This window comes from Pseudomonas eutrophicaquae, from assembly GCF_023544715.1.
GTDB lineage: Bacteria > Pseudomonadota > Gammaproteobacteria > Pseudomonadales > Pseudomonadaceae > Geopseudomonas.
Genome location: NZ_JAMJEZ010000003.1, coordinates 112,574 through 166,653, shown reverse-complemented (window position 1 = coordinate 166,653; position 54,080 = coordinate 112,574). Strand labels below are relative to the sequence as shown.

The following is a 54,080-nucleotide window of genomic DNA, read 5'->3' as shown; positions in this document are numbered from 1 at the left end:
ACGACCCTGCTGGCGCAGCTCGTACTGCGCCTCATAGAGCGCCTTGCGCAGCTCCGGCACGCGGGCGTCGTAGGTTTCCTTGTCGATCCGGTGACCGATCTCGGCAGCTTCAAACATGCAACAGCTCCTGAAAGATTCGCACCCAGACTAGACGATCCCCCCGGGGAGCATGCAAGCCCGAAGGCTGGCAGCACCGCAGCAGACCGCTAGAATGCGCCTCTTTTGATCTGCGGAGCCGCCGTACATGCGCGATGCCATCCATGCCCGCCTCGACTGGGATGAGCAGGGTCAGCCCCGCTCGAGCACCTTTGGCGATGTGTATTTCTCCCGCGCCTCAGGCCTTGCGGAAACCCGCCACGTGTTTCTGGCCAGCAACCGCTTCAGCGAACGCTGCGCCGCGCTGCCGGCTGGCGGACAGCTGTGCGTGGGCGAAACCGGCTTTGGCACTGGCCTGAATTTTCTCTGCGCCTGGCAGACGTTTCTCACGCACGCCCCGGCCGATGCGCGGCTGCAGGTGATCAGTGTCGAGAAATACCCGCTGTGCGCCGAGGATCTGGCCCGCGCGCTGGCGCTGTGGCCGGAGCTGGCCGATGAGGGCCAGGCCTTGCTGGCGCAGTATCGGGCGATTCATCCGGGCTTTCAGCGCCTGAGCTTTGCCGGCGGGCGCATCCAGCTGACCCTGCTGATCGGCGATGCGCTGGCGTGTCTCGCGCAGTTGGATGCCGCGGTCGATGTCTGGTTTCTCGATGGCTTCGCCCCGGCAAAGAATCCGCAGATGTGGAGCCCTGAGCTGTTTGCCGAACTGGCCAGGCTGTCGGCGCCTGGCGCCAGTCTGGCGACCTTCACCGCAGCCGGCTTTGTGCGCCGCGGCCTGATAGCGGCCGGCTTTGCCATGCGCAAGGTGCCAGGCTTTGGCCACAAGCGCGAAATGCTGGCCGGTGAGCGGGACGCGAGCCAGCCTGCAGCCGGCCACGATGGCCGCCCCTGGTATGCCCGCCCGGCCGCGCGGCACAAGACGCGCCAGGCGCTGGTGATCGGCGGAGGGCTGGCCGGCTGCAGCAGCGCGGCCAGTCTGGCGGCGCGCGGCTGGCAGGTCACGCTGCTGGAGCGGCACGCCGAGCTGGCCCGCGAGGCCTCCGGCAATCCGCAGGGCGTGCTGTACCTCAAGCTGTCGGCCCACGGCACCGCGCTGTCGCAACTGGTGGTCGCCGGCTTTGGCTACACCCGCCGCTTGCTCGAGCGTCTGCAGGACGATCAGGCCTGGAGCGCCTGTGGCGTCCTGCAGCTGGCCTTTGATGAGCGCGAGGCGGCGCGCCAGCAGCAGCTGGCCGAGGCCTTCCCGCCGAGCCTGCTGCGGGCGGTGGATCGCAGCGAGGCCAGTACCCTGGCCGGGGTTGCGCTGGAGCACGGCGGGCTGTGGTTTGAGGACGGCGGCTGGGTTCATCCGCCGGCCCTGTGCCGGCTGCAGGCGGCGCATCCGCGCATCCGCGTGCTGACTCACCAGCAGGCGCTGGAGCTGCGCCGGGTGAACGGACAATGGCAGGCCTGGCAGGATGACACCCTGCTCGCCGAAGCGCCGGTTGCCGTGCTGTGTACCGCCAGCGAGGTGCGCCACTTCCCGCAGGCCGCTTATCTGCCGCTCAAGCGCATCCGCGGGCAGATCAGCGCCCTGCGCGCCAGCACCGCCAGCGCGGCGCTGCGCTGCGTGCTGTGTGCCGAGGGCTATGTGGCCCCGGCGCGCGCCGGCGAGCACACGCTGGGCGCCAGCTTCAACTTCCAACGTGACGATCTCACACCCTCTGCCGAGGAGCATGCCGATAACCTCGCCCTGCTGGAGCAGATCTCGCCCGCCCTGCACGCCCGGCTGCGAGAGACAGACACCGACCCGGCCACGCTGGAGGGACGGGTGGCGTTTCGCAGCACCACCCCGGACTACCTGCCGCTGGTCGGCCCGCTGGTGGAGGCCGAGGCGTTTCGTGAGCGTTACGCCGCCCTGCGCAAGGATGCCCGCCAGCGCTTTACCGGCGAGGCGCCCTGGCTGGACGGGCTGTACGTCAACGCCGGTCACGGCTCGCGGGGCCTGATCAGCGCCCCGCTATGCGCCGAGCTGCTGGCCGCCTGGATCGAGCATGAGCCGCTGCCGCTGCCGCGCGCGGTGGCCGAGGCCTGCCACCCCAGCCGCTTCCTGCTCCGTGAGCTGATTCGCGGGCGCTGAAGGCGGCGGGCGGGCTGTACGCGGGCCGGCGTCCGGGCGCCATACGGCCCGCCTGCGACAGATGGCCTATTGCCCGGTCACCGCGCGCGCCTGATACTCCCCAAAGTATAAAACCCACTGGAGTCACACCGATGCGCCTTGCCATTCTGAGCACCTTCGCCCTGCTGGGCAGCCTGAGTCTGCCGAGTTTTGCCGCCGATCCAGCAGCGCTTGCCCGCGAGGGCGCGGCCCTGATCCCGCCCTTTGCCGGACAGCTGCTGGAAACCGTGCAGTCCGCCATGAAGGAAGGCGGCCCGACCCAGGCGGTCGAAGCCTGCCAGCTGCTCGCCCCGCAAATCGCCGAGCAGCACAGCCAGAGCCCCTGGCAGATTGGCCGTACCGCCCTCAAGGTCCGCAACCCGGCCAACGCCCCGGATGCCTGGGAGCGCCAGGTGCTCAAGCAGTTCGCCGCACGCGCCGCCGCCGGTGAGCCGCTCAGCGAGATCAAACATGCGGAAATCGTCGATGGGGAATTTCGCCTGATGAAAGCCATCCCCACCGGCGAAGCCTGCCTGGCCTGCCACGGCAGCGCCATCAAGCCGGAACTGGCCGCGGTGATCGACCAGCGGTATCCTGACGATCAGGCGCGCGGCTTTGCCTTGGGCGATTTGCGCGGCGCCTTCTCCCTGCGTCGAACCCTGGACTGATCAATGACCCTCACCGCTTCTTCGCCCTTAGCAGATACCATCACCCCGCAGCAGGATGCGATGCTCAAACGCCTGGCCCGCATCGAGGGGCAGATTCGTGGCCTGCAGGCCATGATCCGCCGCGGTGAGGCCTGCGAGGACATCGCCCAGCAGTTCAGCGCCGCCCGCAAGGCGCTGGATCGCGCCTATCAGGAGCTGCTCGCTTGCCTGATCGAAGAAGCGGTTCAGGACCCCGAAACAGACAGCACCGCCACCCTCAGCCGGGTGCGGGCGATCTTCACCAAGTACACCTGACCCCCGCTCGATTGCCCGGCCCACTCCGGGGCCGGGCGCACCCTGTTGATCCTGAAGACCATGCTACTGATCCCTCCCGCGCAACTGAGCGCCGACACCCTGAGCGCCCTGATCGAAGACTTCGTGACCCGCGAGGGCACCGATAATGGCGATGACACCCCGCTGGCCACCCGCGTGGCGGCCGTGCGCCAGGCGCTGGACCGGGGCGAGGCGCTGATCGTCTTCGACCCGACCCACCAGCAATGCCTGCTGCTGCCACGCCACCAGATCCCCGCTGAGCTGCTCAACGAACACTGAGCCGCAGCCGCGCGGCGCGGCGAATCGAGCGGGCAACAAAAAGGGGCAGCCAATCCGGCTGCCCCTTTTGTTTGCAGACCCGGTGATCTCTCACCGGGCCATCACCCTGACTCAGTGCGCGACCGCGCCGCTGGCACCCAGGCCGGTTTGCGAGCGCACGAACTGCGGGAAGAAGCGCGCACGCTCCTCGCTCGCCGTCTTCGAGCGGTCGGTCACCGAGAACAGCCACAGACCGGCAAAGGCGGCCAGCATGGCGAACAGCGCCGGGTACTTGTAGGGGAAGATCGCCTGCTCAAAGCCCAGCACATCCACCCATACGGTCGGGCTGAGGATGGTCAGGATCAGCGCGGTGGCCAGCCCCAGTGCCCCGCCGATCAGCGCGCCACGGGTGGTCAGATCCTTCCAGTACATGGAGAGGAACAGGATCGGGAAGTTGCAGCTGGCCGCCACCGAGAAGGCCAGCCCCACCATGAAGGCGATGTTCTGGTTCTCGAAGGCAATCCCCAGGAGGATCGCCAGCACACCCAGCGCCAGCACGGTGCGCTTGGTGACCTTCATTTCGTCTTCCTCGTTGGCCTTGCCCTTCTTGATCACACAGGCATACAGGTCATGAGCCACCGCCGAGGCGCCGGCCAGGGCCAGACCGGCCACCACCGCGAGGATGGTGGCGAAGGCCACCGCGGAGATGAAGCCGAGGAACAGGTTGCCGCCCACCGCGTTGGCCAGATGGATGGCCACCATGTTGGTGCCACCGATGATCGCCCCCGAAGCATCCTTGAAGGCCGGATTGGTGCTGACCAGAAGGATCGCGCCAAAGCCGATGATGAAGGTCAGGATGTAGAAGTAGCCGATGAAGCCGGTGGCGTAGAACACGCTCTTGCGCGCTTCCTTGGCATCAGAGACGGTGAAGAAGCGCATCAGGATGTGCGGAAGACCCGCAGTGCCGAACATCAGCGCCAGACCCAGGGAGATCGCCGAGATCGGATCCGAGACCAGACCGCCCGGGCTCATGATCGCTTCCTGCTTGGGATGCAGCGCCACCGCTTCAGCGAACAGACGGCTGAAGTCGAAATCGACCGCCACCATGACCATGATCGCCATGAAGGACGCCCCGGAGAGCAGCAGCACCGCCTTGATGATCTGCACCCAGGTGGTAGCCAGCATGCCGCCGAACATCACGTACATGACCATCAGCACACCGACCAGCACCACCGCGACGAGGTAGTCGAGGCCGAACAGCAGCTGGATCAGCTTGCCGGCACCGACCATCTGCGCGATCAGGTAGAAGGCCACCACGATCAGCGAGCCGCAGGCCGAGAGGATGCGGATCTGGGTCTGGCCCAGACGGTAGGAGGCCACGTCGGAGAAGGTGAACTTGCCGAGGTTACGCAGGCGCTCGGCCATCAGGAACAGGATCACCGGCCAGCCGACCAAAAAGCCGATCGAGTAGATCAGCCCGTCGTAGCCGCTGGTGAACACCAGCGCGGAAATGCCGAGGAACGACGCCGCGGACATGAAGTCACCAGCAATCGCCAGACCGTTCTGGAAGCCGGTGATGCTGCCGCCGGCGGTGTAGTAGTCGGCGGTCGAGGTGTTGCGCTTGGCGGCCCACTTGGTGATGCCCATGGTGCCGACGATGAACACCAAGAACATCAGGATGGCGGTCCAGTTGGTTGCCTGCTTCTCGACCTCTCCGGTCAAGGCATCGGCATACACTGGCGAGGCCAGCAGCAGCGCCAGCGCCACGCACAGACGGCAGAGGTTCATGCTTGCACCTCGTCGAGAATTTCCCGGGTCAGACGGTCGAACTCACCGTTGGCGCGCTGCACATAGACGCCGGTCAGAATGAAGGACATGAAGATCAGCCCCAGGCCGATCGGCATCCCCCAGGTGGTCACCGAACCGGCACTGAGCGGCGTGCCCAGGAGCTGCGGATCAAAGGCGATCACCAGGATGAAGGCGAAATAGGCGGCCAGCATGAGCACAGCCAACCCCCAGGCAAAGCGTCCCCGCTTGCTGACCAGCGCTTGAAAGCGCGGATCGGCATGGATCTGCTGGTACAGATGGTCGTTGGACATCAGGAAAGTCTCCACGCGATAAAGGGCTCCCTGACCGAGAGCGTGCGACACTTTATGTCCAGCAATTTCTGCAGCCAGACGACTTTAGTCGTGCAACCTGCGCCAGAAGCCTTGAGATAGAGCCATTCACCAGGCCAGAGATGCGGTCTCGCCGGCCCACAGCGCATAGATGCGACATCACGCCGCAGGCAATGCAATAGAAATCGACTATGTACAGCGCGCAGCGGGCGCCCTCTGGCGCCGTGGCGGCGCGGTGCTTACCATGCGCGGCTGTCTTTAACGGAGCCCCTTCGATGCCCGCGCGCCGCTCACTTGCAGGCCTGTATGTTCTGACCCTGCTGCTGGTCTCCGGCCTGCTGCTGGCCGCCTGGTACACCCTGGGGCGCCCACAGTTTGTGCCGGCGGCACTGGGTGAGGATCAGCGCCTGCAATGCGCCTCCTACAGCCCATTCGATCATGACCAGTCACCGTTCGATCTGCCGCTGACCATCCACCGCGAGCGGCTGGAGGCGGACGTTGCCCTGCTGGCCCAGCGCTTCAGCTGCCTGCGTACCTACTCGGTGACCGGGCTGGAGGCGCTGCCCGAGATCGCCCGCCGGCATGGCCTGACGCTGATGATCGGCGCCTGGGTCAGCGCCGATCCCAAGGCAACCCGCCAGGAGATCGAGGGCCTGGTGCAGACGGCCAATGCCCATCCCGATGTGGTCAAGGCGGTGATTGTCGGCAACGAGGTACTGCTGCGCGGCGACAGCACGCCCGAGCGGCTGCGCGCGCTGATCGAGGAAGTCGGGCAGCGGGTCAGCCAGCCGGTGACCTATGCCGAAGTCTGGGAGTTCTGGCTGCGCTACCCGCAGATCGGCCCGGTGGTGGACTTTGTCACGCTCCACCTGCTGCCCTACTGGGAAGATGATCCCACCGGGATCGACGCCGCGCTGCACGAAGTCGAGCAGGTACATGCGCGCTTCACCGCGCTGTATGCGCCCAAACCGCTGTTCATCGGTGAGACCGGCTGGCCCAGCCAGGGGCGCCAGCGCGAGGATGCCCTGCCCAGCCGGGTCAACGAGGCGCGTTTTGTGCGCGGCTTCATCGCCCTGGCCGAGCGCCATGGCTGGCAGTACAACCTGATCGAGGCCTTCGATCAGCCGTGGAAGCGACGCAGCGAAGGCACAGTCGGCGGCTACTGGGGCCTCTATGATGCCCACCGTCAGGACAAAGGCATCCTGAGCGGCGCGGTCTCCAACCTGCCGGACTGGCCGCGCTGGCTGTGGGTCAGCCTGGCCTGGCTGCTCGCCGGTCTGTGGCTGGCCGGACGCCCGCGCGGGCCGGCCGCCGCCTGGCAGAGCCCGCTGCTGGCGGGGGTGGCGGCGCTCAGCCTCGGCCTGTGGCTGCAGCAGATGACGCTGGACAGCCGCCAGGCCAGCGAATGGCTGTGGCATGGCGCACTGGCGCTGCTGAACCTGCCGCTGGCCGCCCGGCTGCTGCTGGGCGTCAATCCACCGTCTGGCGGCTGGCGAGCGCGCCTTTCGCAGCACCTGCAGCGCCAGGCCGGGCGCTACGCGCTGGCCGTGGCGCTGGCGGCTACCTGGCTGATGCTGGCCTTGGTGTTTGATCCGCGCTATCGCAGCTTCCCGAGCGCAGCGCTGCTGCTGCCGGCGCTGGCCCTGCTGCTGCAGCCCTGCCGCGGGCCGCGTCTGGAGCTGAATCTATGCGGCGCCCTGCTGGGCATGGGCCTGATCGTGCTGCTCTGGCAGGAAACCCTGCTCAATACCCAGGCGCTCGGCTGGGCTGCGGTCAGCTTGCTGCTGCTGGCCGCGCTCTGGCGCGGACGCCGGCAACCGGCAGGCGCCTTGCCAGCAGCGCCAGCGACTCCCTAAGCTCACAGGCCAGACAACAACAATAATCGCCTGCCCGGTGCAGGCCTCAGGGATCGCCATGACCGTCATTCGCTCCAACCTGCTGCCAGTGCTGCTGGCCGGTGCGGCCGTCTTGCTGGTAGTACACAGCCTCGGTCGCTTCATCTATACCCCGCTGCTGCCCTGGCTGGTCGAGGATGGCCTGCTGACCCTCAAGCAGGGAGCGGACATCGCCAGCTGGAACTACCTGGGCTATCTGGGCGGCGCGCTGCTGGCAATTCGCTGGCACCGCTTGAGCCAGATCCGGCGCTGCCTGCCGGTGGGGCTGGCGCTGCATGTGCTGACCACCCTGCTGCAGACCCAGACCCAGGACGCCGATCTGCTGGCCGTGCTGCGCCTGCTCAATGGCCTGAGCAATGGTCTGGTGTTTGTCCAGGCACCGGCGCTGATCCTCGAGTGGCTGTCGCGCCAGGGCGCGGCGGCGGCCAGCGGGCTGGTTTATCTCGGCGTGGGGGGCGGCTTGCTGCTGTCCAGCGCGATGGTTGGCCTGAGTGCCGACTGGCTGGAAGGCCCGGCCCGATGGTGGCCGGCAGCCCTGCTCAGCCTGCCGCTGGCCGGCTGGGGCTGGTATCGCCTGTCACGACTGGATACCCCGGATCATCCCTCCGGCAGTACTCCGGCGGCGAGCAGCTCACGCCTGCTGGATCGCCACAGCCTGCCGCTGTTCTGCGCCTATGCCGGCGCGGGGATGGGTTACATCCTGCCGATGACCTTTCTGCCGATGCTGGCCCGCCTGCAACTGAGTGCGGACAGCCCCCTGGTCAGTGGCAGCTGGCTGGTGGTGGCACTGGCGACCCTGGTGGCGCCCTGGCTGTGGAACCGTGCCGGTGCGCATCTGGGCGACAAGCGTGCCTTGCAGCTCAACTATCTGGTGCAGCTGGGCGGCGTGCTGGCCGCGCTGCTGTTGCCGGGGGCGCCGGGCATTCTGCTCTGTGGTCTGCTGGTCGGCGGCACCTTCCTCGGCACCGTGCTGCTCACCCAGCGGCTGGGACGCGCCCTGCAGCCCCATCAGGGGCCGCGCCTCTCGGCCGCGCTGATTGCCCTCTACAGCGTGGCCCAGCTGGCAGCGCCCTGGCTGACCGGGCAGTGGCTGGCTCAGGGCGGCAGCCTGCACAGCGCCTTCTGGCTGGGCGCCGCGGCGCTGTGCTGGGGCTTTGCCTGGATGCTGGCGGTACCGGCGCGCCAGCCCGCGTGAACTCAGACCGGCTTGCGGGCCACCAGATCGATCAGCGCCGACATTCCGTGATGGCCGCTGCCTTCGTGGATTTCGGCGTCATAGGATTCCAGCTGCAGGATCTCAAGATCGGCAAACGCTTCGCGCAGCAGCGCCTCGGTGTAGAGATTGTCGATATCGCGCGGCCCGCCGGTGCCATAGGCCAGCTGCTCGGTGCGATAGCCTTCGAGCAGCAGCAGGCCACCGGGCTTGAGCGCCCGCTGCATGCTGTCGAACATCTGCTGGCGCAGCGCCGGGCCGGCGAACTGGATGAAAATCCCCACGATCAGGTCAAAACGCTCGCGGCCCCAGTCCCACTCGAGCAAGTCCACACACTCATGACGCAGTTTGACGCCACGCCCGGCGGCCAGATGGCAAGCCTTGGCAATCGCCAGCGGCGCCGCCTCGACTGCCAGTACATCCAGCCCCTGCTCGGCCAGCCACACGCCGTTGCGCCCCTCGCCATCGGCGACGGACAGCGCGTGCATGCCCGGCTGCAGCCAGTGCTGCTGGCGCTGCAGGAAGGCGTTGGGCTCGGTGCCAAACAGGTAGTCTTCACGGTCGTAACGCTGGTTCCAGTGCGCGATCTGCGGTTTCATACCGGGCGAATCTCTTGGGAAGAAAGACCGCAAAAATACCACGGAGGGTATAGGACGGAGAATCTGCAACCTGTGTCGGCAGGTTGCTCCGCCGCGCCTCCCAAAGCCGCGGCGCAGCGTCTCCACCAGCCTGCAGCTTGACGGCCAGCACGCCACGGCGGCAGGCGCTCGGCTGCAATCGCGCACGCAGATCACCTATCGTTAGCCGCTCACCCAAGGCACCTGTCACGAGGTTACCCATGCACGAATCGGTACAGCACTACTACGGCAAGCTCCTGCAAAAGACCAGCGACCTGAAAACCAGCGCCTGCTGCGATCCCACCAGCCTGCCCGCCTGGCTCAAGCCCCTGCTGGCGCGGGTCAGCCCGGAAGTGCTGGCCCGCTACTACGGCTGCGGGCTGGTCGCCCCGCTGCTACTGGACGGCTGCCGGGTGCTGGACCTTGGCTGCGGCACAGGACGCGACTGTTATGTGCTGGCGCAGCTGGTCGGCGCACAGGGGCAGGTGCTGGGCGTGGACATGACCGCCGAGCAGCTGGCGGTGGCCAAGGCGCATCTCGATGAGCATGCCGAGCGCTTCGGTTACGCCAACGTGGCGTTCCGCCAGGGCTATATCGAGGATCTCGCTGCGCTGGGGCTGGCCGATGCCAGCTTTGATGTGATCGTCTCCAACTGCGTGATCAACCTGTCGCCGGACAAGGACAGCGTGCTGCGCGAGGCCTATCGCCTGCTCAAGCCAGGCGGCGAGCTGTATTTCAGCGATGTCTATGCCGATCGCCGCCTGGATCCGGCGCTGCGCGAGGACGAGGTGCTGTATGGCGAATGCCTGGGCGGCGCGCTGTACTGGAACGACTTCGAGCATCTGGCGCGCCGCCACGGCTTTGCCGACCCGCGCTTGGTCGAGGATCGTCCGCTGAGCATCGACGACCCGCAACTGGCAGACAAGCTCGGCGAGGCGCGCTTCTTCTCCGCCACCTACCGGCTGTTCAAGCTCGACGGCCTGGAGCCGGCCTGCGAGGACTACGGCCAGGCTGTGATCTATCGCGGCAGCATCCCCGGCGCGGCCAGCGCCTTCGTCCTCGACAAGCATCACCACATCGAGACGGGCCGGGTGTTTCCAGTCTGTGGCAATACCTGGCGCATGCTCAAGGACAGCCGCTTTGCCGAACACTTTGTGTTCATCGGGGACTTCAGCCGGCACTTTGGCATCTTCCAGGGCTGCGGCAAGGCCCTGCCCTTCGATCAGCGCAGTGCGCCCGGCACGCCGGCCAGCTGCTGCTAAAGATGGACTCGTTGACCCTGCACACCGCCTCGCGCCTTGGCCTGGGCGGTGTGCCGTTGGCTATGTGCTGAGCGCATCCGCCGTCAGCGCAGCCAGATGATGCAGCATGGCCCGTGCATAACCCGGCACAAAGTGGGTCATCAGCTGCCAGAAGGAGCCGCCCAGCAAGGCCACCATGAGAAATCGCTCGAACACGCCGCCGGTCTGGAAGGTCAGCGGCGCCGAGAAGCGGCGCTTGAGGGGCCAGAACAGGGGCACGCCCCCGTGGGTGAGAAAGTCGCCCAAGATGTGACTCAGATAGCCCACCGTCAGCCCCACGGCGACCAGCCCCCACTCGTCAGACCCCACATACCCGTGGGCCCAGCCATAGTGCAGGGCCAACGCCAGGCCGACTACAGCCAGCAGGCTGTGGGTGATCCCCCGGTGCCCGAACACCGCCGCGATGGGCCGTGAAATGAACGGAAGACGACGACCCAGCCAGCTTTTGGGATGGTCGATGTCCGGCAGCAGCGCCCCTGCCGTCGCCCCGGCAAGCAGCCCCACCAGCTCCCAGCCGCGCAGATCCAGATAACTGACCAGCCCGGTGCCGGCAAAAAAACCAGAGACCAGGTGTGTATAAACCATCATGGCGGGCAAGGGCCTGTTCGAAGTCTTTTGAGCGCCAGGCTCAGGAAGGCCACACGGCTTGGGCTGCAGCGTCTTGCACCACGGCGCCGACGCAGTTGCCCTGATCAGGGATAAAGCCCTTAGAAACACAAAAGCCCCGGAGTCCGGGGCTTTTGTGTTTTATATGGCGGGGAGATAGGGATTCGAACCCTAGGTACCCTCGCGGATACAACGGATTTCGAATCCGTCCCGTTCGACCACTCCGGCATCTCCCCCAAGTCGGCGCGCATCATAACAGCCTGAACGCTCTTGGCAAGCCCTGCGGACACTTTTTTGCCGAATCCGCCGCTGGCGCGCTGACGGGTTTCAGCGGGTCAGGCGCGTCAGGGCTTCGCGGTACTTGTCGGCCGTTTTCTGCGCCACCTCGGCCGGGACGGCCGGGGCTGGCGGCTGCTTGTTCCAGCCGGTGGATTCCAGCCAGTCACGGACGAACTGCTTGTCGAAACTCGGCGGATTGCTGCCTTCGGCGTAGCTGTCGGCCGGCCAGAAACGGCTGGAGTCCGGGGTCAGTGCCTCGTCCATCAGGGTCAGGGTGCCGTTCTCATCAAGGCCGAACTCGAACTTGGTATCGGCAATGATGATGCCGCGGGTCGCCGCGTACTCGACCGCGGCGCGGTACAGGGCAATCGCGGTGTCGCGCACCTTGGCCGCCAGTTCAGCGCCGATCAGCGCCTCGCACTGGGCAAAGGAGATGTTCTCGTCATGATCACCGACCGCCGCCTTGGTCGAGGGGGTGAAGATCGGCTCAGGCAGACGGGCCGCCTCCTTGAGTCCGGCCGGCAGGGCGATGCCGCAGACGGTGCCGCTCTGCTGGTATTCCTTCCAGCCCGAGCCGACCAGGTAGCCGCGCACGATGGCCTCCACCGGCACCGGCGCAAGACGCTTGGCCACCACCGCACGGCCCTCTACCAGCGGCAGTTCAGCGGCGGGCACCACGTCCTCGACCTTGTCGCCGGTGAAGTGGTTGGGTACCAGATCTTTGAGCTTGTCGAACCAGAAGTTAGAGATCGCGGTGAGGATCTTGCCCTTTTCCGGAATCGGCTCCTCAAGGATCACGTCGAACGCCGACAGACGATCGCTGGCCACCATCAGCATGCGCTGATCGTCGATTTCATAGAGGTCGCGGACCTTGCCCGAGTAGATCTTCTTGAGGCTCAGGGTGGTGGGTGTCGTCATGTCGGCGGTTCCGTATCTGAAAAGGAACGGGCGAAACCCAGAGGTTTCGCCCGTCGCTGGCAGTCGTGGTCGCGGCTGCTCGCTTAGTTGAGTTTTTCCTGCAGCAAAGACAGCACGCGGCGCGCCACATCGGCCGGGGCCGGCGTATCGGCGTCCTCGCGCAGGCTGACCTGCACGCCCGAAGCCATCGGCGTCAGGCTCAGCTGATAGCGCTCGCTACGCTCCTCGCCACGCCCGAGCAGGCGCGAGAGCAAGCCCGGACGTCCGTCACTGTCGGCAGCCAGGTCGATGAAGTACAGGCGGCGGCTGCGATCCAGGTCATCAATGCGAATGTCAGCGGCCTGCAGGGCACGGCCCAGGGCCGACCAGGCCCGGTCGGTATCGGTGACCATCAGCAGCAGCGGCTGCCCGTTGGCATCATTGGCCAGACGCACCCGTGACGGGGCATCAAAGCGGCGCTCGGCCAGCAAGGACACACTGCTGGCACGTCCCGCATCGCTGTTGAGGTGCTCCAGCAGCTGCTCGAGCAGCGCATGCTCCAGCGCCGGGGCGGGCGAGCGGCGCGGCCATTCGGGCACGGCGACACTGCCGGCAGGGCGTAGGTTGCTGGCGAGGAAGATTTCGCTGCTGTTGCGCTGTACACCCGGCTCGATGCGCAGGCGAAGGCTGGCCTCGGCGCTCTCGTCACGCAGGTGACGCTGGAAGCCGCGCGGCAAGACGCTCCAGGCGCTGATCAGCTCACCGCGCTCGGGGCGCTCGCTGGCCACCGGCAGGCCCAGCTCATCGAAGAAAGCGCGCGCCTGCGGCCAGACCTGAGCGGGAGGAATCTGCGCCAGCAGCCAGCGGCGCTCGCCACTGGTCTGCAGGCTGAAGGCACCCGCCTGGGCATCTATACCCAGCGCTTGCGGGCGCGGAATCTCAAACGCGGTGCGCCCTTCAGGCAATGCAATCGCCGGGGGCACCGGCAGCAGTGGATCGAGGCGGCGGGTACGCGCATCCTCGGGCACCTGCATCGGCGGTGTTTCACGCGCCGTCAGGTAATCGCTGCCGCGATCGCGGAAATAGCCCTCTTCACCCCACAGCCAGCCGCAGCCGCTGGTGGTTGCCAGGGTCAGGGCAAGGACGGAAAAACCGGCCAGTCGCTTCATGCATGTTCTCCGTCGATCAGGCCAGTACACCGGACTGGCGCATGGCCTGGCGCAGCGGCTCATGGCAGCCCTGGCTGAGCCAGGTCAGCGGCAGACGAATGCCGGCCGGAATCAGGCCCATCTCATGCAGGGCGAACTTCACCGGGATCGGGTTGGCTTCGCAGAACAGCTGCTGGTGCAGCGGCATCAGGCGCTGGTTGATGGCACGCGCCGTCTCCGCGTCACCGCGCATGGCCGCCACGCACAGCTCGCTCATCGCGCGCGGGGCGACGTTGGCGGTCACCGAGATGTTGCCCTTGCCGCCCATCAGCATCAGCTCGACGGCGGTTGCATCGTCACCGGAGTAGACCAGGAAATCCGCTGCGACCTTGTCCAGCACCTCACGGGCACGCTCAAGGTTGCCGGTGGCCTCCTTGACGCCAATGATGTTGGGCACAGAAGACAGGCGCGCCACGGTATCCGCCAGCATGTCGCAGGCGGTGCGCCCGGGTACGTTGTAGAGGATCTGTGGAATGGCCACCGCCTCGGCGATGGCCTTGTGGTGCAGGTACAGGCCTTCCTGGGTCGGCTTGTTGTAGTAGGGAGTGACCAGCAGGCAGGCATCTGCGCCCGCGGCCTTGGCCGAGGCGGTCAGCTCGATAGCTTCGCGGGTCGAGTTGGCGCCGGTGCCGGCAATCACCGGAATGCGCCCGGCCACCTCGCGCACCACATGGCGGATCACCGCCACATGCTCATCGACATCCAGAGTCGCCGACTCACCGGTGGTGCCGACCGCAACGATGGCGTGGGTGCCCTCGCGAACATGGAAATCCACCAGCTGGGTCAGGCTCTCCCAATCCAGGGCGCCCTGTGCATCCATGGGCGTAACCAATGCCACAATGCTGCCGGAAATCATGCAACCACCCCTGCCACTCGCAATAGAGAAAGCCGCCATGGTACTGATGGCTCCAGGCTTGCACAAGCGGGCCATCCCGGTGCAGGCATTCCCCTTGGCAGCGCTTTTCGCTACCCTTTCGCACCCTGTCGACACCCGGCTGTCGGCACTCTTTAGCTGCAGGAACCACGCATGTCCGTTACCCCTCCCCGTGAACAGTCCCTGGTGATCAGTGCCATGGGCACCTCGCCCTCCGAACTGGCCAGCCTCCTGTGCCGCACCTGCATGGAGTGCCGCTGCAATGTGGTCAGCAGCCGCCTGAGCCGTCACGGTGAATACAGCGCGCTGATCCTGCAGGTGACCGGCGGCTGGGATGGACTGGCGCGCCTTGAAGCCAGCCTGCCGACCCTGGCCAAGCGCCATCAGCTGAGCATCAACGCCCTGCGCAGTGCCGCGGCCGATCCGCGCCCCAATGCCCTGCCTTATGTGGCCTACGTCAGCGCTGCCTATCGCCCGGACATCCTGGGGGAGCTGTGCCAGTTCTTCCGCGATCATCAGGTGGAGCTTGAGAACCTGGTCTGCGACACCTTCGAGGCGCCGCAGACCGGTGCAGCGCTGCTCAATGCCACCATCACCGTGACCCTCCCGCCGGGCACCCAGATCAGCTGGCTGCGCGACCAGTTCCTCGACTTTGCCGAAGCCCTCAACCTGGACGCCCTGCTCGAGCCGTGGCGGCCGCAGAATCTCTGACCCCGTTACAAGGAGCTCTCGCCATGTCCGTAGCCCTCGACACCCCCGCCCCGGACTTCCAGGTTTCAGCCACCAGCGGCCAGCACCTGAACCGTGACGCCCTGCTCGGTCGCCAGGTGGTCCTGTACTTCTATCCCAAGGACAACACCCCGGGCTGCACGACCGAGGGGCAGAACTTCCGCGACTTGCATGACGCCTTTGCTGCCACCAACACGCAGATTTTCGGCGTCTCGCGCGACAGCCTGCGCACCCATGAAAACTTCAAGGCCAAGCAGGGCTTCCCCTTCGAGCTGATCAGCGATGCCGATGAGCAGCTCTGCCAGCTGTTTGCGGTGATCAAGCCGAAGAAACTCTATGGCAAGGAGTACCTGGGCATCGAGCGCAGCACCTTCCTGATCGACGCCCAGGGCGTGCTGCGCCACGAGTGGCGGGGCGTCAAGGTACCCGGGCATGCCGAAGCGGTACTCGACGCAGCCCGCGCCCTACACGCCGGAGAGTAATTAGACGAACCCCGCCAGATGGCGGGGTTTTGCTGAGCAGCGGCGCCTCAGTCTTGCGTTGACAGACTGTCGCGCACCCGCCGCGGCCAGGCGTTGAGCAGCGCCTTGAACAGGGTGGCCAGCGGGATGGCAAAGAACACCCCCCAGAACCCCCACAGCCCGCCACACAGCAGCACCGCGCAGATGATCGCCACCGGGTGCAGGTTGACCGCCTCGGAGAACAGCAGCGGCACCAGCACGTTGCCATCCAGCGCCTGGATGATCCCGTAAGCGAGCATCAGGTAGATAAACTGATCGCCCCAGCCCCACTGAAACAGGCCGATCAGCGCCACCGGAACCGTAACGACCACCGCCCCGACATAAGGCACCACCACGGACAAGCCGACCAGCAGCGCCAGCAATGCCGCGTAGTTGAGGCCGAGCACGGCAAAGGCCACGTAGGTGACCCCGCCGGTGATGACGATCTCGATCACCTTGCCGCGGATGTAGTTGGCAATCTGCAGGTTCATTTCCTGCCAGACCCGGGTCATCAGACCGCGCTGCCGGGGCAGATAACCGATGAACCAGCGCACGATCTGCTGGCGATCCTTGAGGAAGAAGAACACCAGGATCGGCACCAGCACCAGGTAGATCATCATGGTGACCAGAATCGACACACTGGCCAGCGACCAGGACAGCAGCCACTGGCCAACCCGGCCCAGCTCGCCGCGCGCCGCCTCGATGCCGCGCAGGATCTGCTCCTCGGTGACCAGTTGCGGATAGCGCTCAGGTAGAAGCAACAGCATGCTCTGCCATTCACCCAGCATGCGCGGCAGCTCGTTGAACAGGGTCAACAGCTGCCGCCAGAACAAGGGCACCAGCAGCAGCAAGACCACCGCCAGCGCCGCGACGAACAGCGCAAACACCGTCCAGACCGCCAGCCCGTGGGGCGCTCTCAGGCGCTCCAGCGTCCCGACCAGCCCCTGCATCAGAAAGGCCAGCACCAGCCCGGCCAGCACCGGCGCCAGCATACCGCCCAGGGTGAGAATCGCGCTAAAACCCAGCACCAGGATCACGCCCAGTACCACGGCCTCTTCATCGGAGAGATAGCGGTAGAACCAGTCACGCACGACCGAAAGCATCGGTATTCCTCACTCCATCCCAAGCAGGTTGCGCAGCGCCTTCAGGCCTTGCACAGCCAGTAGCGGAAGCAGCCCTCAAGCTGATCCTCGTGCAGCAGCTGATGCCCTGCCAGCCGGGCGAAGGCTCGCAGGTCGCGCTGGGAGCCGGCATCGGTGGCCAACACCTTGAGCACCGCCCCGCTGGGCAGGCGGTTGAGCTCGAGTTTGGCCTTGAGCAGCGGCAGCGGGCAGTTCAGCCCCCGCGCATCCAGCTCGGCATCAAAAGGCGGCAGTGGCCGCTCAGTCTCGCTCATCATGCATCCCCGCAAATCGGCGCAGCATACCCAAGCCCCCCCTGACTGGCCAGCCGCCAATGACTAGGGCTAGAGTAGCGGTCTGCCTTTCTGTGAGCGGCTTCATCATGCCCGATCTACGTCCTGCCCTGCTGGCGCTGGCCTGCCTGCTGGCGACACCGCTGCCGGCCAGCCCATTGCCTTCTCTGGGCGATGCCAGCTCGGCGATCGTCTCGCCCGAGCAGGAACACCAGCTCGGCCGGGCCTGGCTGAGCATGCTGCGCGGCCAGGTGCGCACGCTGGATGATCCACTGCTGAGCGACTACGTCGAGCGCAGCGTCTACCGGCTGGCCGAAACCAGCCAGCTGGAGGATCGCCGTCTGGTGTTCGTGCTGCTGGACAGTCCGCAGCTCAACGCTTTCGCAGTGCCTGGCGGGGTGGTCGGCGTGAATGGCGGGCTGTTTCTGCATGCCGAGACTGAAGGTGAATACGCCTCGGTGATGGCCCACGAACTGGCGCACCTCTCGCAGCGGCACTTTGCACGCGGCCTTGAGGAGCAGCGCCGCCTGCAGGTGCCACTGATGGCCGCCATGCTGGCCGGCGTGGTCGCCGCGGCGGCCGGCGCTGGCGATGCCGGCATCGCAGCCATCGCCTCGACCCAGGCAGCGGCCATTCAGGCACAGCGCAGCTTCTCGCGGCAGAACGAGCAGGAGGCTGACCGCATCGGCCTGCTCAACCTGCAGCGGGCCGGCTTTGACCCGCGCAGCATGCCGGACATGTTCGAGCGCCTGGTGCGCCAGTACCGCTACAGCCGGGTGCCGCCGGAGTTTCTGCTCACCCACCCGCTCAGCGAGTCACGGGTGGCGGACACGCGCAACCGCGCCGAGCAGCTGCCCGCCAGCGGCCGGCAGGACAGCCTGGAGTACCAGCGCATGCGCGCCCGCCTGCAGCTGCATTACGAGACCACCCCTGGCCTTGCGCTGCGGCGTTTTCGCGCTCGCCTTGATGAGAATGCCCAGGATGCGGCCGCCCGCTATGGCCTGGCACTGGCCCACAGCCGCGCCGGGCAGTCGGCCGAGGCGCGGCGCGAGCTGCAGACCTTGCTCAGCGAAAGCCCCGAGGAGCCGCTCTACCATCTGGCCCTGATCGAGCTGGACATCGCTGGCAACCGCCTGACAGACGCCGCGCAGCGCCTGAATCGCCTGCTGGCCCGCCAGCCCTCCAGCTACCCGCTGCGCCGACAACAGGCACAGCTGCAGCTCAAGCAGGGCCAGGTGCGTGAAGCCGAGCGCACCCTGGATACCCTGCTGGCCGACCGACCGGGGGATAGCGCGCTGTGGTACCTGCAGGCGGAAACCCGCGGCCTGTCCGGGAACATCATTGGCGTGCATCAGGCGCGCGCCGAGTACTTTGCCCTGGTCGGCGATTACCCGCAGGCGCTTGAGCAGCTGGACTTTGCCCGGCGCCGGGCCGCCAGCAACTTCCCGCTGGCAGCGCGCATCGACGCCCGCTATGACGCGCTGCAGGCCGAGCAGCGCGCGGTGGAAGGTCTGCTGCGCTAAAGAAGTGTGGCTGACCGCCACAAGGGGCACTGGCCAGCCCCTTGAGCAGGCCACATACCATCACGCGGCCCGTGAGGGCGCCGCGGCTCAGGTGTTGCCGTGCTGCTGCAGGTGCAGGGCCTGCGTGAAGTCCAGCATGCGGCGCAACGGCCGCACGGCACGCGGCACCAAGGCCGGGTCCACCTGAATCTCGTTGCTGCCCGTCTGCAGGCACTGCAGGGTACGCTCGAGGGTATTCATCGCCATCCACGGGCAATGCGCACAGCTACGGCAGGTTGCGCCCTGCCCGGCCGTCGGCGCCTCGATAAAGGACTTGCCCGGGCACAACTGCTGCATCTTGTAGAGGATGCCGCGGTCGGTCGCCACGATGAAGATGTTGTTGGGCAGGGTCTGGGCGGCCTTGATCAGCTGACTGGTGGAGCCCACCGCATCGGCCAGCTCGATCACCGCCTCGGGCGACTCCGGGTGTACCAGCACGGCGGCATCTGGATAAAGCGCTTTGAGATCGTGCAGCTGACGGGCCTTGAACTCCTCATGAACGATGCAGGAGCCCTCCCAGAGCAGCATGTCAGCCCCGGTCTCCTTCTGGATATAGCGCCCCAGATGCTGGTCAGGCGCCCAGAGGATCTTCTCGCCGTTGTCCATCAGGCTCTCGACGATTTCCAGGGCACAGCTGGAGGTGACCACCCAGTCAGCCCGTGCCTTGACGGCCGCCGAGGTGTTGGCATAGACCACCACGGTACGGTCGGGATGCTGGTCACAGAAGGCGGAAAACTCCTCGACCGGGCAGCCCAGATCCAGCGAGCAGGTGGCCTCAAGTGTCGGCATCAGCACGCGCTTTTCCGGATTGAGGATCTTGGCGGTCTCGCCCATGAACTTCACGCCCGCCACCACGATGGTCGAGGCCGGGTGCTGACTGCCAAAGCGCGCCATTTCCAGTGAATCCGCCACACAGCCACCGGTTGCCTCGGCCAGCGCCTGGATCAGCGGATCGGTGTAGTAGTGGGCAACCAGTACCGCATCACGCGCCTTGAGTTCAGCGGCAATGGCCTGACGATAATCAGCGATTTCCTGCTCGGTCAGAATACGCGGTTGCTTGGCATCCAGATGAGCCTGGACCAGGAGACGTTCGGGGATCTGTGTCATGTTCACGGCACCTCAAAGCTGGGTGCGGGAACCGGAGTATAGACCCGTTCCAGAACACCAGACGGGATTACACAGGGGAGTGATTCGTGATGAATCAGAGGGGAAAGTGGTGGGTCGTGTAGGGGTCGAACCTACGACCAATTGGTTAAAAGCCAACTGCTCTACCACTGAGCTAACGACCCAACGCGAGGCGTATATTACTGATTTCCAAGGTAAATACAACACCTCACGAAAGAAATTTCAGGCGTAGCGGGTCGGATCCGCCACCGCGGCCGCGGCAAAGCCGGCGGCACGCAGCCGGCAGCTGTCGCAGCGACCACAGGCCCGCCCTTCGGCATCAGCCTGATAGCAGGACACCGTCAGCGCGAAATCCACACCGCGCTCGATCCCCGCCTGGATGATCTCTGCCTTGGACAGAAACTGCAGCGGCGCACGGATCCTAAAGCCCTGACCCTCGATCCCCTCGCGGGTCGCTAGATTGGCCAGCCGCTCGAAGGCCTCGATAAACGCCGGGCGACAGTCCGGATAACCGGAGTAATCCACCGCATTGACGCCGATGAAGATGTCACGGGCACCCAGCACCTCGGCCCAGCCCAGCGCCAGCGACAGGAACAAGGTGTTGCGCGCCGGCACATAGGTGATCGGGATACCTTCGCTGGCCTGCTCGGGGACGGCGATCGAACTGTCGGTCAGCGCCGAGCCGCCAATCCCGTTGAGGTCGATGCCAACCACCTTGTGCTCCACGGCGCCCAGCTGGTGCGCGACGCGCTCAGCCGCCTGCAGCTCGGCACGATGCCGCTGCCCATAATCAAAACTCATGGTGTAGCAGGCATAGCCTTCGGCACGCGCCATGGCCAGCACGGTGGCCGAATCAAGGCCCCCGGAGAGCAGGATGACGGCCTTCTTGTCTGTCATGTCAAAATCCTCGCGATCAGTGGCCGGGCTCGTCATTCCACAGGTACTTGTGCAACTGCAGTTGCAGGCGCACTGGCAGATTATCCGCCACGATCCAGTCCGCCAGCGCACGGGCATCGAGCTGGCGATGGCTGGGCGACATGAGCACCTCACCGGCACGCTGCTCCAGACGGTATTCGATCAGCTTGGAGACCGCCCAGTCGTAATCCTCACGGGAGCAGATGACGAACTTGACCTGATCATGGGGGGTCAGCTCGGCCAGGTTCTCGTAGCGATTGCGCCCCAGCTCACCGGAGGCCGGCGTCTTCAGATCCACCACCCGACTGACCCGCCGATCCACCGGGGCAATATCCAGCGCGCCACTGGTTTCCAGCGACACCTCATACCCGGTATCACAGAGTGCGCTGAGCAGCGGGATGACATTCGGCTGCGCCAGAGGCTCGCCGCCGGTCACGCAGACATAGCGCGGACGGTAGCGGGCCACCTGGGCCAGGATCTGCTCGAGGGTCATGGTTTCGCCACCGCTGAAGGCATAGGCCGTATCGCAGTAGTGGCAGCGCAGCGGGCAGCCGGTCAGGCGCACAAACACGGTCGGCAGGCCAGCCGTGCGGGTCTCGCCCTGCAGCGAGTAGAAGATTTCGGTAATTCGCAAGGTTCGATTCATAGGCACCGGGCGTGATGGCGGAACAGGCCAACCGCCTCCGTTGCTGAAAAAGGAGGGCGGCCAGTGTAACGAAAAAACCCGCGCCAGGCGCGGGTTCTTCGACAGCGGACGCGCTTCAGAGGCGGGTCAGCTCACGCTGCGCGAGCTGAGCGGCGGAGCTGCCCGGATAACGGGTGACCACCTGCTGGAATGCCGCGCGGGCCTTGTCACGGTTACCGAGACGACGCTCGACATCCCCCAGCTTATACATGGCATCTGCCACCTTCTGGTGCTGCGGCCAGGCCTGCGCCACACGGGCAAACGCCTGACCCGCTGCGGCCAGATCACCACGGGCCAGCTTGACTTCACCCAGCCAGTACTGGGCATTGGCTGAATACTGGCTGTTGGGGTAACGGCCGAGAAAGGCCGTGAACGCCTGATCCGCCTTGGCAAAATCCTTGGCCTTGATCAGGTCGAACGCCGCATCATAAAAGAGCTTTTCTTTGGCCGGATCACCGGGCGCTGCCACCACTGGCGCAGTGGCGGTACCCGCCTCCGTAGCCGCAGGCGCTGGCGCTGCCGGGTCCAGCGGCGCCGGCGCGGCTGCACCGGCAGAAAGACGACTGTCCAGATCCTGGTAACGCTCCAGCCCTTCCTGCTTGAGGCGCTGAATCTCGTATTGCTGCTCTTCGAGCATACCGCGCAGCCGGGCGGTCTCTTCCTGCAGCTGCTGCAGCTGCATGAACAGCTCGCCCTGTGCTGTGACGGGCGCCGCAGCGCCCCCCACATAGGCTCCACCCGCCATGCCCTGGCCGGCGGGCGGGTAGTAGCCGCCCTGTACATCAGTAACCGGAACCTGCTGGGCCTGCAGCGTGAGCGGGCTGACCAGCAAGGCACTCAGGATGAAATGACGGGGGAACCTGAGCATGACGGCTTACTTGCGCAGTTCGACGCGACGGTTCTGCGCCCAGCTACCCTCGCCGCTGCCCATGACGGACGGACGCTCTTCACCGTAGGACACCAGCTCCAGCTGGGCCGGGGAGACACCCTGCAGCACCAGGTAACGCTGCACAGCCTTGGCACGACGCTCGCCCAGGGCCATGTTGTACTCGCGGGTACCGCGCTCGTCAGCGTGGCCTTCCAGCACGACGCGGGCACCGTTAGCCTGCAGATCACGTGCGTGTACGTCCAGGGCACGCATGGCTTCCGGTTTCAGGTCGGAGCTGTCGTACTCGAAGTAGAAGGTGGTGATGGCGCGCAGAGCCGCTTCTTCGCTGCTCAGGCCGTTATCCATGGCACGTGCATTCACATCGGAGCCGTAGCTCGCATTCGGGTCCACGGCACCCTCGCCCGCCGCATCACCGCCCTTGGACGAACAGCCAACGGCAACTGCCATGGCCAGGCCCAGCACAGCAAATTTGCCGAATTTCAGCATTTCCATCATGTAACTCCTAAAACCCCACAGGTGTGTTTGGTACTACAGTTAAAAACCGCATCAGTTCAGGTAGGGGGACCAGGAAGGCTCTCGGACTTCGCCTTGAGCAACAGGAAGCGGGAGCCTCACGCGACCATTGGTGGACACGAGCATCAAGACTCCCCTGCCCTGCTGGCGGGTGGCGTAGATTAGCATGGCGCCATTGGGCGCAACAGTGGGCGACTCATCCAGACTGGTCTGCGCAGACAGCACGCGCACCGTGCCACGCTGCAGGTCCTGAGCGGCCACGCGGAACACCGTGAAACCGTCCTGACGGTGCACCATCACCAGGGTCTTTTCATCGGCGGACAGCTTGGGATTGGCGTTGTAATTGCCCACAAACGTGACCCGCTCGGCACCGCCACCGTGAATGCTGGTTTTATAGATCTGCGGACGCCCGCCCCGGTCAGAGGTGAAGTACAGCGTCTGTCCATCCTTGCCCCAGAACGGCTCGGTATCGATCGCCGGGTGACTGGTCACGCGGCGCAGCTGGCGGCTGCCCATGTCCATGACATAGATCTCCGGATTGCCATCGCGGGACAGGACAAAGGCCAGGCGTCCACCGTCCGGCGACCAAGCCGGCGCACCATTGAGGCCCTCAAAGTCGGTGACCTGCTCGCGGCGGCCCGTATCAATGTGCTGAATGAAGATGCGCGGACGACGCTGCTCGAAAGAGACATAGGCGATCCGCCGGCCATCCGGGGCAAAGCTCGGCGAGAGGATCGGCTCGCGGGACTGCAGCAATGTCACAGCCCGCGCACCGTCATAGTCGGAGCGCTGCAGGGTGTAGCGGGTATTGTTGGCGCCAAAGCGCTCCGCGGTGACATACAGCAGACGGGTCGAGAAAGCGCCCTTGATCCCGGTGAGCTTCTCGAAGGCCTGATCGGCGATGTAATGCGCCATGTCGCGCAGCTGCGCCGTGCTGCCCGAGACGTTGCCGGCATCCACCTGCTGCTGGGTGGTGACATTGAACAGCGAATACTGGATCTGCACACCCGCCCCGCCCGGCTGGACATTGCCGATCAGCACATACTGAGCGCCCAACGCCTGCCAATCGCGGTAGATGATCTCACCCGGCTGGCTGGGCCGGCTGATCATGTTTTGCGGCGGAATCGGCTCAAAATAACCGGAGTTGCGCAGGTCGCTGCCGATGATCTGCGCCATGTCCTCCGGTAGGCCAGCACCTGCGCCGCCAAAGGGCACCACGGCAATCGGTGTGGCACGGTCCGTACCACTGGAAATCACCAGCGGGTCAGCCGCCTGGGCCATGCCGCTCAGCATGACCAGCCCCAGCAGGGCGAGGCGAATCAGGGTATTCACAGGCTCAAATCCTCCGGTTTGAAGATGATGCGACGTTGCCGGTACATACGGTCGAAGGTCGCGCGATCCAGTTGCTGCATTTCCGGGATGCGACCCACGTTACGTACAGCCGCGACCGCCGAGTTGTCGAAGGGACCATCGCCACTGGAGCGACTGACCCGGGCATTGGTGATGGTGCCATCCGGCAGCATCTGAATCAGCACCTCGACGCTCATGCCGTTACGCGCCGACGGCGGACGCCGCCACTGCTGGCTGACCAGGTTGATGATCAGATCATCCAGACTGCCGGCCACCTGGTTGCCCACGGTGTCGGCCAGCGCCTGCTGACGCTGCACGTTATCCGACAAAAGCTCTGCGAGGGCGGCGGCCTTTTTGTCCTCTTCAGCCTTGCGCGCGCGCGCGGCATCGGCGGCGGCCTTCTGGCGAGCCTCTTCAGCGGCTTTCTTCTTGGCCGCTTCCGCCGCAGCCTTTTTCTTCGCGGCTTCCTCAGCCGCCTTCTTCTTGGCGGCCTCTTCGGCAGCTTTTTTCTTCGCCGCCTCCTCAGCCGCTTTCTTCTTCGCGGCGTCTTCAGCGGCCTTTTTCTTGGCGGCTTCCTCGGCGGCCTTCTTCTTGGCCGCTTCTTCAGCAGCTTTCTTGCGAGCCAGCTCGGCCTGTTCGGCTTTTTTCTCGGCTTCGGCTTTTTTCTGCGCTTCAGCTTTCTTCTGGGCCTCCGCTTGTGCCTGCTTCTGCGCCTCAGCTTTTTTCTGCGCTTCCGCCTCCGCCTCGGCCTTAGCCTTGGCCGCGGCCTGCTGCTTCGCTTCGGCGGCCTTGGCTGCCGCCGCACGCGCGGCGGCTTCCTGTGCCTGGCGGCGCTGTTCCTGCTGATCCGGCTGATACTGCGGCGCGGAGGTCTGGCGGGCCTCACCAGCAATCTTCTGATTAGTCTGCACCGTGGCCTGGCTCTGCGACTGCAACTGATAGAGCGTCGCCTGCACGATCGGGCGCGCCGGCGGGAGCTCAGGCGCAAAGCTGAAGCTGACGAACAGCAGCACGGCAATCAGCACGTGCAGCAGTACGGCCCAGAGGGTCGGCCAGAAGTAGCCCTCCGAGGGGGAGCGCATCGGCAGTCGCATCAGGGTGCCTCGGTGATCAGACCGACATTGCCGACACCGGCCTGCTGCAGACCGCCCATCGCCTGCATCACGGCGCCGTAGTCGACCGCCTGGTCACCGCGGACAAACACCTGGATCTGCTTGCCCTGGCTGCGGCCCTGGCTGAGGATCGCGGTGACCGCCTGAGTCATCTGTTCAAGGGTCAGCGCACGGTCTTGCACCGTATCAGTATCGACCTCACTGCCCATGTTCCAGTAATAGGTGCGGTCTGCCTTGATGGAAATGGTCAGCACCTGGGCGTTGTTGTCCTGGGGCAGCGCCTCGCTGCTGACCTTGGGCAAATCGACCTTGACACCCTGATTGAGCATCGGCGCGGTCACCATGAAGATCACCAGCAGCACCAGCATGACGTCGATGTAGGGCACGACGTTCATCTCGGCGACTGGCTTGCGTCTGTTGCGAATTCTGGCCATCTGGTCTCGAACCTGTAGGAGTTCCGGCACCCCGGCGCACCCGACGGGCGCCGGGGTCACGCATCATTCGTCGCTGGCATGCACCTTGCGGTGCAGGATGGCCTGGAATTCGTCGGCAAAGGTGTAATAACGGTTGATCAACAGCTCACCGCGCGCCGAGAAGCGGTTGTAAGCCACCACCGCCGGAATCGCCGCAAACAGGCCAATGGCGGTGGCGATCAGCGCCTCGGCAATGCCCGGCGCCACGGTGGCCAGGGTAGCCTGCTGGGCCTGGGAGAGACCGAGGAACGAGTTCATGATCCCCCACACGGTGCCGAACAGACCGACATACGGGCTGGTCGAGCCGACCGTGGCAAGGAAAGGCAGGCCATGTTCGAGCTTTTCTTCCTCACGGGAAATGGCCACGCGCATGGCGCGGTTGACGCCATCCATCACCGCATCCGGATCGACACCCGGCTGCTGGCGCAGGCGGGAGAACTCCTTGAAGCCGGCACGGAAGATCTGCTCGGTTCCCGAGTCCGGGTCCGGGTCGCTGGCCGCCTGACGATACAGCTTGGACAGATCGATCCCCGACCAGAAGCGCTCCTCGAAGCCATCCAGACTGCGCTTGGCAGCGCGCAGCAGGTTGCTGCGCTGAAAGATCATCACCCAGGAAGTGATGGAAGCAGCAAGCAGCGCCAGCATCACCAACTGCACGACGATGCTCGCATCGCTGATCAGGCCCCAGATCGACATATGCTCAACGGCATTGGCTTGCACGCTTACTCTCCTGCGGGAAGGGACCCGGCGGCGATGGCGGCCTGCACGGCAGCGGGGATCGCCCGGGGTCGGAAACTGTCGGCGCGCACACAGGCCACGGTGACACGCCCCTCGCACAACAGGACGTCATCCGCGACGCGGCGCACTTGCTGACGGAAAATCAGGCTGGCACGGTTCAGCTCGAGCACTTCGGCGCTGACCTGCAGGGCATCGTCAAGACGTGCCGGTGCGAGGTAGCGGGTATCCAGAGAATGCACCACGAACAGGATGTTCTCCTGCGCCAGTTGCGATTGCACGACACCCAGCGCCCGCAACCATTCGCTGCGTGCGCGCTCCATGAATTTGAGGTAATTGACGTAATAGACAACGCCACCGGCGTCGGTGTCTTCGTAATAGACCCGGCACCGATGGCTGAAGGGCTGACCCTGATCTTGCGCGCGCATACTCTATTCCCGGCTTATCGGCTTGCCAACGGGCTGGCCAAGTATTTTTGCTTCAGTCGACACCCTGACCGGACGCATCCGCCAGCCGCTCACCCAAGCGCCCGGGAACGTCCAGACCAAAGTGCAGATAGGCGTGCCGCGTCACCACCCGGCCACGGGGGGTGCGCATGATGTAACCCTGCTGAATCAGGTAGGGCTCAAGCACATCCTCGATGGTGTGACGTTCTTCACCGATCGCCGCCGAGAGGTTATCCAGCCCCACCGGGCCACCATCGAACTTGTCGATCATGGTCAGCAGCAGGCGGCGGTCCTGATGGTCGAAACCGTGGGCATCGATGTCCAGCATGTCCAGCGCACGATCGGCAATATGCCGGCTGATCACCCCCTGCCCGCGCACCTCGGCGTAATCACGCACCCGGCGCAGCAGGCGGTTGGCGATGCGCGGCGTGCCGCGCGCCCGGCGGGCAATCTCGAAGGCACCGTCCGGGTCGGTGGGCAGCCCGAGAATCTGCGCCGAGCGGCTGACGATGGTCGCCAGATCCTCGATGGAATAGAACTCCAGACGCTGGATGATCCCGAAGCGGTCGCGCAGCGGGTTGGTCAGCATCCCGGCCCGGGTGGTGGCGCCGATCAGGGTGAAGGGCGGCAGGTCCAGCTTGATTGAGCGCGCCGCCGGCCCCTCGCCGATCATGATATCGAGCTGGTAGTCCTCCATGGCCGGATAGAGCACCTCCTCGACCACCGGCGACAGGCGATGGATCTCATCGACAAACAGCACATCGCCAGGCTCGAGGTTAGTCAGCAGCGCGGCCAGATCACCCGGACGCTCCAGCACCGGGCCTGAGGTGCTCTTGATCGACACGCCCATCTCCTGGGCAATGATGTTGGCCAGCGTGGTCTTGCCAAGGCCCGGCGGGCCGAAGATCAGCGTATGGTCCAGCGCCTCGCTGCGCCCGCGGGCGGCGCGGATGAATAGCTCCATCTGCTCGCGCACCACCGGCTGGCCGATGTACTCGGCCAGCTTGAGCGGACGGATGGCGCGGTCGACTTGGTCCTCGCGCTCGCGGGCTGTGGCGGCGATCAGGCGATCGGCTTCAATCATGGGCAGTCATCCGGTTCAGGCCATGCCCTTGAGGGCACGGCGGATCAGTTCTTCGCTGGACAGGCCATCTTCCAGCACGGCTGCCACCGCGCGGGCAGCCTCGGCGGGCTTGAAGCCCAGTGTGGTCAGGGCGCTGACCGCATCACTTTCGGCGCTTGAGACCGGCGCGCTGCGCGTCGGTTCCAGTGCCAGGGCAATCACGCCCGGCTGGGTTTCCCAGGCCGTGAAGCGATCACGCAGCTCGACCAACAGCCGCTCGGCGGTCTTCTTGCCCACCCCCGGCACGCGGGTCAGGGACTTGAGGTCGTCCTGCTGCACGCAGCGCACCAGATCATCGACTTCCAGCGCCGACATCAGCGCCAGCGCCAGCTTCGGCCCGACGCCATTCAGACGGATCAACTCGCGAAACAGCTCGCGCTCGCGGCGCTCGGCAAAGCCGTAAAGCAAATGCGCATCCTCGCGCACCACCAGATGGGTGTAGAGCGTCACCGGCTCGCCGATCGCCGGCAGGCGATACAGGCTGCTCAACGGCATTTCCAGCTCATAGCCGACACCGCCGGCCTCTACCATCAGGTGCGGCGGCTGTTTTTCGGCCAGCAGACCGCGCAGACGTCCGATCATATCCGTGTTCCTTGGGGTCAGAGACGCAGCCGGCCGCTGCGCCGACGCGCGCTGGCCAGGCCATGGGGAATCAGGCTCTGCCGGTGATGGGCATGGCAGAGGGCGATGGCCAGCGCATCGGAGGCATCGATCTGTGGCTTTTTCACCAGCTTGAGCAAGTGCATGACCATCAACTGCACCTGCTCCTTGGCCGCGCCGCCGCTGCCGGCAATCGCCTGCTTGACCTGGCTGGCGGTGTATTCATCCACGCTCAGCCCCTCCTCCACCGCGGCGACAATCGCTGCACCGCGGGCCTGGCCGAGCTTGAGGGCAGAATCCGGGTTGCGGGACATGAACACCTGCTCGATGCCCATCATCACCGGCCCGTGCAGGCGGATAATTTCCCGCACGCCACGGTAGACCTTCTGCAGCCGCTCAGGCAGCGGCCCCTCACCGGTGCGGATGCAGCCGGAGGCCACGTATTCGCAGCCACGCCCGGTGTCACGCACCACGCCGTAGCCGGTGATGCGCGAACCGGGGTCGATACCGAGGATCAGGGTCATGCCACACTCGCACTGTTCATTCATCCAGAGCGGGCGAGTATACGGGATTGCGCAGGGCTCAGCCGAGCTGGGCCATGATCTCGTCGGGGATTTCCGCGTTGTGGTAGACGTTCTGCACGTCGTCCAGATCTTCCAGCATGTCGATCAGCTTGATGACCTTCTGCGCGGTTTCAAGATCGGTGATCGGCGCACTGATCGAGGGGATCATCGCAATGTCGGCTTCATCGGCCTTGAAGCCGGCCGCCGCCAGCGCCTCGTTGACGGCATGGAACTCGGTGAAGCTGGTGGAGACCAGCGCCGAGCCGTCCTCACCCATTTCCACATCGTCCGCGCCGGCTTCCAGCGCCGCTTCCATCAGTGCGTCTTCGTCAATGCCCGGTGCAAAGCTGATCTGCCCCTTGCGCTCGAACATGTAAGCCACCGAGCCGTCGGTGCCGAGGTTGCCGCCGCACTTGCTGAAGGCATGACGCACTTCGGCGGCGGTGCGGTTGCGGTTGTCGGTCATCGCCTCGACGATGATCGCCACGCCGCTCGGCGCGTAGCCTTCGTAGCTCAGCTCGGCGACGTTGTCGGCCTCGTTATTGCCCGCGCCACGGGCGATGGCGCGATCGATCACATCGCGCGACATATTGGCGGTCAGCGCCTTGTCCACCGCCAGACGCAGACGCGGGTTGTCGGCCGAAATCGCCCCGCCCTTGGCGGCGACGGTCAGCTCACGAATCAGTTTGGTGAAGATCTTGCCGCGCTTGGCGTCCTGGCGTCCCTTGCGGTGCTTGATGTTGGCCCATTTGGAATGACCTGCCATGACTTTCTCCGTCGTGTTTCTGAGGGATCCTGTAATTTTTGCCGACTGAAATGCAAGGAGCCTGGCATGACCAGGCTCCTGTAGCGACTTACTCGGCTTTGGCCTGCTCGCGCAGGCGGATATTCAGCTCGCGCAGCTGCTTGGCGTCCACCACACCCGGCGCCTGGGTCATCACACAGGCGGCGCTCTGGGTTTTCGGGAAGGCGATCACTTCACGGATCGAGTGGGCGCCGGTCATCAGCATCACCAGACGATCCAGACCGAAGGCCAGGCCACCGTGCGGCGGCGCACCGTACTTCAGCGCATCGAGCAGGAAGCCGAACTTCTCCTGCTGCTCTTCCTCGCTGATGCCGAGCACGCGGAACACCGACTGCTGCATGTCCTTGCTGTGGATACGGATCGAACCGCCACCCAGCTCAGTGCCGTTGAGCACCATGTCATAGGCCCGCGACAGCGCGGCGGCCGGGTTGGCCTCCAGCTCCTCGGGCGAGCACTTCGGTGCAGTAAACGGATGGTGCATGGCCGACAGCGAGCCGTCGTCGTTTTCCTCGAACATCGGGAAATCGACCACCCACAGCGGCGCCCACTCACAGGTCAGCAGGTTCAGATCATGACCGAGCTTGACGCGCAGCGCGCCGAGGGCTTCGGAGACGATCTTGGACTTGTCGGCGCCGAAGAACACGATGTCGCCATCGACCGCACCGACGCGATCGAGGATCACGTTGATGTTGTCCAGCGGGATGTTCTTGACGATCGGCGACTGCAGGCCCTCAACGCCCTTGGCGCGCTCGTTGACCTTGATGTAGGCCAGACCCTTGGCACCGTAGATGCCGACGAACTTGGTGTAGTCGTCGATTTGCTTGCGCGGCATGCTCGCGCCGCCCGGCACGCGCAGGGCGGTGACGCGGCACTTGGGATCGTTGGCAGGACCGGCAAACACCTTGAATTCGACGTCCTTGAGCTGGTCCTCGACATCCACCAGCTCCAGCGGGATACGCAGGTCTGGCTTGTCCGAGCCGTAGCGGCGCATGGCCTCGGCCAGGGTCATGTGCGGCAGCTCGCCGAACTCGACATCCAGCACTTCCTTGAACAGGTTGCGGATCATGGTCTCGGTCAGAGCCATGATGTCCGCTTCATCGAGGAAGCTGGTCTCGATGTCGATCTGGGTGAACTCCGGCTGACGGTCGGCGCGCAGGTCTTCATCGCGGAAGCACTTGGCGATCTGGTAGTAGCGGTCAAAGCCCGAAACCATCAAGAGCTGCTTGAACAGCTGCGGCGACTGCGGCAGGGCGAAGAAGCTGCCGGCGTGGGTGCGGCTCGGCACCAGGTAGTCGCGCGCGCCTTCCGGGGTGGCGCGGGTGAGGATCGGCGTTTCGACGTCGAGGAAGCCGTTGTCATCCAGGTAGCGGCGGATGCTCGAGGTGATGCGCGAGCGCAGCTTGAGCTTCTCGGCCATCTCCGGGCGGCGCAGGTCGAGGAAGCGGTAACGCAGGCGAGTTTCCTCGCCGACGTCGGTGTAGTCGTTGAGCGGGAACGGCGGAGTCTCCGCCTCATTCAATACATCCAGCGCGTAACCGAGCACCTCGATGGCGCCGCTGGCCATGTTCGGGTTGCGCGCACCTTCCGGGCGCAGACGCACGCGGCCGGTGATCTTCACCACATATTCGCTGCGCACCCGGTCGGCCTTGGCGAAGGTCTCGGCGCGGTCCGGATCGAACACCACCTGGGCCAGACCTTCGCGGTCGCGGATGTCGAGGAAGATCACCCCGCCGTGGTCACGACGGCGGTGGACCCAGCCGCACAGGGTGACTTCCTGGCCGTCCAGGCTTTCATTGAGTTGGCCGCAATAGTGGCTGCGCATCATGGTCGGTTCACTTCTTCAGGGTCGGGTGGAATCGCGGCGGGCACCGGGCATCGACCCGGGCATCGTCTGCGGCCGGCACAAGGCCCGGCGAGACAGGCGGCGCGTGACAAAGGGCGGGGATTATAGCCTGAAAGAATCCCCCGGCGCAGTGCCCGCCCACGCGCTGCAGCGCCTCTCCAGCACGCTGCACGCCCCACCGGCAGTCATGCTAGGCTGACAGCGCAAAATCCCGCCTGCCTGAAGAGGAGAACCCCCATGAAGATCGATATCGGCATCAACGAGCAGGATCGTGCCGCCATCGCCGAAGGCCTCTCGCGCCTGCTGGCCGACACCTACACCCTGTACCTGAAGACCCACAACTTCCACTGGAACGTCACCGGGCCGATGTTCAATACCCTGCATCTGATGTTCGAAACGCAGTACAACGAACTGGCGCTGGCGGTAGACCTGATTGCCGAGCGCATCCGCGCGCTGGGCTTCCCGGCACCCGGCACCTACGCGGCCTATGCGCGCCTGTCCTCGATCAAGGAAGAGGAAGGCGTACCCAGCGCCCAAGAAATGATCCGCCTGCTGGTCGAAGGCCAGGAAGCCGTGGTGCGTACCGCCCGCGGCCTGTTCCCGCTGCTCGACAAGGTCAGCGATGAGCCGACCGCCGACCTGCTGACCCAGCGCATGCAGGTCCACGAGAAGACCGCCTGGATGCTGCGCAGCCTGCTCGAAGGCTGATGCCCTGCGGGCCGGCGTGCAAGGCGCCGGCCCGCCATGTCTTGCAACAGGGGACAATTGAGACCCTGCAGGCTTTAGGCTTAAATAGCCGGCGCGCGTCCCACCCTGCGCCTGCAATTCTATGTGGTGGTGGCGCCCGTCCGGCTCCGCACACGCAGCTGCCCGGCCACCCTGCCGGCCTTTCCATGCCCTGCCCGCTGTCACGTCCGGACGAATCATCTGTCTATTCGTTCACAAGGTGAGTTCATTGAGTACCGTCAAAACCCTGCACCTGTTATCGGGTGCTGCCGCGTTGCTGCTGTCGTTTGTGCCCAGTCTGCGCGGCGAAGCCCTGCCGTGGCTGCAGCAGCCGGCCGCCATTCATCTGGCCTTCATCGGTCTGACCAACCTGCTGGTCGCCGCACAACCCCTGCAACCCGGTCGCCGCCAGCGGCTCAGCAGCGGCCTGCTGGTATTGGCCGTGATCCTCCAGGCCACCAGCCTGCTGCTGCCCCTGGAGCAGCTCGGCGGCGTGCCCCTGCTGCTGGCCAGCCTGATCGCGCTGGCCGGCGCGGCCCTCTCGCAACTGCTGCCCGCCAGCCGGCGCAGCGAAGCCGCCGAGCAGAGCGCACCCGCTGCCGAGCGGCGGCCGAGCACCCCAGGCGCCGCTACCACGGGCAGCGCACGCCCCGCCACGCGCCAGCCGGCCGATCGCGGTGTGCTGCGCGAGAACGGCACGGTGAAGTGGTTCAACACCTCCAAAGGCTTTGGCTTCATCTCCCGCGACAATGGCGATGACATCTTCGTGCACTTTCGCGCCATCCGCGGCGATGGCACGCGCATGCTGGTCGAAGGCCAGCGGGTCGAATTTGCCGTGGTGCGCCGCGACAAGGGCCTGCAGGCCGAGGATGTGATTGCCGACTTCCCCGATCAGGCCACGCGGTACTGAGTGAGTGCGCGGCACTGGCTGGAGGGATACCCCCAGCCGGTACCGCGCTAGATCGCGACAGACCGGCCAGCGCCGCTCTTCAGACTTTCTTAAGATCAGGACCGCAGGCTAGGCGTATCTTGCCAAGGATACGCACCATGCCACTCTCTGCTGCACCTTCCCCACAGACCACCCCAGAAACCAGCGCCTCACGCTGGGCCGCGCTGGGCTGGGCTTATCTGTTCTTCTGGTACTTCTCCGGCGTCTATCACCTGCTGCTGCAACTGGCCGATGCGACCATCTTCGTCGGCTTTCGCCAGGCGATGATCGTCAGCCTGCTCTGGCTGATACCGCTGCTGCTGTTCCCGCGCCATACCCGCGCCCTCAGCGCGGTACTGGGCGGCTTGCTGTGGCTGTGCTCGCTGACCAGCCTGGGCTATTTCATGGTCTACGGGCAGGAGTTCTCGCAGAGCGTGATCTTCATCCTCTTCGAATCGAATCCGCGCGAAGCCAGTGAATATGCCGGACAATACTTCGCGTGGTGGATGCTGCCTGCCCTGCTGGCTTACAGCGCCGGGGCCTGGTGGCTGTGGCGGCGCCTGCGTCCCCTGTCCTTCAGCCCGCTACAGTCGGGAGCGCTGGTGGCGAGCATCCTGCTCGGTCTGTTCGGCTATCCGGCACTCAAGCTGACCCGCGCCAATGCACTGACCTTGCCAATACTGGCGGAAACCTACATGCAGCGCATGGAACCCGCCACGCCCTGGCAGCTGGTGTTTGGCTACGCGCAGTATCGCCAGCGACTGGAAGCCATGCAGGCACTGCTCGAGGACAACCAGCGCATTGCGCCGCTGGCCGAACTGCAGGACGCCCATGCCGGCCTGCCGGGCACCCTGGTGCTGGTGATTGGCGAGTCGACCAACCGCCAGCACATGGGCCTGTACGGCTACGCCCGCGACACCACCCCCAAGCTGCAGGCGATCGAAGATCTTGAGGTGTTCCGCAACGTGATTGCCGCACGCCCCTACACCATCGAGACCCTGCAGCAGACGCTGACCTTCGCCGACCCGCAGAATCCCGAGCGCGACCTCAGCGCCCCCTCGCTGATGAACCTGATGAAGCAGGCCGGCTACAAGACCTTCTGGATCACCAACCAGCAGACCCTGACAAAGCGCAACACCATGCTCACCTACTTCTCGCAGCAGACCGATGAGCAGATCTACCTCAATCACAGCCGCGCGCAGAACGCCCGCGAATACGACAGCAACGTGCTGGCACCCTTCGAGCAAATGCTCAAGGACCCGGCCGAGCGCAAGTTCATCGTCGTGCACCTGCTCGGCACGCACATGAAGTACGAATACCGCTTCCCGCCGGAAGCGGCCGTGTACCGCGACCGCACCGGGCTCGCCGACTGGGCGGATGAGGAGCAGGTCGAGGTGATCAATGACTACGACAACGCCGTGCGCTTCAACGACAGCGTGATGGCCGGGCTGATCGAGCGCCTACGCGGCTCAGGGGATGACGGCCTGCTGGTCTATCTCTCCGACCATGGCGAGGATGTGTTCGACTCGGGCGATCATCAGGTGCTGGGACGCAACGAAGCCAGCCCGACCTTGCCGATGTATGCGGTGCCCTTCCTGCTCTGGCGCTCCGAGGGCTGGCGGGCGCGTGATCCGCGCGATTTCAGCGCCTATCACCAACGCCCGCACGCACTCTACGACTTCATCCATACCTGGTCGGATCTGGCAGGCCTGAGCTATCAGGGCCACGACGCCAGCCGCAGTCTGCTCTCGGCCCGACATGTCGAGCGGCCGCTGTGGGTCGGAAATCCGGCGCAGGCGCGCACCCTGCGGGATTTTCGCCCCTACATGGAGCTGGATGCCCCACGTCTGGCCGGGCGGCGCGTCACGCCGCCGGCCATCCCCTGAGGTACGCCGGGTATCGGCGCGCGCGGCGCTCAGTAATGCGGTGGCGGGGGTTCGTCCTCGCCGCCGCCCAGCTGTCCGACTTGCCCGGCCAGCTCGCGCTGACGAGTCGCCAGCGCCTCGACCTGGCGCTGCAGCCGCTCGATCAGGCGGTTCTGTGCCAGCACCTCGTCACTGAGCTGCTGCAGGGTGTCGTCCTGAAAGGCCAGACGGGTTTCCAGTTCGGTGATGCGCATTTCCAGACTCATCGGCCAAGCTCCTCAGACAAAACGACAATCGCGGCCATCGAGCATCCGCTGCACGCGCTCGCGCACCGCCTGCAACTCTTCCGCCGTGTAGGGCTGCGCCGCGCCCTGCCCCCAGACCGGAGCCGGCCAGGTGTCATCGCTCCGGCGCCGGCCAATCACGTGCAGATGCAGCTGGCTGACCACATTTCCCAGGGTGGCGACGTTCATCTTGTCGGCGGCAAAGGCATCCTTGACCAGCTCGGCCAGCAGGGTCGCCTCCTGCCAGAGTTGCTGCTGATCGGCAGCCTCCAGCTGGAACAGTTCGCTGACTTCCTCCCGGCGCGGCACCAGGATGAACCAGGGATAGCGGGCGTCATTCATCAGCAGCAGGCGGCACAGCGGCAGATCACCGATCGGCAGCGTGTCCTGCGCGAGACGGGTATCGAGGACGAACATGGCAGCAGCTCCTTGTAGGCAAGCGGGCGCCCTCACGCGGCGCCCATCACAGGCTGCTCAGTGTGCCACAAGCGGCTGATCGGCTGATGCGTGCAGATGACGGGGCAGCCAGACCTCGATCTGCAGACCACCCAGTGGCGAAGCCTGCAGACGGATCTCCCCGCCATGCAGCTCGACAATGCGCTGGACAATGGACAACCCAAGTCCGGCGCCGGCACCGGCGCCGCTCTCCAGCCGGAAGAAGCGCTGGAACAGCCGCTCACGCTGCTCGGGAGGCACGCCGGGGCCGCTGTCGGCCACACACAGACCAATACGTCGCGCCTCGGCGCGCAGGCTGACCGTGATCTGCCCGCCTTCGGGGGTGTACTGCACGGCATTGCCGACTAGGTTCTGCAGCAAGGTACCGAGGCTAGGCGCATCAGCGGACAGCCGGTAGTCGGCGGTCTCGTCGATCTCCAGCGCCAGCTCCTGCCCCCGGGCCAGCGCCAGGGGAATCAGCTCGGCCAGCTCATTGCGCAGCCAGCGCTGCAGGTCCAGCTCGCGCATCGCCCCCTGCACCACCTCAGGCTCCAGACGGGCCAGGGTCAGCAGCTGGGTCACCACCCGGGTCGAGCGCTCCACGCCGCCGATCAGCTGCTGCAGAGCGGCGGCGCGATCAGCAGGATCCGGCGCCTCCAGGGCGTTCTGCGCGTGGATGCGCAGCACCGCCAGCGGGGTACGCAGCTCATGGGCCGCATCGGCGAGAAAGCGCTTTTCGTGCTCCAGCAGGCTCTCGACCTGCTGCAGCAGCCGATTGAGCGCCGTCACCATCGGCTCCAGCTCACGGGGCAGCGCGCCCAGCGCCAGAGGCGCCAGCGTGTCAGGATCACGGGCCTTGAGCGCCGCCGCCATGCGCTCCAGCGGACGCAAGCCGACCCCGATGGCCAGCCAGACCAGCACCGCCAGCAAGGGCAGCCCGATCAGATCCGGCAGCAGGCTGCGCAGAGTGATCTTGCCGACCAGCTCGCCGCGCACATCCTCGCGCTCGGCCACCATCACCCAGAGATGGTCCGCAGTGTCGTGCAACATGAAGGTGCGCCACTGACGACCATTGAGCGGCACATCGTGATAGCCGACCAGCTGGGTGGCGATGCTCGCCAGTGCCACACCAGCCTCGCGCTGCGGCCTGTGCGCCGCCCGGTGCGCCTCGACCACCAGACGGCCAAGCGCCTCAAGCGGCGCGCCCGCCGACTGCAGCAAGCCCTTTCCATCGTCGTCGAATACCACAAAGCCCAGCTTGCTCTCGTACTTGTGACCCTGGGCATCGGCCATCGCAGGCGCGGTGCGCCGCGCCAGCAGCGCACCGTCCAGCGACTGCTGCAGCGCCAGACGCGCCGATTCCGGCATCTGGCCATGCACCATGCCGGCCAGCAGCCGGGCACTCTGCGCCAGCTGAGCATCGAACAGCTCTTCGATCTCATGCTGAGCATCGCCGTAGCTGCGCCAGGAAATCACCGTCAAAGACAGCGCCAGCACCCCGAGCACCCGTACCAGCGTGCGGGCGCGAATCGAGCGCAGGCTCATGCCTTGTCCACCTGATAGCCGACGCCGCGCAGGGTGCGGATCAGCTCGGGAAAGAATTTTTTGCGCAGGTGATGCACATGCACCTCCAGGGCGTTGCTCTCGATCTCCTCACCCCAGCCATACAGCACCTGCTGCAGGCGATCGCGGGTCAGCACCCGACCCGGCTGGGCGAGCAGTTCGTGGAGCAGCAGAAACTCCTTGCGGGTCAGGCTGACCGGCTCGCCGCGATAGGTGACCTGCTGGCTTTCCAGATCAATGCGGATGTCACGGTACTCCAGCGCCGGCTGGGCGCGGCCGAAGCTGCGGCGCAGCAAGGCCCGCAGGCGCGCCTTGAGCTCGGCGACATCGAACGGCTTGACCAGATAATCATCCGCCCCGGCATCCAGCCCCGCGATGCGATCGAAGGTGGCATCGCGGGCGGTGAGCACCAGCACCGGCAGTGGATTGCCGGCAGCGCGCAGGCGGCGCAGCACCTCCAGGCCATCCATGCGCGGCAGGCCCAGATCCAGCACGCACAGATCGAAACTCTCACTGCTCAGGGCATGCCAGGCGCTGGCGCCATCCTGCAGCCAGTCCACCGTGTAGCCCTCGGGCTTGAGGGCGGTACGAATCCCCTCGCCCAGGGCCTGATCGTCTTCCACCAGCAATATGCGCATACCTGACCTCGCTCCAGGATTCACTGACCGGCCACGCGGATCAAACTTCCGCCGCACCGCCGGCCATGATAGTGGACGCGGCACCGGCAGCCAGCCGCTGGGCGCCTCAACGCGTTTGCGCCTGCAACCGGTTCAGCAAGGCGCGCGCCTCCTGACGCCGCCCGGCATCCGCCACCTCACGCCCCGCCCGCGCCGGAGCGGCCAGCGCCTTGCGCAGGGCCGCTTCGGCCTCGGCGTAACGCTGCTCGCCCATCAGGAAGTCGGCATAAAAGAAGTTGGGATCGATGCCATCCGGATTGATCGCCAGTGCCTGCTTGAGCAGCTCCTCGGCACGCTCTGCATTGCCAAAGCTGATCGGCCAGCCGGGCACCTGATAGTACAGCGAGCCAAGGCTGGTATACGCCGAGCCCTGCAGGGCGTTGGGGTCAAGGCGCAGCGCCTGCTCAAAGGCACTGCGCGCCTGCTTGACCAGATCCAGCGCGCCCAGCCCGCCCTTGGCACCCGCCCAAGTGCTGAGAATGATCCCGCGCCAGATCAAAAGCTCCGCCGCCTGCGGCTCCGCCTTGAGCAGGGTTGCGGCCTCGCCGGCCAGTTGCTCGAAGGCCGCCTCGCGCTGCGCCTCGGGCAGTTGATAGTTGATCGCTGCCCAGCGGCTCTGCAACTGCTTAAGGTTCTGCTCGCCGCTGGCAGTCAGGGCAAAGCCTGGCAGGCTGACCAGCAAGGCAGCACCCAGCATGACGGGACGCAGGAAAGATTTTTTAAGGCTCATACCCCCTCCGGGACAGGTATCAGGATTGACCGCGCGCAAAGCGCTGAATGATCGGCAACTGCTTGCGCAGGGCTCGATCCACCAGCCTCGGCAACAGGGCATTCAGACGGACAAAGAGTTTTTCCGGCCAGCCCAGATAGCGCTCCTTGCGCTCGTGGGCGATGGCCTCCAGCACCTGGGCCGCCACCGCGGCGGGGGTGTCCATCGCGGAATTCAGTTCAGCATTCATCGCCACCACCGAGGCGTCATTCATCGCCGTGTGCGTTGCCCGTGGCGCCACGTACAGCACCTTGATCGGCGTGTCGGCCAGCTCGCGGCGCAGCGCCTCGGAAAAACCGCGCACGGCGAACTTGCTGGCGCAGTAGGCGGCGTACCCCGGATAGCCGATCGAGCCCAGGGTCGAGCCGACATTGACCACCATCGCCTGCTCTTCCTGGTGCAGCAGCGGCAGCAGCGCCTGGGTGAGCTGCAGTGTGGCGGTGACGTTGAGCTGCAGCAGCGCGGCAATCGTCTCATCACTCTGCTGCTCGAACAGACCAAAACGGTTGACCCCAGCGGCATTGATCAGCAGGTTGATGCCGCCGCGGCGGCGCACCGCCTCCACCACCGCCTCGCGCCCGGCGTACTGGGTGAGATCAGCACACACAGCCTCGATACGCTCCGGGTAGCGGGCCACCAGAGGCTCCAGGCGCTCGCGCTGGCGCGCGACCAGTAGCAACTGAGCCCCCGCGGCGGCCAGCTGCAGCGCCAGCTGCTCACCGATGCCGCCACTGGCCCCGGTGAGCAGGATGCGGCAATCAGCAAGGTTCATGGGCAGCCTCCCCGGACAGCGGCAGGCTGCGGAACAGATCACCGTACAGGCGATAGACCACCTTGGCGGTGTGCAGGACGGCGGCCTGATCGTCCGCGTCCTCCAGACGATTCATCAGCCCCTTGAAGAACTCCACATGGCCGATATCCAGACTGCCGTGGGAGTTCAGGTAGCTGAACGCCTGCGCCGGCAACTGCAGGCGCTGCTGGATGATCGCCGCCGACTGGCTGGCCAGCGCGATGCTGGTGCCTTCCAGCACATGGACCATGCCGAAGAAGCTCACCGGGTTGGCCCGGGCGATGCGGTCGTAGACGTAGCTGACCATCAGCTCGGTGGGCAGCGCCGGTGTGGCCTGACGCACCGCCTCGGCATCGCCACCACAGGCGCGGATGTCGTTGAGGATCCACTCCTGATGGCCGTATTCCTCCTCGATGTACTCGGCGACCGCGCCGCGCAGCCACTCCAGCCGCTCTGGCAGGCGCGCGCCGCAGGCCATCAGCAGCGGTACAGTGTGCTTGACGTGGTGGTAGGCCTGGGCGAGGAACGCCACGTAGCTCTCCAGGGTGATGCGCCCGCTCTGCACCTCGGCAAAGATCGGCGCGGCCAGCAGGTAGTCCCGCTCGGTTTGGGTCTGTTGCTGCAGGGTATCGAAGAAATTCATGGTGGCAGATCCTCTAGACAGTCAAATCGTTCGTCAGGTCTTCGATGACCGGACGGTAATGTTCGAGCAGCGCGACACGGCGCAAGCGACCGTTGCTGGTAGCCAAACCATTGGCCTCACTGAAGGGGTGCGTAGCACGCAGCCAGTGGTGTACACGAGCGTAGTCCGGCAGCTGGGCGTTGACCGCATCGACCGCGGCCTGCAGCGCGGCATCGCTTACCTCGCCGCGCGGCACCAGCAGCGCGACGTTGGCGGCCAAGGCCTCGCCATGCAGCCAGGCCTGGGCGATGGCGGCCTGCTGGACCAGCTCGGCCTCCACCCATTCGGGATTGACGTTGCGGCCGAAGGCGGTGACGAACTGATGCTTCTTGCGCCCGTGCAGCACCAGAAAGCCCTCCTCCCAGTGCCCCAGATCCCCGGTCGCCAGCCATTCACTCGCTTGGGGCGGCTCGCCCAGATAACCGAGAAAGTGCGCACCCCGCACCAGCACCTCGCCATCGGCGGCCAGGCGCAGCTCGACATGGGGCAATGGCACGCCGACGCTGCCAATCCGGCGCTGGCCAGGTGTGTTCAAACACACTACCGAGGCGCATTCGGACAACCCATAGCCCTCGAACACCGGCAGCCCCAGCGCCTCGGCACGCTCCAGCAGTTGCGGCGCCACTCGCCCGCCGCCTACCGCGATAAAGCGCAGTGAGTCGGGCAGTAGCGCTCCGTGCTCGGCCGCTGTGACCAGCGCCAGCAGCAGCTGCGGCAGCAGGATCAGGCTGCTCGGCTTTACCTGCCCCAGAGTGGCGAGGAAGGCCGGCAGGTCAAAGCCGCTGGCACCCTGCATGCCGACCGTGGCCAGAGCCGGCAACTCAAGACCCGCACCGAGCAGCAAGGCGCTGTAACCGCCGGCCAGGTTCTCCAGCAGCACCGCCAGTGGCAGCACGCAGAGATGCCGGCTAATGCCGCAGACAGCGATGCGCTCGGCAATGCTCTGCGCCACCCGCAGCATCGCCTCAGCCGACAGGCACACGCCCTTGGGCTGCCCGGTAGTACCGGAGGTGTAGGTGATCTTCGCCGTGCCGGGCGCAAGCTCCGGCGCGTGGCTCACGGCACGCTGAGAAAGCCCCGCCCGCGGCGCAAAGCCCAGATCCGCAAAGGCCTGCGGATCGGCGGCCAGCAGCGTGTCAACGCCGGCACTCTCCAGCACATGGCGCTGCTGGGCGGAGGAAAAGAAGCCCGGCAACGGCACGCAGACCACGCCAGCCTGTAGCGCGGCCAGATCCCACAACAGCCAGTCCGGGCCGTTATCCAGCGCCAGCGCCAGACGCCGGACACCCCCTTGCTGCAGCTGCCGGGCACGCGCCCCGACCTCGGCGAGCAGCTCGCTGTAACTGAGGCGCTGGTGGCCGTCGCAGAGGGCCATCCGCTCGCCATGTCCGACCAGTTGCCGGAAGAACTCAGCAGGCGACATGGCTGCACTCCTGCTCGGCATCACGCAGCGACCGACAGCCCAGACGCTGGTAGACCCCCGCTGTCTGCAGACGCTGATGAGCCGCCAGCACATCCCCGACCATCACCTGCGGGTGCGTGGCGTAATAACTGCCCCAGTCCGCCTGCTCACTGCCCAGGCAACGCCCATCGGCCGCGCCCAGATTCAGCAGCGTCACCCCAAGGCGCTGGAAGCTGTTGAGCAGCAGCGAGGTACCGGTGAAGGCCACCCAGCGAATCCCGCTCAAGGCCAGCATCTGGGTCAGCGCCACGATCAGCAGGCGGGCCTGACCGGCACCACGGGCCGCCAGATTGCCGACCTCGACCAGCTGCTCGCGGTCCAGCGCCGGTGTCTCGCGCTGCCGAGCCACCGCCTGCTCAATTGGCTCGCTCAGGTAGCGCTCAAGAAACAGCGGCTCCGCCGCCGCCGAACGCAGCCCGGCCACGGCCTGCAGCTGGCCTGCCACATCCTTGAGCCCCAGCAGGCAGGGCATGAACTGACGCAGCTGCGCGCCGTAATGCTCGGCAAAGCAGGTGGCGATCAGGGTCTCGAATGGCTGGCGCCGTTGTGCGTCGGTACCGACGGCGCAGCCATACAACTCCAGCCCCTGCTCGGGACCAATCCGCAGCCAACTGCGCTCATCGAAGCTCGGTAACCCCGCCATGATCCATCTCCTCGAGTGGAATGCAGGATGATCTTCAAAGCCACGGCTTAAGAAACCATTAACCACTTCGCCCACGCGCCAGAGGCTTCCCAAGCAGCCTGCCAAGCGGCGCGATGCGTGGCATACAGCGCAGCGGGCTGCGCCCGTGATATAACGTCACAAAACAATAACAATGAATCCGTTGCCTGCACGGTCAGTGACAGGCCTGACTTTTATCGCTTTCAAGGAATACACCATGCAGATGAAATGGAACGTCATGGCGCTGGCCATCGCCGCCGCGACCAGCAGCTCCCTGACCCTGGCCAGCGCACAGAGCGAGTCGAAAGGCTTTATCGAAGACAGCAGCCTGAATGTGCACAGTCGCCTGCTGTACATGAACCGTGATTTCCGTAACGGTGCCGGTAACACCAATGCCATCACCGGCAAGACCAACGGCTATCGTGAAGAAACCGGCCTGGGCGTGCGCGCCTTTTATGAATCCGGCTTCACCCAGGGCACCGTGGGCTTTGGCGTTGATGCCCATGCCCTGAGCGCCATCAAGCTCGACAGCGGCAAGGGCCGTTATGGCACCGGCCAATTCGGCCAGACCGATGACGGCAGCGCCGACGACACCCAGACCCGCGGTGGCGCCGTGCTCAAAGCCCGCGTCTCCAACACCACCCTCAAGTACGGCAACCAGCTGGTCGAAACCCCGGTGTTCTCCACCGACGACGCCCGCCTGCTGCCGGAAGTCGCCACCGGCACCTTCCTGGTCAGTGAAGAAATCGATGGCCTGAGCCTGAATGCCGGTCGCTTCACCGCACTGAGCAGCATGACCGCCACCGGCCGCGACACCATCAATGGCAAGGGCGCGGCTGGCCTGACCTCGGCCAACATCTTCGGCGCCGACTACCGCTTCACCGAAGACTTCAGCGCCGGCCTGCACGCCTCTGATGTGGAAGATCACTTCAAGAAGACCTACCTCAACCTGAACTACACCCTGCCGCTGGGCGATGAGCGTTCGCTGAACCTCGACTTCAACGCCTACCGCAGCAAGGACGATGGCCGCAAGCTCTCCGGCGATCTCGACAACAAGATCTGGAGCCTGGCCGCCGCCTACAACATGGGCGCGCACACCTTCACCCTGGCGCACCAGCGCGCCTCCGGTGACACCGGCTATACCTACGGCATCGATGGCGGCGGCACCGTCTGGCTGGCCAACTCCGTGCAGTACTCCGACTTCATCGGCAAGGATGAGCGCTCCTGGCAGGTCCGTTACGACCTGGACATGGCCAGCTACGGTGTACCGGGCTTGAGCTTCATGAGCCGCTACATCACCGGCGACAACATCGACACCGGCGCCAGCCGCGATGCCAAGGAGCATGAGTTCAACTTCGAGAGCAAATACGTGGTCCAGGAAGGTGTCGCCAAGGACCTGTCTCTGCGCCTGCGCAGCGCGCTGTACCGCGCCAGCAGTGCCTATGATGACGATGTCAATGAAGTGCGCCTGATCGTCGAATACCCGCTGAGCATCCTGTAACGCCTGCCAGCTCTTCGTCTGTCACCAGAGCCCGGCCCCCGCGCCGGGCTCTGTCGTTTTCGCAATCGGCGCGCCGGGGCGTGCGCTGTACGCCATCTGACCCGCGCCGTACAATGCAGGCCATTTTTCCGCCCAGCGAAACCGGATACTTCAGCCCATGCGCACCAGCCAGTACCTGATCTCGACCCTCAAAGAAACGCCCGCCGATGCCGTGGTGATCAGCCACCAGCTGCTGCTGCGCGCCGGGATGATCCGCCGCCTCGCCTCGGGCCTCTACACCTGGCTGCCGATGGGCCTGCGCGTGCTGCGCAAGGCGGAGAAGATCGTCCGCGAGGAGATGGACGCCGCCGGCGCCCTCGAGGTGCTGATGCCGGCGATCCAGCCGGCCGAGCTGTGGCAGGAATCCGGCCGCTGGGAGCAATACGGCCCCGAGCTGCTGCGCCTGAAAGACCGCCACCAGCGTGACTTCTGCGTCGGCCCGACCCATGAAGAAGTGATCACCGATCTGGCCCGTAACGAGCTGAACAGCTACAAGCAGCTACCGATCAACTTCTACCAGATTCAGACCAAGTTCCGTGACGAGATCCGCCCGCGCTTCGGCCTGATGCGTGGCCGCGAGTTCCTGATGAAGGACGCCTACTCCTTCCACCTGACCCAGGAGTCGCTGCAGGACACCTACAACCGCATGCACCAGGCCTACTGCAGCATCTTCACCCGCCTGGGCCTGAACTTCCGTCCGGTACAGGCCGATACCGGCTCGATCGGCGGTACCGGCTCCCACGAATTCCATGTGCTGGCCGACTCCGGTGAGGACGACATCGCCTTCAGCGACAGCTCCGACTACGCGGCCAACATCGAGAAAGCCGAGGCCATCCCACGCGAAACCGTGCGTGGCGCGGCGACCGAAGCACTGCGCCGAGTCGATACCCCGGATGCCAAGACCATCGATGAGCTGGTCACCCAGTTCGGTGTAGCGATTGAAAAAACCGTCAAGACCCTGGTGGTGCGCGGCGCTGAAGAAGGCCAGCTGATCGCCCTGCTCGTGCGCGGCGATCATGAACTGAACGAGATCAAGGCCGCCAACCACCCGCTGGTTGCCAGCCCGCTGGTGATGGCCTCCGAGGCCGAGATCCGCGCCGCCATCGGTGCTGGCCCAGGCTCGCTCGGCCCGCTGAACCTGCCGATCCCAGCCGTCATCGACCGCTCGGTGGCGCTGATCAGCGACTTTGCTGCCGGTGCCAACGTCGACGGCCAGCACTACTTCGGCCTCAACTGGGAGCGCGACCTGCCGCTGCCGGATGTCGCCGACCTGCGCAACGTGGTCGAAGGCGACCCGAGCCCGGATGGTCAGGGCACGCTGGTAATCAAGCGCGGCATCGAGGTCGGGCATATCTTCCAGCTCGGCACCAAGTACAGCGAGGCGATGAAGGTTTCGGTACTGGGCGAAAACGGCAAGCCGGTCACCCTGATCATGGGCTGCTACGGCATTGGCGTATCGCGCGTGGTCGCTGCTGCCATCGAGCAGAATCACGACGCCCGCGGCATCCTCTGGCCGGAAGCCCTGGCGCCGTTCCAGCTCGCTATCGTGCCGATGAAGTACGAAAACGCCGAGGTCAAGGCTGCCGCCGATGCGCTGTACGCCGAGCTGAGCGCCGCCGGCTATGAAGTACTGCTGGATGATCGTGACAAGAAGACCAGTCCGGGCGTCAAATTTGCTGACATGGAACTAATCGGCATCCCGCATCGCCTCGTGATCAGCGAGCGGGGCCTGGCCGAGTCGGTTCTCGAATACAAGGGCCGCCGTGACGGCGAGGCGCAGAACGTGCCGCTGGCCGAGATCCAGGCCTTCCTCGCCGCCCGCCTCAACCGCTGACGAGATCATGCCCAGACGCCACCATCGCCTTGCCGGCGCCGCCCTGTGCGGCGCCGTGTTCCTCACCGGCTGCGCCAACCAGCTGCCGCAACGCAGCGAGCTGGAGTCGCGCGTCGAGCGCCGGCTGCTTGATCACAGCCTGTATCTGGATGCCGGCGAGGTGCGCACGCTGAGCCAGCCGCGCCAGACGGTGCGCGTCAACGAGCAGAAGACCTTTGAGGTACGCGAGTACGAGGTGACGCGCCGCTACCAACGCTACACCCCCTACCAACCGTGGCGCGAGCTCTACGAGCTGCCCCTCGGCGCCCTGGCGCTGGTGGCGGGTGGCGCGGCTAACCTGGTGAACGTGGTGGCGCTGGGCAGCCTGCCGGACAACGTGACCCGTGGCTGGATCGGCTACGGGCTGGCGGGGATCAACCCGTTCATGAATGTCGAATCCAACGGCCGTGCCCAGCAGAACCTGGCCGCGCTCGAGGAGCAGCCGCGCGATCTTCGTCTGGAGCACAGCAACCTGCCGTGGAGCGAGCGCCCGGTGACGGTGCGGGTGGCCGGGCAATTGTATGAGCTGTTCACCGATGCCCAGGGACAGCTGGAGCTGGACCTGCTGGATCAGCCGTTCAGCGAGCTGGACAGTCGCCGCCTGGACCACCTGCAACTGCGGGTCGAGAGCGATGACGGCAAGACCCATGCCGATCTGCGCCTTGGCATCGAGGCGGATCTGCGCCGTCGCCTGCGCGAGGCCCGCGCCCTGATCCATGCGGATCTGGAGGGTGAGGATGTGGATCGCTGGGTCGAGCGGGTGCGCCGCCTGGTCGCCCTGCAATTCGATGAGGAGGCCGATGAACTCGAACAAGGTCTGCTCGAACTGACCCGTCACGACCCCGAGCTGCAGCAGGAGCTGCTCGAGGGGCTACGCCGCAAGGCCGGGCGCACCCCAACCCTGCCGGAGGATGACTGACGGCCAGCTGGCCGCCGTCATCCCGCCAGACGCCGCAGCACCTGACGCTTACGAGCCCGGTGCTGCGCCCAAGGCACGCAGACGCGCCCGCAACCCGTCGGCCGTCTGCTCGCCGACCAGCGTCTCGCGCACCTGCCCGGCCGGATCAACCAGCAGGGTCACCGGCAGCGCCCGCAGCGGCTCGATGCCCAGCCGCGGGCCCGGGTCCTGCACCAAGGTGGTAAAGCCAATGCCCAGCGCCGCGATGGCCGCCTGCAGCTCGGCCCCTTCCAGCGCATCGAAATTCACCCCCAGCACCCGCACCTGCCCGGCCGGCAGCTCCGCCTGCAGACGGTTGAGCTCCGGCACTTCCTTGCGACAGGGCACGCACCATTCCGCCCAGTAATTGACGATCAGCCAGCGCCCCTGCAACTCGGCGGCCGAAATCGTGCGCCCCTGCTGGTCCGGGCCCCAGTCCGGCGCTTCACGCCCACAACCTGCCAGCAGCGCCAGCGCGCCCAGCAGCAGAATCCTGCTCATGCCTGCCATCATCGGTGGTTTTGCTCCTCAGTAAATTGCGCCGGACCGCCGTCCAGCCAGTCGGCCAGACTGCCGCCCAGCAGGGTTTGCTGCTGCTGCGCCAGCGCCTGCAAAGCGATGCGCAGCGGCGGATACCACGGCGCGTGATCAACCTCCGGCAGCGCCGGCAGCGCTGGCAACGGCCAGGGGCTGCGCTGCAGCAGGGTGAACAGCGAATAATCGTGCAGGTCACGGCACAGCAGCCAGTCGCCGTGGGCATTACGCTGGATCAGCCGCTCAGACTCCAGCCAGTCGAGCTGCGCCTGCCAGTCCGCCTCGCTGGCCACCCGCCCAAGCCGAGACAGCGCTGCCCGCGACAGAGCCCGCCCCTCGCGCTGCGCCTTGAGCAGGCCCTCCAGCAGGCTGAGGACGTTGAGCACCGGTGGCCAGGCGCCTGCACGCCACAGCGCCGGCATGCCCAGCGTGCTGACCAGCACCGCGCCGAGCAGCACGATCAGCCAGGACACATAGATCCACAGCAGAAACAGAGGCACGGCGGCAAAGGCGCCGTAGATCAGCTGATAGCCCGGGAACAGGGTGACATACAGGGCAAACAGCGCCTTGGCCGCCTCGAACAGCAGCGTCGTCAGGCAGCCGCCGGCCAGCGCGTGGCGCAGCGGCACCCGGGTGTTGGGCACCGCGGCGTACAGCAGGGTAAAGGCGGCAATGCCGGTGACCAGCGGGGTAAGCGACAGCAGCGCCGCAGCGCCCGGCAAGGCATCCGGGCCGGAGAACAGGGTCAGCGAGGTGACGTAGGTGCTGGCGGCAAAGCCTGCGCCCAGCAGCAACGGCCCAAGGCTCAGCACAGCCCAGTAGAGCAGAAAGCTCGACACCCCGCGCCGGGCCTGACGCACCCGCCAAATCTGGTTGAAGGCCTGTTCGATGGTGGTCAGGGTCAGGAAGGCGGTGACGATCAGCATGCCGACGCCGATCCAGGTCAGCTCACGGGCCTGACCACTGAACGACTGCAGGTACTCCAGCACCTGCTCGCCAGTCGAGGGCACCAGATTGTGGAAGACGAACGCCTGAATCGGCTCGCCCAGCTCGCGAAACGCCGGGATCGCCGCCAGCATGACAAAGGTCACCGTCATCATCGGCACCACGGCAAACAGCGTGGTATAGGTCAGCGCCGCCGCACTCTGTGGCGCCCGATCGGCCAGAAAGCGCGAGACCAGAAGACGCAGGAAGCGCCAGGCAGTCTGCAGATAGGAAGTCATCATCCGGTGGGGCGATCTGCCGGCAATGCAGACCACGCAACTCCTTGCTCCGAGAAAAGACAGGACCCGCAGGCGCCTGCGGGCAGGCTGCCGGGGCAGGCCGACCCGGTTAGAATAACCGCCCCATCCCGCCCAGGCGACGCCCATGACCGACCCGATCCTTTACCACAACCCGCGCTGCTCGAAATCGCGCGCGGCCCTGGCACTGCTCGAGGCGCGCGGCCTTGCGGTGCAAACGGTGCATTACCTCGACACGCCACCGAGCGAAACCGAGCTGCGCGCCCTGCTCCAGGCGCTCGGTTATCGCCCGCGCCAGCTGCTGCGCACCGGCGAGGCGCTCTATCAGAGCCTGGGCCTTGCGGACCCGGCCCTGGACGATGCAGGGCTGATCGAGGCGCTGTGCCGCCATCCGCAACTGATCGAGCGACCGATCCTCTGGGTGGGCGAGCGGGCGGTGGTTGGCCGTCCGACCGAGCGTCTGCTGGAGCTGCTGCCATGAGCGCGCTCTACATCCTGGTGCTTTATTACAGCCGCCATGGCGCCACTGCCGAGATGGCCCTGCAGGTCGCCCGCGGCATCGAGCAAGGCGGGCTGGAAGCGCGCCTGCGCTGTGTGCCGGCGGTCTCCGCCGAGTGCGCGGCCGTCGCCGCCGAGATTCCGGAGAGCGGCGCCCCCTACGCGACCCTTGAGGACCTGCGCGACTGCGCCGGGCTGGCGCTGGGCAGTCCGACCCACTTTGGCAACATGGCCGCGCCCCTCAAGCATTTTCTCGATAGCACCAGCAGCCTGTGGCTGAGCGGCGCGCTGGTCGGCAAGCCGGCCGGGGTGTTCACCTCCACCGCCAGCCTGCATGGCGGCCAGGAAAGCACCCTGCTGTCGATGCTGCTGCCGCTGCTGCACCACGGCATGCTGGTCTGCGGTCTGCCCTACAGCGAAAGCGCGCTGCTGGAAACTCGCGGCGGCGGCACGCCCTACGGCGCCAGCCACCATGCCGGCGCGGATGGCAAGCGCGCGCTCGATCCACACGAAATCACCCTGTGCCGCGCCCTCGGCCAGCGCCTGGCGCAACTTGCCCGTCAACTGGAGACCTGAGATGGCCCGAACCCCCAAACCGCTGCCGCCCCTGGACTGGCTGCAGCCGCGCGTGCGTCTGGCGCGCGTTCTGACCCTGATCGCCTTTCTTGCCCTGCTGCTGGCGCTGGCCGTCTGGTATCTGCAGATCGTCGATCTGCACGGCGCCCGGCCGTGGGTGATTCTCGGCGTGCAGGCCGTGCCGCTGCTGCTGCTGGCCCCGGGCATCCTGCTGGGCAGCGCCCGGGTGCACGCCTGGCTGTGCTATGTGATCAACCTGTATTTCATCCAGGGGGTGGTCACCGCCTTTGAACCGGGGCGCCTGACCTTTGGCCTGGTGGAAGCGCTCTTGAGCAGCGTGGTGTTCTGCGCCGCGCTGCTTTACACCCGCTGGCGCTTCCAGCTCGAACGGCGTCTGGCTGGCGAGGCCTGATACCGGCCGCGCGTGCGTTCATCGACCATTGTCGGGCGCCGCGAGTGTCCCGCAGCGCAGCCTGCGCGCTATACTCTCGCGCCCTTTGCGCTGCCCTCAGGGGTGGCGCGCCGTGAAGTTCCCGCCTGAAGAGGACCGTGTTCCATGGCCGTAATCAAGCAAGACGACCTGATCCAGAGCGTCGCCGATGCCCTGCAGTACATCTCCTACTACCACCCCGTCGACTTCATCCAGGCCATGCACGAGGCCTACCTGCGCGAAGAGTCGCCGGCAGCCCGTGACTCCATCGCCCAGATCCTGATCAACTCGCGGATGTGCGCCACCGGCCACCGTCCGATCTGCCAGGACACCGGTATCGTCACCGTGTTCGTCAAGGTCGGCATGGATGTGCACTGGGATGGCGCCACCATGAGCGTCGACGACATGATCAACGAAGGCGTGCGCCGCGCCTACAACCTGCCGGAAAACGTCCTGCGTGCCTCGATCCTCGCCGACCCGGCAGGTGCCCGCAAGAACACCAAGGACAACACCCCGGCTGTCATCCACTACTCCATCGTCCCCGGCGACAAGGTGGAAGTGGACGTGGCCGCCAAGGGCGGTGGCTCGGAGAACAAGTCGAAGATGGGCATGCTCAACCCGTCCGACTCGATCGTCGACTGGGTACTGAAGACCGTGCCGGAAATGGGCGCTGGCTGGTGCCCGCCGGGCATGCTCGGCATCGGTATCGGCGGCACCGCCGAGAAGGCCGCGCTGATGGCCAAGGAAGTGCTGATGGAGTCGATCGACATCCATGAGCTCAAAGCCCGCGGCCCGCAGAACCGCATTGAGGAACTGCGCCTTGAGCTGTTCGAGAAGATCAACCAGCTGGGCATCGGCGCCCAGGGTCTGGGCGGTCTGACCACCGTGCTCGACGTGAAGATCAAGGACTACCCGACCCACGCCGCCTCGCTGCCGGTATGCATCATCCCCAACTGCGCGGCCACCCGTCACGCCCACTTCGTGCTGGATGGCTCCGGCCCGGCCGTGCTGGAAGCCCCGCCGCTGGACGCCTACCCGGAAATCGTCTGGGAAGCCGGCCCGAGCGCCCGTCGCGTCAACCTCGACACCCTGACTCCGGAAGAGGTGCAGAGCTGGAAGCCGGGCGAAACCATCCTGCTCAACGGCAAGATGCTCACCGGCCGTGATGCGGCGCACAAGCGCATGGTCGATATGCTCAACAAAGGCGAGCAGCTGCCGGTGGACCTCAAAGGCCGCTTCATCTACTACGTCGGCCCGGTCGATCCGGTGCGTGACGAGGTGGTTGGCCCGGCCGGCCCGACCACCGCCACCCGTATGGACAAGTTCACCCGCCAGATCCTTGAGCAGACCGGCCTTCTGGGCATGATCGGCAAGTCCGAGCGTGGCCCAATCGCCATCGAGGCGATCAAGGACAACAAGGCCGTGTACCTGATGGCTGTCGGCGGCGCCGCCTACCTGGTCGCCCAGGCGATCAAGCAGTCGCGCGTGGTGGCCTTTGAGGAACTGGGCATGGAAGCAATCTACGAGTTCGAGGTCAAGGACATGCCGGTGACCGTGGCGGTCGATGCCAACGGTGAGTCGGTGCACATCACCGGCCCGCAGATCTGGAAGCAGAAGATCGCCGAGAGCCTGGCGGTCGAAGTCAAGTAAGCGCCAGCTTGCTGATCAAGGCCCATCCCTTCACGGGGATGGGCCTTTTTGTTGTCCGCGCTAACGCCAGCGATCCAGATGGTTGATCACCACTTGATCCGCCCAGCCCCACAGCCGGCGCAGCAGACGCTGCCACCAGGGGCGGGCCTGCCAGATCGACAGGGTGACCTCGCGGGCCTCGGCAAAGTCATGGGCCAGCGCCTGGCTCAGTGTGTGGGTGAATACCGGATCCAGCACCTCGAGATTGGCCTCCAGGTTATAGCGCAGCGTCCAGCGATCGAAGTTGCAGGAGCCCAGCGTCACCCAGTCATCGACCAGCACCACCTTGCAGTGCAGAAAGCGCGGCTGGTACTCGAAGATTCGCACACCATTCTTCAGAAGGCGCAGGTAATAGCGCTGCGCCGCATGGTGTACCGGCGGATGATCGCTGTGTGCCCCGGCCAGCAGCAGTCGCACCTCAACTCCGCGCCGCGCCGCCCGGCGCAGCGCACGCCGCACCTTCCATCCGGGCAGAAAATACGGAGTGACCAGCCAGACCCGCTGGCGGGCCTGCTGGATCTGGCGCAGCAGTGACTGCAGGATGTCGCGGTGCTCATGCGCATCGGCATAGGCCACCCGCGCCAGCCCGGCCCCCGGCAGCGGCATGGGCGGCAGTGGCGACAGCGGGGCGCGCACCGGCTGCCACGGGCAGTCGGCCGCACAGGCCCGCCATTGCTGCTCGAACAACTGCTGCCAGTCGGCAACCACCGGCCCCGCCACCTCGACCATCAGCTCGTGCCAGCGGCTGCCCTGCTGCGGATGCCAGAAATGATCGGTGATGCCGGTACCACCGACCCAGGCCACGCGGGCATCCACCAGCAGCAGCTTGCGATGGTCACGATGCAGGTTGCGCAGACCATGACGCCAGCCCAGCGGGTTGTACCAGCGCAGCGCCACGCCCGCCGCCTGCAGGCGCCGCGCTGACAGGGCAAACCGCCGCCCGCCTAGCGCATCGAACAGGCAGCGCACCCGCACACCGCGCTGACAGGCCGCCTGCAGCGCCTCGACCAGCGCTGCCGCGCAGGCGCCCTCTTCCAGCAGGTAGAACTCCAAATCCAGCTGCTGGCGGGCCGCGGCAATCGCCGCCAGCATCGCCGGCATGAAGCGCTCGCCCTCCATGTGCAGCTGCACGGTATTGCCACAGCGCCAGGGAAAAACCGTTGCCGTCATGCTCGCATCCCGATACTCCGCCAAGGTTCAGGCCCGTGAAGGGCAGACGCCCTCCCGTGCCTGCGGCACCTTAGCCGCCCCGCCCGGCCGACTCAACCCAAAGGCCGCCCATCGCCTCAGCCGGCGGCATGCGCCGATCACAGGCGCGTCACGCGCCGGACATCGCACCTTCATCTGCCCACCCTAGCATCGGCCTGACCCCACCCATGGCGGCAGCTGCCGCGCGGAGGCCATTGCATGACCTGTTCCGCTCTCCCCCACACCCCACGCGATCCACGCCGCTTGCAGGCCGAGCGCCTGTACGGCAGTGAAGCCCTGTTCGAAGCCCAGGCCCTGCGTTATCAGGTGTTTGGCCATGAATGCGGCGCTCAACTGCAGGACACCGAGCTTGAACTTGACCGCGACGGCTTTGATGACCACTGCCTGCATCTGGGCGTGCGGGATCTTGCCAGCGGTGCGCTGGTCGCCACCACCAGGCTGCTCGATCAGGCCACCGCGCGGCGTCTCGGCCGTTTCTACAGCGAGGCGGAGTTCAACCTGCATGGTCTGGGCCGGCTGAGCGGCCCGGTGCTGGAAATCGGCCGGACCTGCGTGGCCGAGGGCTATCGCAACGGTGCGACCATCGCCGTGCTGTGGTCGGCGCTGGCGGAAATCCTCAATGAAGGCGGCTACCGCTACCTGATGGGCTGCGCCAGCATCCCCATGCGAGATGGCGGCATTCAGGCCCAGGCGGTGATGCGGCGCCTGCGCGAGCAGCACCTGTGCCGGGAGACCCTGCGCGCCGAGCCGCGCCAGCCGCTGCCTGCGCTGGAGCTGGCGGACAACCTCAGCGCCGAGCTGCCGCCCTTGCTCAAAGCCTACCTGCGTCTGGGCGCCAAGGTCTGCGGTGA

58 protein-coding genes and 2 tRNA genes (2 of these 60 running past the window's edge) are annotated in these 54,080 nt (G+C 65.8%); 21 read left to right on the top strand and 39 right to left on the bottom strand.

Annotation, left to right across the window (positions count from 1 at the left end; genetic code table 11):
- Positions 1-117 carry the 5' portion of a polyphosphate:AMP phosphotransferase gene (pap, locus tag MXC11_RS02625; RefSeq protein WP_250004850.1) on the bottom strand. The gene continues 1,377 nt to the left of window position 1, outside the view, so only the first 117 of its 1,494 coding nucleotides appear in the window; its start codon is at positions 115-117; its stop codon lies beyond the left edge, outside the window.
- Between the two features lie 127 nt (positions 118-244).
- Here pap and mnmC point away from each other — a divergent pair, with 127 nt between their 5' ends.
- The 4 genes from mnmC (at position 245) to MXC11_RS02605 (ending at position 3,492) form a co-directional block, all read left to right on the top strand.
- Positions 245-2,215 carry a bifunctional tRNA (5-methylaminomethyl-2-thiouridine)(34)-methyltransferase MnmC2/FAD-dependent 5-carboxymethylaminomethyl-2-thiouridine(34) oxidoreductase MnmC1 gene (gene mnmC / locus MXC11_RS02620; RefSeq protein WP_250004848.1) on the top strand — a complete coding sequence of 657 codons (1,971 nt, stop codon included), beginning with the start codon at positions 245-247 and terminating at the stop codon, positions 2,213-2,215.
- Positions 2,216-2,346: 131 nt separating this feature from the next.
- Positions 2,347-2,901: a Tll0287-like domain-containing protein gene (locus MXC11_RS02615; RefSeq protein WP_250004845.1), complete on the top strand. Its 555-nt coding sequence runs from the start codon at positions 2,347-2,349 to the stop codon at positions 2,899-2,901.
- 3 nt (positions 2,902-2,904) lie between these two features.
- The gene (locus MXC11_RS02610; protein ID WP_250004842.1) at positions 2,905-3,195 is read left to right on the top strand and encodes a metal-sensing transcriptional repressor; all 291 of its coding nucleotides are present in this window, start codon (positions 2,905-2,907) and stop codon (positions 3,193-3,195) included.
- A gap of 60 nt (positions 3,196-3,255) precedes the next feature.
- Entirely contained in the window at positions 3,256-3,492 is a 237-nt protein-coding gene (locus MXC11_RS02605; RefSeq protein ID WP_250004829.1) for a YheU family protein, read from the top strand.
- Between the two features lie 111 nt (positions 3,493-3,603).
- Here MXC11_RS02605 and MXC11_RS02600 read toward each other — a convergent pair whose 3' ends face one another.
- On the bottom strand, positions 3,604-5,259 hold the full coding sequence (locus MXC11_RS02600) for a cation acetate symporter (RefSeq protein WP_250004827.1): 1,656 nt from the start codon (positions 5,257-5,259) through the stop codon (positions 3,604-3,606).
- Complete coding sequence (locus tag MXC11_RS02595) at positions 5,256-5,570, bottom strand: DUF485 domain-containing protein (RefSeq protein ID WP_250004825.1); 315 nt, start codon at positions 5,568-5,570, stop codon at positions 5,256-5,258. Before MXC11_RS02595 ends, MXC11_RS02600 begins: the two co-directional genes overlap by 4 nt.
- A 293-nt stretch (positions 5,571-5,863) precedes the next feature.
- Between MXC11_RS02595 and MXC11_RS02590 the strand changes: the two genes are divergently transcribed.
- On the top strand, positions 5,864-7,444 hold the full coding sequence (locus MXC11_RS02590; protein WP_250004822.1) for a glycoside hydrolase family 17 protein: 1,581 nt from the start codon (positions 5,864-5,866) through the stop codon (positions 7,442-7,444).
- A 58-nt stretch (positions 7,445-7,502) separates the two neighbouring features.
- On the top strand, positions 7,503-8,678 hold the full coding sequence (locus MXC11_RS02585; protein WP_250004820.1) for a YbfB/YjiJ family MFS transporter: 1,176 nt from the start codon (positions 7,503-7,505) through the stop codon (positions 8,676-8,678).
- A gap of 2 nt (positions 8,679-8,680) precedes the next feature.
- Here the strand turns inward: MXC11_RS02585 and MXC11_RS02580 are convergent, their stop codons facing one another.
- Entirely contained in the window at positions 8,681-9,295 is a 615-nt protein-coding gene (locus MXC11_RS02580; RefSeq protein ID WP_250004818.1) for an SAM-dependent methyltransferase, read from the bottom strand.
- Positions 9,296-9,534: 239 nt separating this feature from the next.
- Here MXC11_RS02580 and MXC11_RS02575 point away from each other — a divergent pair, with 239 nt between their 5' ends.
- Positions 9,535-10,575 (top strand): methyltransferase domain-containing protein, encoded by a 1,041-nt coding sequence (locus tag MXC11_RS02575; RefSeq protein WP_250004816.1) that lies wholly within the window; start codon positions 9,535-9,537, stop codon positions 10,573-10,575.
- Between the two features lie 60 nt (positions 10,576-10,635).
- Here MXC11_RS02575 and MXC11_RS02570 read toward each other — a convergent pair whose 3' ends face one another.
- The 5 genes from MXC11_RS02570 to dapA form a co-directional block, all read right to left on the bottom strand.
- On the bottom strand, positions 10,636-11,202 hold the full coding sequence (locus MXC11_RS02570) for a metal-dependent hydrolase (RefSeq protein ID WP_250004813.1): 567 nt from the start codon (positions 11,200-11,202) through the stop codon (positions 10,636-10,638).
- Between the two features lie 164 nt (positions 11,203-11,366).
- A tRNA-Ser gene (locus MXC11_RS02565) sits at positions 11,367-11,456 on the bottom strand.
- 91 nt (positions 11,457-11,547) lie between these two features.
- Positions 11,548-12,417 (bottom strand): phosphoribosylaminoimidazolesuccinocarboxamide synthase, encoded by an 870-nt coding sequence (locus MXC11_RS02560; protein ID WP_250004811.1) that lies wholly within the window; start codon positions 12,415-12,417, stop codon positions 11,548-11,550.
- A gap of 83 nt (positions 12,418-12,500) precedes the next feature.
- Positions 12,501-13,565 (bottom strand): outer membrane protein assembly factor BamC, encoded by a 1,065-nt coding sequence (bamC, locus tag MXC11_RS02555; RefSeq protein WP_250004808.1) that lies wholly within the window; start codon positions 13,563-13,565, stop codon positions 12,501-12,503.
- A 16-nt stretch (positions 13,566-13,581) separates the two neighbouring features.
- Positions 13,582-14,460, bottom strand: a complete 879-nt coding sequence (gene dapA / locus MXC11_RS02550) for a 4-hydroxy-tetrahydrodipicolinate synthase (protein WP_250004805.1) — start codon at positions 14,458-14,460, stop codon at positions 13,582-13,584.
- Positions 14,461-14,631: 171 nt separating this feature from the next.
- On the opposite strand from dapA, the gene MXC11_RS02545 reads away from it, so the two are divergent.
- On the top strand, positions 14,632-15,189 hold the full coding sequence (locus tag MXC11_RS02545) for a glycine cleavage system transcriptional repressor (RefSeq protein ID WP_250004803.1): 558 nt from the start codon (positions 14,632-14,634) through the stop codon (positions 15,187-15,189).
- 23 nt (positions 15,190-15,212) lie between these two features.
- Positions 15,213-15,689, top strand: a complete 477-nt coding sequence (locus MXC11_RS02540) for a peroxiredoxin (RefSeq protein ID WP_250004801.1) — start codon at positions 15,213-15,215, stop codon at positions 15,687-15,689.
- A gap of 47 nt (positions 15,690-15,736) precedes the next feature.
- Here the strand turns inward: MXC11_RS02540 and MXC11_RS02535 are convergent, their stop codons facing one another.
- The gene (locus MXC11_RS02535; RefSeq protein ID WP_250004799.1) at positions 15,737-16,810 is read right to left on the bottom strand and encodes an AI-2E family transporter; all 1,074 of its coding nucleotides are present in this window, start codon (positions 16,808-16,810) and stop codon (positions 15,737-15,739) included.
- 41 nt (positions 16,811-16,851) lie between these two features.
- Positions 16,852-17,103, bottom strand: coding sequence for a sulfurtransferase TusA family protein (locus tag MXC11_RS02530; protein WP_250004797.1), 252 nt, complete (start codon positions 17,101-17,103; stop codon positions 16,852-16,854).
- 107 nt (positions 17,104-17,210) lie between these two features.
- On the opposite strand from MXC11_RS02530, the gene MXC11_RS02525 reads away from it, so the two are divergent.
- On the top strand, positions 17,211-18,644 hold the full coding sequence (locus tag MXC11_RS02525) for a M48 family metalloprotease (RefSeq protein ID WP_250004795.1): 1,434 nt from the start codon (positions 17,211-17,213) through the stop codon (positions 18,642-18,644).
- A gap of 87 nt (positions 18,645-18,731) precedes the next feature.
- On the opposite strand, the gene nadA is transcribed toward MXC11_RS02525, so the two are convergent.
- The 16 genes from nadA to aspS form a co-directional block, all read right to left on the bottom strand.
- Positions 18,732-19,790: a quinolinate synthase NadA gene (gene nadA, locus MXC11_RS02520; RefSeq protein WP_250004792.1), complete on the bottom strand. Its 1,059-nt coding sequence runs from the start codon at positions 19,788-19,790 to the stop codon at positions 18,732-18,734.
- Between the two features lie 107 nt (positions 19,791-19,897).
- Positions 19,898-19,972 (bottom strand) — tRNA-Lys (locus tag MXC11_RS02515).
- 58 nt (positions 19,973-20,030) lie between these two features.
- A complete protein-coding gene (gene queC, locus MXC11_RS02510) occupies positions 20,031-20,705 on the bottom strand; it encodes a 7-cyano-7-deazaguanine synthase QueC (protein WP_250004790.1) in 675 nt (224 codons plus the stop codon).
- Positions 20,706-20,721: 16 nt separating this feature from the next.
- Positions 20,722-21,369, bottom strand: coding sequence for a 7-carboxy-7-deazaguanine synthase QueE (gene queE, locus MXC11_RS02505; RefSeq protein WP_250004788.1), 648 nt, complete (start codon positions 21,367-21,369; stop codon positions 20,722-20,724).
- Positions 21,370-21,484: 115 nt separating this feature from the next.
- Positions 21,485-22,276, bottom strand: coding sequence for a tol-pal system protein YbgF (gene ybgF / locus MXC11_RS02500; protein WP_250004785.1), 792 nt, complete (start codon positions 22,274-22,276; stop codon positions 21,485-21,487).
- A 6-nt stretch (positions 22,277-22,282) separates the two neighbouring features.
- Positions 22,283-22,789, bottom strand: a complete 507-nt coding sequence (gene pal / locus MXC11_RS02495; RefSeq protein ID WP_250004879.1) for a peptidoglycan-associated lipoprotein Pal — start codon at positions 22,787-22,789, stop codon at positions 22,283-22,285.
- Positions 22,790-22,843: 54 nt separating this feature from the next.
- Complete coding sequence (gene tolB / locus MXC11_RS02490; RefSeq protein ID WP_250004782.1) at positions 22,844-24,142, bottom strand: Tol-Pal system beta propeller repeat protein TolB; 1,299 nt, start codon at positions 24,140-24,142, stop codon at positions 22,844-22,846.
- On the bottom strand, positions 24,139-25,254 hold the full coding sequence (gene tolA / locus MXC11_RS02485) for a cell envelope integrity protein TolA (RefSeq protein ID WP_250004780.1): 1,116 nt from the start codon (positions 25,252-25,254) through the stop codon (positions 24,139-24,141). The genes tolB and tolA overlap by 4 nt, the downstream gene beginning before the upstream one ends.
- Positions 25,254-25,706 carry a protein TolR gene (gene tolR / locus MXC11_RS02480; protein WP_250004765.1) on the bottom strand — a complete coding sequence of 151 codons (453 nt, stop codon included), beginning with the start codon at positions 25,704-25,706 and terminating at the stop codon, positions 25,254-25,256. Before tolR ends, tolA begins: the two co-directional genes overlap by 1 nt.
- Before the next feature lie 63 nt (positions 25,707-25,769).
- On the bottom strand, positions 25,770-26,441 hold the full coding sequence (tolQ, locus tag MXC11_RS02475; protein WP_284060339.1) for a protein TolQ: 672 nt from the start codon (positions 26,439-26,441) through the stop codon (positions 25,770-25,772).
- Between the two features lie 26 nt (positions 26,442-26,467).
- Positions 26,468-26,908, bottom strand: a complete 441-nt coding sequence (ybgC, locus tag MXC11_RS02470; protein ID WP_250004758.1) for a tol-pal system-associated acyl-CoA thioesterase — start codon at positions 26,906-26,908, stop codon at positions 26,468-26,470.
- 52 nt (positions 26,909-26,960) lie between these two features.
- Entirely contained in the window at positions 26,961-28,010 is a 1,050-nt protein-coding gene (ruvB, locus tag MXC11_RS02465; protein ID WP_250004755.1) for a Holliday junction branch migration DNA helicase RuvB, read from the bottom strand.
- 15 nt (positions 28,011-28,025) lie between these two features.
- Positions 28,026-28,631: a Holliday junction branch migration protein RuvA gene (gene ruvA / locus MXC11_RS02460; RefSeq protein WP_250004737.1), complete on the bottom strand. Its 606-nt coding sequence runs from the start codon at positions 28,629-28,631 to the stop codon at positions 28,026-28,028.
- 17 nt (positions 28,632-28,648) lie between these two features.
- Positions 28,649-29,173 carry a crossover junction endodeoxyribonuclease RuvC gene (gene ruvC, locus MXC11_RS02455; RefSeq protein ID WP_250004726.1) on the bottom strand — a complete coding sequence of 175 codons (525 nt, stop codon included), beginning with the start codon at positions 29,171-29,173 and terminating at the stop codon, positions 28,649-28,651.
- Between the two features lie 58 nt (positions 29,174-29,231).
- Complete coding sequence (locus MXC11_RS02450) at positions 29,232-29,978, bottom strand: YebC/PmpR family DNA-binding transcriptional regulator (protein WP_250004723.1); 747 nt, start codon at positions 29,976-29,978, stop codon at positions 29,232-29,234.
- A gap of 88 nt (positions 29,979-30,066) precedes the next feature.
- The gene (gene aspS / locus MXC11_RS02445) at positions 30,067-31,842 is read right to left on the bottom strand and encodes an aspartate--tRNA ligase (RefSeq protein ID WP_250004720.1); all 1,776 of its coding nucleotides are present in this window, start codon (positions 31,840-31,842) and stop codon (positions 30,067-30,069) included.
- Positions 31,843-32,097: 255 nt separating this feature from the next.
- On the opposite strand from aspS, the gene MXC11_RS02440 reads away from it, so the two are divergent.
- From MXC11_RS02440 to cptA, 3 genes are all read left to right on the top strand, one after another.
- Complete coding sequence (locus tag MXC11_RS02440) at positions 32,098-32,568, top strand: Dps family protein (protein ID WP_250004718.1); 471 nt, start codon at positions 32,098-32,100, stop codon at positions 32,566-32,568.
- Between the two features lie 247 nt (positions 32,569-32,815).
- Positions 32,816-33,496 carry a cold-shock protein gene (locus MXC11_RS12135; RefSeq protein WP_284060332.1) on the top strand — a complete coding sequence of 227 codons (681 nt, stop codon included), beginning with the start codon at positions 32,816-32,818 and terminating at the stop codon, positions 33,494-33,496.
- Positions 33,497-33,633: 137 nt separating this feature from the next.
- Complete coding sequence (cptA, locus tag MXC11_RS02430) at positions 33,634-35,400, top strand: phosphoethanolamine transferase CptA (protein WP_250004715.1); 1,767 nt, start codon at positions 33,634-33,636, stop codon at positions 35,398-35,400.
- A 29-nt stretch (positions 35,401-35,429) separates the two neighbouring features.
- Here the strand turns inward: cptA and MXC11_RS02425 are convergent, their stop codons facing one another.
- The 9 genes from MXC11_RS02425 to MXC11_RS02385 form a co-directional block, all read right to left on the bottom strand.
- Entirely contained in the window at positions 35,430-35,645 is a 216-nt protein-coding gene (locus MXC11_RS02425; RefSeq protein ID WP_250004712.1) for a SlyX family protein, read from the bottom strand.
- Between the two features lie 12 nt (positions 35,646-35,657).
- Entirely contained in the window at positions 35,658-36,080 is a 423-nt protein-coding gene (locus tag MXC11_RS02420) for an HIT family protein (protein ID WP_250004709.1), read from the bottom strand.
- A gap of 57 nt (positions 36,081-36,137) precedes the next feature.
- Positions 36,138-37,643, bottom strand: coding sequence for an ATP-binding protein (locus MXC11_RS02415; protein WP_250004706.1), 1,506 nt, complete (start codon positions 37,641-37,643; stop codon positions 36,138-36,140).
- Positions 37,640-38,299, bottom strand: coding sequence for a response regulator (locus tag MXC11_RS02410; protein WP_250004703.1), 660 nt, complete (start codon positions 38,297-38,299; stop codon positions 37,640-37,642). Before MXC11_RS02410 ends, MXC11_RS02415 begins: the two co-directional genes overlap by 4 nt.
- A gap of 106 nt (positions 38,300-38,405) precedes the next feature.
- A complete protein-coding gene (locus MXC11_RS02405; RefSeq protein ID WP_250004700.1) occupies positions 38,406-39,068 on the bottom strand; it encodes a TRAP transporter TatT component family protein in 663 nt (220 codons plus the stop codon).
- Between the two features lie 19 nt (positions 39,069-39,087).
- Positions 39,088-39,879, bottom strand: coding sequence for an SDR family oxidoreductase (locus MXC11_RS02400; protein WP_250004699.1), 792 nt, complete (start codon positions 39,877-39,879; stop codon positions 39,088-39,090).
- A complete protein-coding gene (locus tag MXC11_RS02395) occupies positions 39,866-40,540 on the bottom strand; it encodes a TenA family transcriptional regulator (RefSeq protein WP_250004696.1) in 675 nt (224 codons plus the stop codon). The genes MXC11_RS02400 and MXC11_RS02395 overlap by 14 nt, the downstream gene beginning before the upstream one ends.
- A gap of 13 nt (positions 40,541-40,553) precedes the next feature.
- The gene (locus MXC11_RS02390; protein WP_250004693.1) at positions 40,554-42,002 is read right to left on the bottom strand and encodes an AMP-binding protein; all 1,449 of its coding nucleotides are present in this window, start codon (positions 42,000-42,002) and stop codon (positions 40,554-40,556) included.
- On the bottom strand, positions 41,989-42,684 hold the full coding sequence (locus MXC11_RS02385; protein WP_250004690.1) for a thermostable hemolysin: 696 nt from the start codon (positions 42,682-42,684) through the stop codon (positions 41,989-41,991). The genes MXC11_RS02390 and MXC11_RS02385 overlap by 14 nt, the downstream gene beginning before the upstream one ends.
- Before the next feature lie 235 nt (positions 42,685-42,919).
- On the opposite strand from MXC11_RS02385, the gene MXC11_RS02380 reads away from it, so the two are divergent.
- From MXC11_RS02380 to MXC11_RS02370, 3 genes are all read left to right on the top strand, one after another.
- Positions 42,920-44,203, top strand: coding sequence for an OprD family porin (locus MXC11_RS02380; RefSeq protein WP_250004687.1), 1,284 nt, complete (start codon positions 42,920-42,922; stop codon positions 44,201-44,203).
- A gap of 157 nt (positions 44,204-44,360) precedes the next feature.
- On the top strand, positions 44,361-46,076 hold the full coding sequence (locus tag MXC11_RS02375) for a proline--tRNA ligase (RefSeq protein WP_250004686.1): 1,716 nt from the start codon (positions 44,361-44,363) through the stop codon (positions 46,074-46,076).
- Positions 46,077-46,083: 7 nt separating this feature from the next.
- On the top strand, positions 46,084-47,034 hold the full coding sequence (locus tag MXC11_RS02370) for a hypothetical protein (protein ID WP_250004683.1): 951 nt from the start codon (positions 46,084-46,086) through the stop codon (positions 47,032-47,034).
- 48 nt (positions 47,035-47,082) lie between these two features.
- Here MXC11_RS02370 and MXC11_RS02365 read toward each other — a convergent pair whose 3' ends face one another.
- Together MXC11_RS02365 and MXC11_RS02360 are read right to left on the bottom strand one after the other, a co-directional pair.
- Entirely contained in the window at positions 47,083-47,553 is a 471-nt protein-coding gene (locus MXC11_RS02365; protein ID WP_349665488.1) for a TlpA family protein disulfide reductase, read from the bottom strand.
- Positions 47,554-47,561: 8 nt separating this feature from the next.
- On the bottom strand, positions 47,562-48,809 hold the full coding sequence (locus MXC11_RS02360; protein WP_250004868.1) for a YihY family inner membrane protein: 1,248 nt from the start codon (positions 48,807-48,809) through the stop codon (positions 47,562-47,564).
- A gap of 145 nt (positions 48,810-48,954) precedes the next feature.
- On the opposite strand from MXC11_RS02360, the gene arsC reads away from it, so the two are divergent.
- From arsC to MXC11_RS02340, 4 genes are all read left to right on the top strand, one after another.
- Positions 48,955-49,308, top strand: coding sequence for an arsenate reductase (glutaredoxin) (gene arsC, locus MXC11_RS02355; protein WP_250004679.1), 354 nt, complete (start codon positions 48,955-48,957; stop codon positions 49,306-49,308).
- Positions 49,305-49,901: an NAD(P)H:quinone oxidoreductase gene (gene wrbA, locus MXC11_RS02350; protein ID WP_250004675.1), complete on the top strand. Its 597-nt coding sequence runs from the start codon at positions 49,305-49,307 to the stop codon at positions 49,899-49,901. Before arsC ends, wrbA begins: the two co-directional genes overlap by 4 nt.
- A gap of 1 nt (position 49,902) precedes the next feature.
- Complete coding sequence (locus MXC11_RS02345; protein ID WP_250004672.1) at positions 49,903-50,313, top strand: DUF2069 domain-containing protein; 411 nt, start codon at positions 49,903-49,905, stop codon at positions 50,311-50,313.
- Between the two features lie 144 nt (positions 50,314-50,457).
- Positions 50,458-51,981 carry a fumarate hydratase gene (locus tag MXC11_RS02340; protein WP_250004670.1) on the top strand — a complete coding sequence of 508 codons (1,524 nt, stop codon included), beginning with the start codon at positions 50,458-50,460 and terminating at the stop codon, positions 51,979-51,981.
- 60 nt (positions 51,982-52,041) lie between these two features.
- On the opposite strand, the gene MXC11_RS02335 is transcribed toward MXC11_RS02340, so the two are convergent.
- Positions 52,042-53,190 carry a phospholipase D-like domain-containing protein gene (locus tag MXC11_RS02335; RefSeq protein ID WP_250004666.1) on the bottom strand — a complete coding sequence of 383 codons (1,149 nt, stop codon included), beginning with the start codon at positions 53,188-53,190 and terminating at the stop codon, positions 52,042-52,044.
- Positions 53,191-53,427: 237 nt separating this feature from the next.
- Here MXC11_RS02335 and MXC11_RS02330 point away from each other — a divergent pair, with 237 nt between their 5' ends.
- Positions 53,428-54,080 carry the 5' portion of a GNAT family N-acetyltransferase gene (locus tag MXC11_RS02330; RefSeq protein WP_250004662.1) on the top strand. Its footprint extends 103 nt past the window's final position, so only the first 653 of its 756 coding nucleotides appear in the window; it begins with the start codon at positions 53,428-53,430; the stop codon falls past the right edge of the window.

What these genes read in the sequence shown, in the direction of transcription:
- mnmC (WP_250004848.1), top strand. Translation starts at nt 245, where the DNA reads ATGCGCGATGCCATCCATGCCCGCCTCGACTGGGATGAGCAGGGTCAG.
- MXC11_RS02615 (WP_250004845.1), top strand. Translation starts at nt 2,347, where the DNA reads ATGCGCCTTGCCATTCTGAGCACCTTCGCCCTGCTGGGCAGCCTGAGT.
- MXC11_RS02610 (WP_250004842.1), top strand. Translation starts at nt 2,905, where the DNA reads ATGACCCTCACCGCTTCTTCGCCCTTAGCAGATACCATCACCCCGCAG.
- MXC11_RS02605 (WP_250004829.1), top strand. Translation starts at nt 3,256, where the DNA reads ATGCTACTGATCCCTCCCGCGCAACTGAGCGCCGACACCCTGAGCGCC.
- MXC11_RS02600 (WP_250004827.1), bottom strand. Translation starts at nt 5,259, where the DNA reads ATGAACCTCTGCCGTCTGTGCGTGGCGCTGGCGCTGCTGCTGGCCTCG.
- MXC11_RS02595 (WP_250004825.1), bottom strand. Translation starts at nt 5,570, where the DNA reads ATGTCCAACGACCATCTGTACCAGCAGATCCATGCCGATCCGCGCTTT.
- MXC11_RS02590 (WP_250004822.1), top strand. Translation starts at nt 5,864, where the DNA reads ATGCCCGCGCGCCGCTCACTTGCAGGCCTGTATGTTCTGACCCTGCTG.
- MXC11_RS02585 (WP_250004820.1), top strand. Translation starts at nt 7,503, where the DNA reads ATGACCGTCATTCGCTCCAACCTGCTGCCAGTGCTGCTGGCCGGTGCG.
- MXC11_RS02580 (WP_250004818.1), bottom strand. Translation starts at nt 9,295, where the DNA reads ATGAAACCGCAGATCGCGCACTGGAACCAGCGTTACGACCGTGAAGAC.
- MXC11_RS02575 (WP_250004816.1), top strand. Translation starts at nt 9,535, where the DNA reads ATGCACGAATCGGTACAGCACTACTACGGCAAGCTCCTGCAAAAGACC.
- MXC11_RS02570 (WP_250004813.1), bottom strand. Translation starts at nt 11,202, where the DNA reads ATGATGGTTTATACACACCTGGTCTCTGGTTTTTTTGCCGGCACCGGG.
- MXC11_RS02560 (WP_250004811.1), bottom strand. Translation starts at nt 12,417, where the DNA reads ATGACGACACCCACCACCCTGAGCCTCAAGAAGATCTACTCGGGCAAG.
- bamC (WP_250004808.1), bottom strand. Translation starts at nt 13,565, where the DNA reads ATGAAGCGACTGGCCGGTTTTTCCGTCCTTGCCCTGACCCTGGCAACC.
- dapA (WP_250004805.1), bottom strand. Translation starts at nt 14,460, where the DNA reads ATGATTTCCGGCAGCATTGTGGCATTGGTTACGCCCATGGATGCACAG.
- MXC11_RS02545 (WP_250004803.1), top strand. Translation starts at nt 14,632, where the DNA reads ATGTCCGTTACCCCTCCCCGTGAACAGTCCCTGGTGATCAGTGCCATG.
- MXC11_RS02540 (WP_250004801.1), top strand. Translation starts at nt 15,213, where the DNA reads ATGTCCGTAGCCCTCGACACCCCCGCCCCGGACTTCCAGGTTTCAGCC.
- MXC11_RS02535 (WP_250004799.1), bottom strand. Translation starts at nt 16,810, where the DNA reads ATGCTTTCGGTCGTGCGTGACTGGTTCTACCGCTATCTCTCCGATGAA.
- MXC11_RS02530 (WP_250004797.1), bottom strand. Translation starts at nt 17,103, where the DNA reads ATGAGCGAGACTGAGCGGCCACTGCCGCCTTTTGATGCCGAGCTGGAT.
- MXC11_RS02525 (WP_250004795.1), top strand. Translation starts at nt 17,211, where the DNA reads ATGCCCGATCTACGTCCTGCCCTGCTGGCGCTGGCCTGCCTGCTGGCG.
- nadA (WP_250004792.1), bottom strand. Translation starts at nt 19,790, where the DNA reads ATGACACAGATCCCCGAACGTCTCCTGGTCCAGGCTCATCTGGATGCC.
- queC (WP_250004790.1), bottom strand. Translation starts at nt 20,705, where the DNA reads ATGACAGACAAGAAGGCCGTCATCCTGCTCTCCGGGGGCCTTGATTCG.
- queE (WP_250004788.1), bottom strand. Translation starts at nt 21,369, where the DNA reads ATGAATCGAACCTTGCGAATTACCGAAATCTTCTACTCGCTGCAGGGC.
- ybgF (WP_250004785.1), bottom strand. Translation starts at nt 22,276, where the DNA reads ATGCTCAGGTTCCCCCGTCATTTCATCCTGAGTGCCTTGCTGGTCAGC.
- pal (WP_250004879.1), bottom strand. Translation starts at nt 22,789, where the DNA reads ATGGAAATGCTGAAATTCGGCAAATTTGCTGTGCTGGGCCTGGCCATG.
- tolA (WP_250004780.1), bottom strand. Translation starts at nt 25,254, where the DNA reads ATGCGACTGCCGATGCGCTCCCCCTCGGAGGGCTACTTCTGGCCGACC.
- tolR (WP_250004765.1), bottom strand. Translation starts at nt 25,706, where the DNA reads ATGGCCAGAATTCGCAACAGACGCAAGCCAGTCGCCGAGATGAACGTC.
- tolQ (WP_284060339.1), bottom strand. Translation starts at nt 26,441, where the DNA reads ATGTCGATCTGGGGCCTGATCAGCGATGCGAGCATCGTCGTGCAGTTG.
- ybgC (WP_250004758.1), bottom strand. Translation starts at nt 26,908, where the DNA reads ATGCGCGCGCAAGATCAGGGTCAGCCCTTCAGCCATCGGTGCCGGGTC.
- ruvB (WP_250004755.1), bottom strand. Translation starts at nt 28,010, where the DNA reads ATGATTGAAGCCGATCGCCTGATCGCCGCCACAGCCCGCGAGCGCGAG.
- ruvA (WP_250004737.1), bottom strand. Translation starts at nt 28,631, where the DNA reads ATGATCGGACGTCTGCGCGGTCTGCTGGCCGAAAAACAGCCGCCGCAC.
- ruvC (WP_250004726.1), bottom strand. Translation starts at nt 29,173, where the DNA reads ATGACCCTGATCCTCGGTATCGACCCCGGTTCGCGCATCACCGGCTAC.
- MXC11_RS02450 (WP_250004723.1), bottom strand. Translation starts at nt 29,978, where the DNA reads ATGGCAGGTCATTCCAAATGGGCCAACATCAAGCACCGCAAGGGACGC.
- aspS (WP_250004720.1), bottom strand. Translation starts at nt 31,842, where the DNA reads ATGATGCGCAGCCACTATTGCGGCCAACTCAATGAAAGCCTGGACGGC.
- MXC11_RS02440 (WP_250004718.1), top strand. Translation starts at nt 32,098, where the DNA reads ATGAAGATCGATATCGGCATCAACGAGCAGGATCGTGCCGCCATCGCC.
- cptA (WP_250004715.1), top strand. Translation starts at nt 33,634, where the DNA reads ATGCCACTCTCTGCTGCACCTTCCCCACAGACCACCCCAGAAACCAGC.
- MXC11_RS02425 (WP_250004712.1), bottom strand. Translation starts at nt 35,645, where the DNA reads ATGAGTCTGGAAATGCGCATCACCGAACTGGAAACCCGTCTGGCCTTT.
- MXC11_RS02420 (WP_250004709.1), bottom strand. Translation starts at nt 36,080, where the DNA reads ATGTTCGTCCTCGATACCCGTCTCGCGCAGGACACGCTGCCGATCGGT.
- MXC11_RS02415 (WP_250004706.1), bottom strand. Translation starts at nt 37,643, where the DNA reads ATGAGCCTGCGCTCGATTCGCGCCCGCACGCTGGTACGGGTGCTCGGG.
- MXC11_RS02410 (WP_250004703.1), bottom strand. Translation starts at nt 38,299, where the DNA reads ATGCGCATATTGCTGGTGGAAGACGATCAGGCCCTGGGCGAGGGGATT.
- MXC11_RS02405 (WP_250004700.1), bottom strand. Translation starts at nt 39,068, where the DNA reads ATGAGCCTTAAAAAATCTTTCCTGCGTCCCGTCATGCTGGGTGCTGCC.
- MXC11_RS02400 (WP_250004699.1), bottom strand. Translation starts at nt 39,879, where the DNA reads ATGAACCTTGCTGATTGCCGCATCCTGCTCACCGGGGCCAGTGGCGGC.
- MXC11_RS02395 (WP_250004696.1), bottom strand. Translation starts at nt 40,540, where the DNA reads ATGAATTTCTTCGATACCCTGCAGCAACAGACCCAAACCGAGCGGGAC.
- MXC11_RS02390 (WP_250004693.1), bottom strand. Translation starts at nt 42,002, where the DNA reads ATGTCGCCTGCTGAGTTCTTCCGGCAACTGGTCGGACATGGCGAGCGG.
- MXC11_RS02385 (WP_250004690.1), bottom strand. Translation starts at nt 42,684, where the DNA reads ATGGCGGGGTTACCGAGCTTCGATGAGCGCAGTTGGCTGCGGATTGGT.
- MXC11_RS02380 (WP_250004687.1), top strand. Translation starts at nt 42,920, where the DNA reads ATGCAGATGAAATGGAACGTCATGGCGCTGGCCATCGCCGCCGCGACC.
- MXC11_RS02375 (WP_250004686.1), top strand. Translation starts at nt 44,361, where the DNA reads ATGCGCACCAGCCAGTACCTGATCTCGACCCTCAAAGAAACGCCCGCC.
- MXC11_RS02370 (WP_250004683.1), top strand. Translation starts at nt 46,084, where the DNA reads ATGCCCAGACGCCACCATCGCCTTGCCGGCGCCGCCCTGTGCGGCGCC.
- MXC11_RS02365 (WP_349665488.1), bottom strand. Translation starts at nt 47,553, where the DNA reads ATGAGCAGGATTCTGCTGCTGGGCGCGCTGGCGCTGCTGGCAGGTTGT.
- MXC11_RS02360 (WP_250004868.1), bottom strand. Translation starts at nt 48,809, where the DNA reads ATGACTTCCTATCTGCAGACTGCCTGGCGCTTCCTGCGTCTTCTGGTC.
- arsC (WP_250004679.1), top strand. Translation starts at nt 48,955, where the DNA reads ATGACCGACCCGATCCTTTACCACAACCCGCGCTGCTCGAAATCGCGC.
- wrbA (WP_250004675.1), top strand. Translation starts at nt 49,305, where the DNA reads ATGAGCGCGCTCTACATCCTGGTGCTTTATTACAGCCGCCATGGCGCC.
- MXC11_RS02345 (WP_250004672.1), top strand. Translation starts at nt 49,903, where the DNA reads ATGGCCCGAACCCCCAAACCGCTGCCGCCCCTGGACTGGCTGCAGCCG.
- MXC11_RS02340 (WP_250004670.1), top strand. Translation starts at nt 50,458, where the DNA reads ATGGCCGTAATCAAGCAAGACGACCTGATCCAGAGCGTCGCCGATGCC.
- MXC11_RS02335 (WP_250004666.1), bottom strand. Translation starts at nt 53,190, where the DNA reads ATGACGGCAACGGTTTTTCCCTGGCGCTGTGGCAATACCGTGCAGCTG.